Raw genomic sequence first — 55479 nt, forward strand, 5'->3', positions numbered from 1 at the left:
TCCCGTCCAGCGGGTTCGGCGGTGTCGCGCTGCCACCGGAAGACGTCTCCGAGACCGGATCGACACCGCTGTTCACGGGGCATGCTAACCGCACAGGTGCACCCCTTTCTTCCCGCTCGAGGGAGCCCGCCGTTCGGGTGTGGTCCACGCCTCACCAGGGTGGGGGATGGGTGGGTGAACATACCGCTGCGGAGTTAGGCTCGGTTCGTGACTTCCCACTACGATGTCGTCGTTCTCGGTGCTGGTCCCGGCGGATACGTCGCCGCGATCCGCGCCGCTCAACTCGGCCTGCGAACAGCGATCGTCGAGCAGAAATACTGGGGCGGTGTGTGCCTGAACGTCGGCTGCATCCCGTCCAAGGCGCTCCTGCGAAACGCCGAACTCGCCCACATCTTCACCAAGGAGGCGAAGACCTTCGGTATCTCCGGCGAGGTGAACTTCGACTTCGGGGTCGCCTTCGACCGCAGCCGCAAGGTCGCCGACGGCCGAGTCAAGGGCGTCCACTTCCTGATGAAGAAGAACAAGATCGACGAGTTCGACGGCAAGGGCACCTTCACCGGCCCGAACTCGCTCTCGGTCGAGCTCTCCAAGGGCGGCACCGAGGCGATCACGTTCGACAACGCGATCATCGCGGCGGGCACCGTCACCAAGCTGCTGCCCGGCACCCAGCTCAGCGCGAACGTGGTCACCTACGAGGAGCAGATCCTCACCCGTGACCTGCCCGGCTCGATCCTCATCGTCGGTGCGGGCGCGATCGGCATGGAGTTCGGCTACGTCCTGAAGAACTACGGCGTCGACGTGCGCATCGTCGAGTTCCTCGACCGCGCGCTGCCGAACGAGGACGCGGACGTCTCCAAGGAGATCACCAAGCAGTACAAGAAGCTCGGCGTCACCATCACCACCGGTGCGGCCGTGCAGTCCATCGAGGACGACGGCGCCAAGGTCACCGTCGCGATCAAGGACAACAAGTCCGGCTCGGTCGAGACCGTCACCGTCGACAAGGTGCTGCAGGCCGTCGGCTTCGCGCCGCGCGTCGACGGCTACGGCTTGGAGACCACCGGCGTGGTGGTCACCGACCGCGGCGCGATCGGGATCGACGACTACATGCGCACCAACGTGCCGCACATCTACGCGATCGGCGACGTCACCGGCAAGCTGCAACTCGCGCACGTCGCGGAGGCCCAAGGCGTGGTCGCGGCCGAGACCATCGCGGGTGCGGAGACCGTCACCCTCGGCGACTACCGGATGATGCCGCGCGCCACCTTCTGCCAGCCGCAGGTCGCCAGCTTCGGCCTGACCGAGCAGCAGGCCAGGGACGAGGGCTACGACGTGAAGGTCGCGACCTTCCCGTTCACCGCCAACGGCAAGGCGCACGGCCTCGGCGACCCGACCGGTTTCGTCAAGCTCATCGCCGACGCCAAGTACGGCGAGCTGATCGGCGGGCACCTCATCGGCCCGGACGTCTCCGAGCTGCTGCCCGAGCTCACCCTCGCGCAGAAGTGGGACCTCACGGTCAACGAGCTGACCCGCAACGTGCACACCCACCCGACGCTCAGCGAGGCCCTCCAGGAAGCCTTCCACGGCCTGGCCGGGCACATGATCAACTTCTGATCCGGTCACGGAGCGAGGGCGTGCGGTCGTAGATCGCACGCCCTTTTCATTTGTCGGCCAATGGTTTCCGCCTCGGTAGGGCCGCTGGAGATCGGCGCGGGCGCGGGCGGTCTGCTATACAGCGTGCATGCTTCGCAGGTGGTTGATCGGAAGTGTGCCGGTGCTCGTCGTGGTGGTGCTGCTGGGGACGGGCACCTTCTACCTGATGAACGCGCGCACCTTCCAGTTGGCTGGTCACGTGGTCAGCAGGGTGGACACCGACGCGCGGGTCGTCGCGCTGACGTTGGACGACGGGCCGTCCGATCGCGCTCCCGAGGTTCTGAAAGTCCTTGCTGACGCGCGAGTTCCGGCCACGTTCTACCTGAACGGGCGTGATCTCGCCGCGCGTCCGGAGCACGGCAAGGCGATCGCAGCCGCGGGCCACGAGATCGGCAACCACACCTATTCGCATCGGCGGATGGTGTTCGTCACACCCGGCACGGTGCGGGACGAGGTGGAGGGGACGGACGCCGAAATCATGAAGACCGGTTACGCCGGCCCGATCACCTTCCGGCCGCCCTACGGCAAGAAATTGTGGATGCTGCCGCATTATCTCGCCGAGCACGACCGGGTCACCGTCACGTGGGACGTCGAGCCCGATTCGGGCCGGGCGGACGTCACCGCCGACGACATCGTCGCCGAGACGCTCGGCAAGGTCCGTCCCGGCTCGATCGTGCTGCTGCACGTCATGTACGGGAACGCTGAGGCGTCGCTCGCCGCCATCCCCCGCATCGTCACCGAATTACGCGCCGCGGGCTATCAATTCGTCACCGTGTCCGACCTGATGTCCCGCTGATCCGACCGGTGCGCCGAGCCGGTCGACCGGTGGATCGGAGCCGCGTCGCAGCGGCCGCCACTCGGTCGTAGTCGCTGCGGACCTCGGCCGGTCTGCTAACCGGCGGCCGGGAGCATGCCGTAGGTGTGGGTGGGGGTGAACAGGACCAAGGCGCGGCGGTCGGTGACCATCGCGGCGCGGTACTCGTCCCAGTCGGGGTGCTCGCCGTTGGCGGTGCGGTAGTAGTCGACGAGCGCGTCGACGGTGGGGTCACCGGGCGCGGCGGCGACCGGAGTGAGTTCCACCGTGCCTTCGAGCACGGCGTAGGCGAAGAAATCCTCGCGGGTCACGTGCAGTGCCGCCCATGGATCGCGCACGAGGTTGTGATACTTCGCGCGGTCGGCGGTGATGGAGATGCGGATCCGGCCGTCGGCGCCGACGACGTGCAGCACGTTGGACAGTTGCGGGCGCCCGTTGCGGCGGATCGTGGTGAGCACGGACCTGCGATGTTCGCGTGCGAAATCGACGGCGTCGGCGAGTTCCATGTCCGTGTAACCCGCGGCGCGGGGAGTCTCTTCCCCGGTCAATCGCGGTGGTAGGCCGCCTGTGCCTCGCGTACGCGGGGCATGTTGGTCTCCAGCACCTGGATCAGCGATTCCAGGTGAGCGGCCACCTCCGCGCCCAATTCGGTGAGGGTGTATTCGACGCGCGGCGGAATCGTCTCCTGCACCTCGCGGTGCACCATGCCGTCGCGTTCCAGCGCTTGCAGAGTCTGCGACAGCATGCGTTCGCTCACGCCGTCGACCCTTCGCCGCAGGGCGCTGAACCGGTACGGGCCTTCACGCAGCGCGACCAGCGCCAGGGTGCCCCAGCGACTGGCCACGGTTTGCAGGACCGGCCGTGAGGTGCAGTTGCGCGCGAAGACGTCGGCTTCCAGCGTCGGGTCGTCGGCCTCCGCCGAGCCGGTGTGCTGGGTCGTCATGACCGTCATCGTACCCAACTTGACCGCAGTGGGTACGGTATGCATAGTACTTACGAATAATTAGTGCATGTAAATCAGTACACACCGGAGGTAGTCATGACCATCGCCGTAACCGGAGCGAGCGGGCAGCTGGGCCGACTCGTGGTGGAGGAGTTGTCGCGCGCGGGATCGACGCCCGTCGCGATCGTGCGTGATCCGGGGAAGGTGGCCGACCTGGCCGAACGCGGCGTGGACGTCCGCGGGGCCGCCTACGACGACCCGGCCGCGCTGTCGCGCGCACTCGACGGCGTCGACCGGGTGCTGCTCATCTCGGGCAACGAGTTCGGCGCGCGAGTGGCGCAGCACACCAATGTCATTCGCGCGGCCGAACACGCCGGCGTGGAACTGCTCGCCTACACGAGCATTCCGGGCGCTACCGACAACCCGCTGATCCTCGCGCAAGAACACAAGGGCACCGAGGCGGTGCTCGCCGAATCGGCCGTGCCGCACGTCCTGCTGCGCAACGGCTGGTATTGGGAGAACTACGTGGGCGGTCTCGCGCACGCGGTGGAGTCGGGCGTACTGCACGGCGCCGCGGGCGAGGGGCGCGTTGCGGGCGCGGCGCGCGCCGACTACGCCGAAGCGGCCGCCCGGGTGCTCACCACCGATGGCCACGCGGGCCGGGTATACGAACTCGGCGGTGGTGAAAGCCTCACCTATGCCGAACTGGCGCAGGCGATTTCGGAAGCCGCTGGTAAGCCGGTGCGCTACGAGAACCTGCCGGAGGCGGACTACGCCGCCGCGCTGATCCAGGCCGGGTTGCCGCAGGCCTACGCCGAGGCGCTCGCCGACGCCGACGCCGGCATCGCCCGTGGCATCCTCGACGTGCGCTCCGGGGACCTGGAGAAACTGCTCGGCCGACCGGCGACCCCGGCGGTCGAAGTCTTTCGGGCAGCGCTGAACTGATACCGATCGGCTCCGCGTCGGGCCACTGCCTAGTCGCGGTCGCCCGGGTGGCATCGCGAGTCACCCGGGCGACCGGTTCGAGCGGAGCCCGAGTCCTACACCCACTGCACCAATTGGATGATGATCCCGTTCGGATCGCTCATCTGGAAGTACCGCTCACCCCACTCCTCGGTTTCGATGGGCGTCACGATCGGCACCCCCTCGTCCTGCAACCGGGCGTATTCGGCGTCGATGTCGTCGACGACGAAGGCGACGAGCAATCCCTCGCCCGCGCTGCCCACCTTGCTCTTCGGCTTGAAGCTCGCCAGGCCGGTGTGCAGGTAGACGACGTTCAGGCCGGCGTCGCTCCGGTCCAGTGAGACGAACCCATCGGCCGACATCTTCTCCTCGAAGCCGAGGTGGTCGATGAGGAACTTCGCCGAGGCGACCGGGTCGGGGACGTTGAGTGAGATGGCGGAAGCGGTGATGTTCAAGGGCCCTCCTCGGTGGTTAAATCTGTACTAGGTACACTGTACTTTGTAGAGGTTTTATTGGCGACGCGCATTATGAGCTGAGTCACACCGATACCATCGGTGGTTCGAGGTGAGCGAGGAGGCGGCGGTGGGACAGCCGAAGGAACGCAGCAGCGCGGGTGACCCGGTGCGCACGCTGGAACTGCTCTGGCGGATCCCGCCGGAATCGAGCACCGGCCGGGGCCCGAAGCAGCGCAGCAGCGTCGAGGCCGTCGTCGCCGCCGCGATCGAGATCGCCGACGTGGAGGGGATCGGGGCGCTCACGATGCGCGCGGTCGCCAACCGGCTCGGCCTGACCCCCATGGCCACCTACACCTACGTGCCGGGCAAAGCCGAGCTGATCGACTTGATGCTGGATACGGTGTACGCGCGGATGGAGCGCGCGGACCTCACCGGTCTGCCCTGGCGCGAGCGGGTCGTCCGGATCGCGGCCGAGAACCGCGTCATGCTGGCCCGCCATCCGTGGGTGGCGTATCTGCCGACCACCCGACCGCCACTCGGACCTGGCCTCGCCGCCAAGTACGAACACGAGCTAGGGGCCTTCGCGGACCTCGGACTCGACGACGTCGCGATGGACGCCGCGCTCACGTTCGTGCTCGGGTTCGTCACTTCCGTCGCTCGTATCGCCATCGACAGCGCGCGGGCGGCGGCGGACAGCGCGCTGTCCGACGGGCAGTGGTGGGAACGGGCCGCGCCCGTGCTGGCGCAGGTGTTCGACGCGGAGCGCTACCCGCTCGCCGCCCGTGTCGGCACGGCCGCGGGCCAGGCGCACGACGCCGCCTACAGCGCTGACCATGCCTACGAGTTCGGGCTGACGCTGGTGCTCGACGGCCTGGCGCGCCGCATCGAGGGGCCGTCCGCGAGGGACTAGACGTCGTCGCGCTGGATGCGCAGGGCGGTGATCGTCGCGGCCAGTCCGTCGTATTGGTTGATCAGCAGCACGATCTCGATGAGGCTGCGCTCGTCGTAGTGCTTCGCCAGCTCGGCCCAGGTGTCGTCATCGAGGTCGCGAGTCTCGACCAACTGGTCCACCGCGGCCAGCAGCGCGCGGTGCTTGTTCGACCAACCTGCCGCTTCGGGACCCTCGCGCAGCCGCTCGAGGATTTCGGTGGTCACCCCCGCACGGCGACCGAGCCGGATGTGATGATCCATTTCGTAGTCGCAGCCGCGCAGATGCGCGACCCGGATGATCACCAGTTCCGACTCGTGGCGCGGTAGCCGCCCGCCCGGCATGAGTTTGCCCGAGTAGTGCAGCCAGCCGCGGAACAGTCCGCGGGTGCGGCCCAGGGTGCTGAACAAGTGGGCGTCGCCGGTGCCCGCGGCGCGGGAAAGCACCTGCCAGACAACCCAGTTGAGCGGGCCGAGTTCCCGCAGCCGTCCGGGCGAGATGCGTGGTTGCAGCGCTGAAACCATCGTGGTTGCCACCTCCGCGTGGTCTGTGCGGCCGGCGTCGGTGCCTGCCGAGAAAGAGCCTACTCGGCAGTATCCCGCGCGGCGCCCGCCATTCTTTCGCTTTCGGAGTGGTTTTCGGCCGGGTACCCCGTCATCATCAGTACCGGTGCGGGTCACCGCGGCCGCGATGAGTTGGCGCGGCGTCAGGTGTGGACAACAGGTCGGCAGGGGAACAGATGCTGGTGAGGATCAGGCCCGGAGCGGAGCTTTCCGGCGCCGAGCGGGAATTCGTCGCGTGCCTGCGGTCGTATCCGACCACCGGTTTCGCCGTGATCGATCTCGAGGCGGACAACCGGCGCGTCGACGCGGTGGTGTGCACCCCGCGGGGCCTGACCGTGCTGGAGGTGCACGGATTCCAGCGCAGGCAGAGCGGCATTCTGAGCACACCGGCCGAAGGGCCGTGGAAGATCAGCGACGCGCCGGTGGAATTGGACGACCCGGAATCCGGGAGCCCCGCCGAACGCGTGGAACACGGCATCTACGCGGTCAAGCACATGCTCCAGCGGGCGTTGCAGGACCCGGGGCACATCAGCGGCGCCGTGGTGCTCGTCCCGTTCCGCGGTGCCGTGGTGCGTCCGGCGCGCACGAACCTGCGCCCGGGGTTGGACGTGGTGGTCGGAAATGTCACCGACGCGACCGAGTTGCGCATCTACCTGGAGGGATTCTCCGCGGGACCGCGCGACTGGACCGCGGACCGGGTGATCGGCGCGTGCGGTGCGCTCGGGCTGGCGGAAATCGCCCCGACCCGCGCGGAACTCCTCGAGGCGGGCTTCGAGGAGAACGCGCCGGAGCCGGTCACGACCATTCCGCGCGCACCGAAGCCGCGGGTCGAGCCGAAGCCCGGCGCCGCGACGAAGAGCCAGGCCTACGCGGGCTGGTCGGTCGTCGTGATCGCCGTGGTCGGGGTCCTGTTCGTGCTCGGCGTGATCGCCACCGCGCTGGCGCACGACTCGGCGCAGCCGATTCCGGCGACCGGTACGACGACTACCACCCCGTCGCCGCCGTCGCACCGGCCCACCGAATGCTTCCCCTTCCAGCAGAACTGCTGATCCCTCAATCCCGCACGGCGCGGCCCAGTTTGGTCAGCCGCAGTGCGTGCTGGGCGCGAGCCAGCACGTGTGTTCGGGAGGTGTCGATATGGGCGGTGAGGGTCTCCGCCGCCGCGTCCACCGCACCCGACACCAGGAGTTCGGCGACCGCGATGTGCTCGGCGGTCATGGTGGCGATCCGCTCCGGCGTCGGCACGTCCAGCGTGCGCACCGGGCGCACCCGGATGTGCACGGCGGTGAGCGCCTCGGCGAGTGCGGCGTTGCCCGCGGCGGCGAGCAAGGTGGTGTGGAACCGTTCGTCGGCGGCCACCAGCGCCGGTCCCGGTTCGGGCGGGTCGTCGCGCAGCGCGCGCCAGGCGTCGAGTTCCGCGCGCACCAGATCCAGATCGTGCGCGGGCGCCTCACCGGGCGCCCGCACGCGTTGCATGCCCCTGGCTTCCAGGACCAGCCGCAACTCGTAGAGGTGATCGAGTTCGTCGAGCCGGGGCCGGTACGGGTAGAGGCCGTCGGCGAGCCGCTCGACCAGGCCGTCGGCCTGCAACCGGGCCAGCGCCTCGCGCACCGGGGTGCGCGACACCCCGTAGGCCTCGGCGAGGCGTTCCTCGCCGAGCCGTTCGGTCGGCACGATCGCTCCGGTGGCCAGATCCCGCCGCAACGAGTCGTACACCTGCTCGCGCAATGGAATCCGACCCCTGTCGCGGGTCATGGCGGCGCTCAGATCGCCATCGCCGAGCGGACTTCGCTCTCGGCGCCCGCGCCCCCCGCGCCCGTGGAGGTCACCCGGCCGGACCGCAGCACGTAGTAGCGCTGCGCCGCCTGCAACGCGAAGCCGATGTGCTGTTCGACCAGCAGCACGCTCAGTCCGCCCCGGCGGGTGAGATCGATGATGGTGCGCTCGATCTCGGCGACCACCGAAGGCTGGATGCCCTCGGTCGGCTCGTCCAGGATGAGCAGCTTCGGCTCGGTGATCAGCGCCCGCGCGATGGCCAGTTGCTGGCGCTGGCCGCCGGACAGCAGGCCCGCCTTCCGCGCGAGCAGTTCGCGCAGCGCGGGGAACAGATCGAGCGATTCGTCGATCAGCGCCTTGCCGCGTTTACGGCCGTCCGCGACCACCTGCAAATTCTCCGCGGTGGTCAGTTGCGGGAAACTCTGCTGTCCCTGCGGCACGTACGCGATCCCGCGACGCACCCGCCGCGAGGGCGACAGTTTGGTGATGGCCTCCCCGTCGAACTCGATCCGGCCCGACTTCGTGCCGATCAGGCCGACGGCCGTGCGCAGCAGCGTGGTCTTCCCCGCGCCGTTGTGCCCCATGACGGCGACCACGCTGTCGTCCGGGACGGTCACCGAGACGCCGTGGATGACTTCGGTGCGGCCGTAGCCGGCGTGGATATCGGTGAGTTCAAGCATCGCTGTCCCCTTTCCGGGGTGACTCCGGGCTCGGCGCGGTCGAGGCGTCCTCCAGTTCGGTGCCGACGGCCGCGGCGGTGCCGAGGTAGACCTCCTGGACCTTCGGGTCCGCCTGCACCTGTTCGACGGTCCCCTCGCTGAGCACCTTGCCGCTCGCGAGAACGGTGACCGAGGTGGCGAAGGCGCGCATGAAATCCATGTCGTGCTCGACCACCACGACCACCCGGTCGCCGCCGATGCGGCGCAACAGGTTTCCGGTCTCCTCCCGTTCCTCGGCGCTCATACCGGCCACCGGCTCGTCCAGCAGCAGCACCGACGCGTTCTGCACCAGGAGCATGCCGATCTCGAGCCATTGCTTCTGCCCGTGCGCGAGTACCCCGGCGGGCTTGTCGCGCAGGCCGGTCAGACCGGTGGTCTCCAGCGCCTCCTCGATCACGGGGAGCGCCGATTTGCGGCGGCGCAGCATGGTGAGCGCCGAACGGCCCGCACCCGCGGCGATGTCGAGATTTTGCAGCACGCTGAGCTGCTCGAACACGCTCGCGGTCTGGAACGTCCTTCCGACGCCGAGCCGGGCGATCCGGTGCACCTTCTTGCCGAGCAGTTCGACGCCGGTCTTCTGCGCCGACCCGGTCGCCGGGACCAGACCGGTGATCGCGTCGATGAGCGTCGTCTTGCCCGCGCCGTTGGGACCGATGAGGAAGCGCAGATCGCCCTGCAACACCGTCAGATCGACATCGGTGACGGCCTTGAATCCGTCGAAACTCACCGACAGGCCACGGATCTCCAGGTACTCGCTGGACATTCCCGCGTTGCCGCCGAGCTTCGGTTCGTGCGTCGTCTCGGTCATCGCGATTCCACCTTCTCCGTCGCGGGTTCCGGCAGCGCCTCGACCACCGCGGCCGCAGGCGGGTCCGCGGGCCGCCGCAACCGGTTGCCCAGCAGACCTTTCAGCAAGGGCCACAATCCGGCGAGGCCCGCGGGCACGAAACCGACCACCACGATGAACAGCACGCCTTGCAGATACGTCCAGCCCGACGGGAACTCCTCGGAAAGCGCCGTCTGCGCCCAGGCCACGCCGATCGCGCCGAGCACCGGCCCGAGCAGGGTGGTCCGGCCGCCGATCGCGACGCCGATGAGAAACGCGATGGACGGAACGACGCCGATGTCGGCGGGGGAGATGATGCCGACGATCGGAGTGAACAGCGCACCGGCGATGCCTGCGAAGAACGCCGCGACCACGTAGGCGACGATCTTCACGTTCGCCGGGTCGTATCCCAGGAAACGCACCCGCTCCTCCTGGTCGCGCACCGCGACGAGCAATTCGCCGTATCTGCTGTGCATCAGCTGTCGCACCAGCGCGACCACCACCAGCAGCGTGCCCGCCGCGATGAAGAACAGCATCTGCCGGTTGACCGGGTCGGACAGCTTGAACCCGAAGAACGCGCGGAAATCAGACAGACCGGTGAATCCGCCGATGGCCTGCTGTCCGGTCAGCAGGATGGCCAGCGCGGCGGCGAGCGCCTGACTGAGGATGGCGAAATACGCGCCCTTCACGCGGCGCTTGAACACGCCGTAACCGAGCGCCGCCGCGACCAGCGCGGGCAGCACCAGGATGCCCAGCAGCGCCACCGGACCCGACGCGAACGGCGTCCAGAACGACGGCAATTCGCGAATGCCCGCGATCTCCATGAATTCCGGCACGTCGTTCCCGAGCCGGGCGGCGTCGGCCATCTGCAGATGCATGGCCATGATGTAAGCGCCGATGCCGAAGAACACGCCTTGCCCGAGGGTGAGCATTCCCCCTCGGCCCCACGCCAATCCGATGCCCACCGCGACGATCGCGAAGCACAGGAACTTCGCCAGCAGGTTGAGCCGGAAATCGCTGAGCACCGCGGGCGCGACCGCGAACAACAGGACAGCGGCGACGGCGAACCCGGCCAACGCGGTGAGCGAGGTATGCGCGCGCCACCGTTGTACGAGTGTGGTCATGCCAAACTCCTTGTCCGGACGGTGAACAGGCCCTGCGGGCGGACCTGCAGGAAGATCACGATGACGACGAAGACGACGACTTTCGCGATGGACGCGGTGGTCGAGTATTCGATGTAGGAATTGAGCAGGCCGAGCGCGAACGCCGCGATCACCGTGCCCTTGATCTGGCCGAGCCCGCCGATGACCACCACGAGGAACGCGTCGATCAGGTAGCTCTGGCCGATGGTCGGGCTGGTCGAGCCGATCAAGGTGAGCGCGACACCGGCCACGCCCGCCAGACCCGAGCCGATGAAGAACGTGCTGATATCGGTGAAACGGCTGGACACACCCGAGGTTTCGGCCAGGCCGCGGTTCTGCACCACCGCGCGGATGCGGCGGCCGAGCGGAGTGGCCTTGAGCACCGCGGCCAGCGCGGTCACCGCGACGACCGCCAGGACGAGGATGAAGATGCGCGTCTTCGGCACCACCGCGCCCAGGATCGTGACGCCGCCACTGAGCCACTCCGGCGCGATGACATTCTTCGCGGGTGCGCCGAAGATATCGCGGGCCAGCTGTTGCAGCACCAGCCCGACGCCGAAGGTGACCAGCAACGTGTCCAGCGGCCGGTCGTACATCCAGCGGATGAGGCCCATCTCCAGCGCGGCGCCGAGCAGGCCGCCGACCAGGAAACCGATCAGCAGCGAGACGACGAGCGAGACGCCCGCCGAGGAGATGACCTTCTGCACGACGTAGGTCGTGTAGCAACCGGCCATGATGAACTCGCCGTGCGCCATGTTGATCACGCCCATCTGCCCGAAGGTCAGCGAGAGGCCGAGCGCGGCGAGCAAGAGAATCGATCCCAGACTCAGCCCGGTGAAGAGCTGTCCGATCACAACGTCCATGCGAGCTCCTGTGTTTGATGTGCCGCGACTTCATCGCGGCGTGTTCGCGGCCCCTTGATGGCTCGCGTCCGGGCGACCGCCGCTTGCTCCTTCGTCGCCTACGCGACGGCCACTCGGACGCGAGCCGGGCCGCGAACGGAACATGCTCGGTCTCGCTTCGCTCGAAACCGGGAGTTGAAGGCGCTCGGGGGCGCGTTGGGTGCCTTGATGTCCGATGCTGTCCGCGGCCCCCCTCATTACGCGCTCCGCGTGATCGCCGCGGCGACTGGGTCGCCGGGCGGGCACCGGTAGCTGGGCCGCGGACAGCCGCGGACTACTTCAGGCCCTTGGCCCAGTCGTAGGACTTCAGGTAGGGGTCCGGCGTCACGGCCTTGCCGGAGTCCCACACGGTGTAGATGAGTCCGTCGGGACGGATCTCGCCGATGCGGGCGGTCTTGGTGATGTGGTGGTTGGAGCCGTCGATGGTGACCAGGCCCTCCGGCGCCTCGAAGCTGACGCCGTCGGCGGCGGCCTGGACGTCCTCCACCTTGAACGACTTCGCCTTCTCGACGGTGTTCTTCCACAGGTAGACCGACGCGTAGGCGGCTTCCATCGGGTCCGAGGTCGGCTTGTCGGCGCCGAAGGCGGCCTTGTAGTCGGCGACGAACTTCTTGTTCACCGGGGTGTCCACGGTCTGGTAGTAGTTCCACGCGGTGAGCTGCCCGGCGATGTGCTGCGCGCCGATGCCCGCGACCTCTTCCTCGGCGATGGACACCGAGATCACCGGCATCTCGGCGGCTTTGAGGCCCGCATTGCTGTACTCGCGGAAGAACGCGACGTTGGAGTCGCCGTTGAGGGTGTTGAACACCGCGCCCGCCTTGGCGGAGCGGACCTTGTTCACGATGGTGGAGAAGTCGGTGGAGCCGAGCGGGGTGTAGTCCTCGCCCTTGATCTCGATGCCGTTGGCGGCGGCGTACGCCTTGATCTCCCGATTGGCGGTCTGCGGGAAGACGTAGTCGCTGCCGACCAGGTAGAGGGAGGTGATGCCCTTCTGCTTCAGGTAGTCCAGCGCTGGAACGATCTGCTGATTGGTGGTCGCGCCGGTGTAGAAGATGTTCTTGCTGTCCTCCAGGCCCTCGTACTGGACCGGGTAGTAGAGCAGCGAGTTCAGGCTCTCGAATTTCGGCTTCATGGCCTTGCGGCTCGACGAGGTCCAGCCGCCGAACACCGCGGCGACGCAGTCGGAGCTGATCAGCTTCTCCGCCTTCTCCGCGAAGGTCTTCGGGTCCGAGGCGCCGTCCTCGAGCACCAGATCGATTTTCTTGCCGAGCACGCCGCCCGCGGCGTTGATCTGGTCGACGGCCAGCTTGGTCGAGTTGGCGACGGTGACCTCGGAGATGGCCATCGTGCCGGACAGCGAGTGCAGCGAACCGACCTTGATCGTGTCCTTCGAGGTGTCGACGCAGGAGGCGGCGCCGGAGCCGGTGGTCGAGGCGTCGTCCTTGGCGCCGCAGGCGGTCAGCAACAGGCCGGCGAGCGCGACCGCGGTGGGCACCGCCACCGCTCGGACCAAACGCCTGGAGCGATGGGTGGCACGGGAATCTGGCATGGGGCGAACCCTCTCCTCATCAGGTGTTGCGGCGGCGTCGGCAGGGCGCCGCATCGAATACCGCCGTCTTCGCCCCGCTCACGGCTGTAGACGGGGCTGTATACAACGGCTGTATTCGTGATGCGAACGGTAGACAGAACTTGTTGCGCCGGAATATCTCTCGATGACAAGTCCGTTTCGTCTGTTTCGCTCGTGTGAACCTTTCCCGGCAACGGTCGGCGAACGGTTGTGAGATCCGGGCAAACCCGCTGGCCGGGGCGGATGTGGCTACGGTTGCGTAGCGTCGCCGCGATGCGGCACGCTTCGATTCGTACGACATCTGAACCGTCCCAAGCCGCGGCGGCGGGCCGCGGACTCGAGTCGAGGAGGACCAGATGGGCCACTACAAGGCGAACTTGCGGGATATCGAGTTCAACCTGTTCGAAGTGCTCGAGCTGGACAAACTCCTCGATACCGGCGCCTACGGCGACCTCGATTCCGACACCGCCCGGGAGATCCTCTCGGAGGTTCGGCGACTGGCCGAGGGGCCGGTGGCGGACTCCTTCGCGGCGGCCGATCGCGATCCGGTGACCTATGACGTGACAACCTTCTCGGTATCTGTTCCGGAGCCGCTCCGTAGGACCGTCGCCGCCGTGCGCGACGCGGGCTGGAGCAGGCTGGGCATGCCGGAGGGCATGGGCGGTACCCCGGCGCCCGCGGCGCTGGTCTGGGCCGTCGCCGAGATGATCACCTGCGCCAACCCCTCGGCGTCGTTCTTCAACATGGGGCCGGTCATGGCGTCCGTGCTGTACAACGTCGGCACCGAGCAGCAGCGGCGCTGGGCCACGCTCGGCTTCGAGAAGGGCTGGCAGGGCACCATGGTGCTGACCGAGCCCGACGCCGGATCCGACGTCGGCGCCGGACGCACCAAGGCGATCGCGCAAGAAGACGGCACCTGGCACATCGAGGGCGTCAAGCGGTTCATCTCCGGCGCGGAGGTCGGCGACACCGCCGAGAACGTCTTCCACCTGGTGCTGGCCCGGCCGGAGGGCGCCGGACCGGGCACCAAGGGGCTGTCGCTGTTCTACGTGCCGAAGTTCCTCTTCGACCCCGAGACCTTGGAAGTCGGCGAGCGCAACGGCGTGTACGTCACCGGGGTCGAGCACAAGATGGGCCTGAAATCCTCGCCCACCTGCGAGCTGACCTTCGGTGGCCACGGCGTCCCGGCCAAGGGTTGGCTGGTCGGCGACGTGCACAACGGCATCGCGCAGATGTTCCAGGTGATCGAGAACGCGCGCATGATGGTCGGCGTCAAATCCTCCGGCACCTTGTCGACCGGTTATCTCAACGCGCTCGACTACGCCAGAGAACGTGTCCAGGGCGCGGATCTGACTCAGATGACCGACAAGGCCGCGCCCCGCGTGTCCATCACCCGGCATCCGGACGTGCGCCGTTCATTGGCGATGCAGAAGGCGTACGCCGAGGGCATGCGCGCGGTGTACCTGTACACCGCCGCACACCAGAACGCCGATGTGGCCCAGCTCGTTTCGGGCGCCGACCCCGATCTGGCGCACCGGGTGGAGGATCTGCTGCTGCCGATCGTCAAGGGCGTCGGTTCCGAGCGCGCCTACCAGTTCCTCACCGAGTCGTTGCAGACCTTGGGCGGTTCCGGTTATCTACAGGACTACCCGATCGAGCAATACATCCGCGACGCGAAGATCGACTCGCTCTACGAAGGCACCACCGCCATCCAGGCGCAGGACTTCTTCTTCCGAAAGATCATTCGCGACAAAGGTGCGGCGCTCGGGCACGTCAGCGCGCGGATCGCGGCGTTCCTCGACGCGAAGACCGGACGGTTCGACACCGAGCGCGACCTGCTGCGCACGGCCGCGGAGGACGTGCAGGCGATGGCCGCCTCGCTCACCGGCTTCTTGATGGCCGCGCAGCAGAAGCCCACCGAGCTGTACAAGGTCGGCCTCGGTTCGGTGCGCTTCCTGCTCGCCGTCGGCGACCTGCTCATCGGCTGGCGCCTGCTGGTGCAGGCGGAGATCGCGGCCGCCGCACTGGCCACCGACGCGCCGGAGAAGGATCGCGCTTTCTACGCCGGAAAGGTCGCCGTCGCGAGCTTCTTCGCGAAGAACGTGCTGCCGAACCTGGCCGCGGTGCGCGGGATAATCGCCGCACTCGACGACGACATCATGAACCTGGACGAAGCCGCGTTCTGATGGTTTTTCCAGCGCCTGCGGCGCTGGGTGTTCGCGGCCCCCTCTTGGCTCGCGCCCGAGCGACCACCGCTTGCTCCTTCGTCGCGGACGCGGCGGCCACTCGGACGCGAGCCGGGCCGCGAACGGCGGATGCTCGGTCTCGCTTCGCTCGAAACCGGGAGTCGAGGTGCGCCGGTTGCGTCGGCATTCGAGGTGTCGACGACGTGGGTGCGCCCCGCGCGGACGAAGGCCGCTCGACCGGCATCGAACGTGCGGTTCGGGTGGTTGCGTGCTGCGTCTGGCGTCGGCTCTCGATCGCGTGCCACGGTGACCATCCGGGATGGTTTGCGGTCACCGGGTGATCGGAGGCCGAATCGAGTGATGTTGGCACGCCACGCGGGGGCGGCGTCGTGTCAGGCCTCCGACTGGGAGAGCAGTTTGAGCACCACGGGGCGGGACAGTGTGCCCGATACCTGTCTGGCGAGCTGGTTGGCGCTGGTGCCCGCGGCGTGGGCTGCCTTCAGGGTGGTGGCGAGTTCGGTGCGGGCGGCTTCGGCGGCGGCTTGGGCGTCGCGAAGTCGCTGGGCGGCGCGGTCCACGTCGGGCTGCTCCTCGCTGGTGGTCAATTCATTGACCAGTTCGACCTCCGGGAGACGGGCTTCCCGCTCATCCGGGGCACCGTCACGGCGCATCGCCGCCCTGGCGAACTCCATCAGGAACGCGCGGGTGGCGTCCTTGTCCTCCGCGGCGGCCTCGCCGAGCAGCAGTCTGGTGGTCTGCGGGACGGCGTGCGACCAGTTGGCCAGGCCGCACAGGGCCAGCAGCAGACGGCCCGCGTTGGCGGAGTCGACGTCGAACTGTTCCTGGGCGCGATCGAATTTGCGCACGTAATGCGCGGCACGCCAGCCGTCGATGTCGTGCGCATCGGCGCCGCGGTGCAACGCCTCCCAGAGCATCAGCCGCAGCAGTTGCGGGTTGTCCCGGTGATAGTCGAACAGCTTGCCGACGTAGGCCCCCGGTTCGGTGTCGGCCAGCGGTTGCACCACGTCGATGAACTCGCGCAGCGTGTCGATCAGGATGACGTCGAACAGCTTGTCCTTGCTGCCGAACAGTCCGTAGATGCGCTCCTTGTTGACGCCCGCCGCCTCCGCGATCCGGTCGACCCGCGCGCCGGCCAGCCCGTACTGCGCGAATTCTTCGCGGGCGGCGCGCAACAGGGCCTGCCTGGTCGCGTCACTGCGTTTGATCGTGGCCGTCATGACCGACACTTTACCATCTCATTAAACCAACTATTTGGTTGACAGACGGCCCGCCGCAGGCCTACCTTCGAGCCATGGCAATGTCCACCTTCCAGTCCGCGGCTCCGGCCCGGACGCGCGGCCGAGACACCTCGGCGCGAGCCCACACCGGGCGCACCCTGCCTTTCTTCGTCCTCGCCGCACTGCTGGCCACCGGCCAGATGTACATTCCCATTCCGCTTTTCACCGCCATGCGGGCCGACTGGGGCGTCGGCTCGGCGGCGATGACCTGGATCATCAGCGCGTTCGCCTTCGGCTACGCAGGCGGTTTCGTCCTGTTCGGGCCGCTGTCGGATCGCTACGGTCACCGCCGGGTGCTGGTCACCGGCATGCTGGCGGCCGCAGTGGTCACCCTGTTGACCGGCTTGGCGTTCAGTGCCCCGCTGGCCGTCGCCCTGCGGGTGGCGCAGGGCTTGGTGGTCGGCTCGATTCCGCCCGCGATCATGGCTTATGTGGCGACCCGCATCACCCCCGCGCACCGTGCCGTGGCCACCATGTCCGTGGCAACGTCGTTCCTCGCGGCGACGGTGGTCGCGCAGATCGTGTCGCAATGGATGGTCGGCGCGTTCCCGTGGCGCACGGTGTTCGTCGCCTCCGCGATCGTGTTCGCCGTCCTCGCGCTGGCGTTGCGGTCGGCGTTGCTGGCCGACGCGCCCACCGGCGGGGACAAGCCGCTGCGGCACAGCTACGCCGCGATTCCCGCGGTGCTGCGCATCCGGGCGCTGGTGCCGATGCTGATCGCGGGCGCGATGAGCATGGCGGTGATGGTCGGGGTGTACACCGGCCTGGAACTGACCGGGGTGGTCCGCGGCTCGGGCGAACTGCTCGCGCTGCGGGCGGGAGCGCTGCCGGTGATGATCGCGCTGCCCCTGCTCGCGGTGCCACTGGCCCGGCTGTCCAAGCACGGCCAGATAGTGCTCGGCGTGCTCATCGCCGCGACAGCGATGGTGGTCGCGACCTTCGAGGGAACCCATCCGCTCGTGCTGGCCGTCCTGCTGGCCGTGCTGGTGGGCGGACTCGGCATCATCGCTCCGGCCGTGTTGCAGAGCGCGGGCGAACTGGGCGGCGAATCCCGCGCCGCCGCCATGTCGGTCGCGATGTTCAGCTTCTACGTGGGCGCGACCATCGGCCCGCTGGTCGCCGCCGCCGCGGCGCCGCACGGCTTCGCCACCCTCGCCTGGACGCTGGCGCTGTTGCTCGTCGCCGCACTGGGTATGACGGTGGCCGGTCTGCGGATGCAGCGAAAGGCGCAGGCCGCCTGACCGAACACCACGTCCGGCCGATATCGGTAACCCGATACCGGCCGGACGTTCGTTCAGGGACGGTCTCCGATGCGCCGCAGCGGAATCACCCGACCTGTGCGTGTTCTGGCGGGCCGCGGACCATCCCAGGCGATCTCGATTTCCGCGTCGTGGAATTCCCGGACCACCTCGCGCAGCATCGTGACCGCGGCGGCCCGCGCCTGTTCGGATGTGGCATCAGCGCCGACCCGCAGGCGACCGCACAGCATTCCGCCCCGCGTGTCCAGGATGCTGTGGCGCCAACCCTCGGGCGTCGCGATCAGCACTATGGACGCGGGCATCGGATGTCGCGAATCGTCCGCTTCGGCCATGGCGACAACCTACGGAACCAGCGCGACTACTTCAGCACATAGGGCGAGACGGAACTGCGATGTTCGCTGATGTCGAGCACCTTGCCCAACGGCGGGAACGCGCGCTGCGGGCAGTTGGCCCGTTCGCAGACTCGGCAGCCCGCACCGATCGGCGTCGGCTGCACCTCGTCGAGGTCGATGCCGTCGGCGTAGATCACCCGGGCCGCGTGCCGCAGTTCGCAGCCCAGTCCGATGGCGAAGGTCTTGCTCGGCTGGCCGAAGCGGGTGGCGCGGCGTTCGACCGTGCGAGCCACCCATAGGTATTTGCGGCCGTCGGGCATCTGGGCGATCTGCGTCATGATCTTGCCGGGATAGGCGAAGGTCTCGTAGACGTTCCACAGCGGGCAGGTCCCGCCGCTGGCGGAGAAGTGGAAACCGGTGGCCGACTGGCGCTTGGACATATTGCCCGCGCGGTCGACCCGCACGAACGAGAACGGCACGCCGCGCAGCGACGGTCGTTGCAGCGTGGATAGCCGGTGGCAGATGGTCTCGTAGCTCTGCGTGAAGAACGCCGACAGCCGCTCGATGTCGTAGCGGAAGTCCTCGGCCACCTCGTGGAAATGCGTGTACGGCAGCACCGTCGCCGCGGCGAAGTAATTGGCCAGCCCGAGCATGGCCAGCTTGCGGGCGTCCTCGGACGCGAAATTGCCCTCCTCGACCAGCTTCTCCAGCAACTCTCCGCATTCGAAGTAGGCCAGCTCGGCGGCCAGTTTGAAGGTGCGCTGCCCACCGGAGAGATGCGGCGCGATCTCCAGGTTGCGGGTCTGCGGGTCGTAACGGTGCAGCACGCCCTCGCCGAGATCGATGCGCTCGGTGATCCGCACGTCGTGCGCGCGCAGAATCCTGGCGATCTCGCTGTTCACGTCGCCGCCGTGGAAACGGATGCGCGCGGTGAGCTCCTCCGCGGCGGTGTCCAGCTCGTGGATGTAGTTCTGGCGCTGGTAGAAGTAGTCGCGCACTTCCTCGTGCGGCTTGCTGATCGCGCCGCTGCCCGCGCTGTCTGCGAACCGGTCCTCGGTGGCCGCCGCCAGCTGGGCGGAGGTGTTGCGGTAGCGGTTGTGCATGTTGACCAGCGCGCGGGCCATGCTCGGATGCGCCGAGACCATGTCCGCGATCTCCTGGGCGTCGGCCTCGATGCCCAGCTCCTGGTCCATCACGACCTCTTGGAGTTCCGCGATGAGCCGGGTGTCGTCCTGCGCGGAGAAGAAGGTCGCGTCGACGCCGAACACGTCGCTGATCTTCAGCAGCACCGGGACGGTGAGCGGGCGCACGTCGTGCTCGATCTGATTGAGGTAACTCGCCGAGATCTCCAGCTGCTGGGCCAGCGCGATCTGGCTCAGCCCGCGTTCGGTCCGCAGCTGACGCAGCCGAGCGCCGACGTAAGTCTTGGCCATGCGTCCAGCTTATGGCCGGGTTCGCATCCATGCCAATTAAGGATTAACACTCCTCGCAGACAGGTGTCGTACCCGGCGGCTACCGTCGGCAGGGTGTTGTTCTCGGATGTCGTCCTGGCCTCGGAGACCGTGCGCGCGACCAGGTCACGCAAGACGAAGATCGCCACGCTGGCCGGGCTGCTGAACTCGGCCGCCGCCGACGAGCTCGCGCCCGTCGTCGCCTGGGCGTCCGGCGAGCTACCGCAGGGGCGGATCGGCACGGGGTGGCGCACGCTCACCGCGCTCGACAGCCCGCCCGCGCCGGTCGCGACGCTGACCGTCGCGGCGGTGCACGCCGCGCTGAGCGAGCTGGCCGGTACCTCCGGCGCCGGGTCCACCGCCCGGCGCAAGGAGCTGCTCGGGGCGCTGTGGTCCGCGGCGACGGCGGATGAGCAGAGTTTCCTGGTGCGCCTGCTCACCGGGGAACTGCGCCAAGGAGCGCTCACCGCCGTGGTCGCCGAAGCGGTGGCCGTCGCCGCGGGCGTGCCGCCCGATCTGGTCCGCCGGGCGTACATGCTGTCGGGCCGATTGCCGGTCACCGCCGTCGCGGCGCTGACCGGCGGCGCTGCCGCGCTCGCGGAGTTCCGGCTCGAGGTCGGCCGTCCGATCCAGCCCATGCTCGCCTCGCCCGGTGCGACGCTGGACGAGGCGCTGATCGAGTTCGGGGGCGAGGTGAGCGTCGAGCACAAGCTGGACGGTGCCCGCATCCAGGTGCACCGGGACGGCGACCGGGTCCGCATCTTCACCAGGACGCTGCGCGATATCACCGCGGGCGTGCCCGAACTGGTCGAGCTGGTCGCCGGCCTGGATTGCACGAGCGTCGTACTGGACGGGGAGACGCTGGCGCTCACCGACGCGGGACGGCCACGTCCGTTCCAGGAGACCATGAGCCGCTTCGCCGAGGTGAGCTCCACCCGGGAGTTGCTGCTGCATCCGTACTTCTTCGACTGCCTGCACCTGGACGGCCGGGACCTGCTCGACGCTCCGCTGTCGGAGCGGCGCGCCGCGCTGACGAAGGTGGCGGGCACGCACACCATTCCCGCGTTGCTGCGGCCGGATGCCGAAGCGGCCGCCGAATATTTCGACGGCGCGCTGGCGGCGGGCCACGAGGGCGTCATGATCAAGTCGCTGACCGCGCCGTACGCGGCGGGCAGGCGGGGCAGGGCCTGGCAGAAGATCAAGCCGACGCACACCCTCGACCTGATCGTGCTCGGCGCGGAATGGGGCTACGGCCGTCGCACCGGCTACCTGTCGAACCTGCATCTCGGCGCGCGCGACCCGGACAGCGGCGAGCCGGTCATGGTGGGCAAGACCTTCAAGGGACTCACCGACGCGCTGTTGCAGTGGCAGACCACCGAATTCCCCCGCCATGAGCGCTCGCGCGATCAGCACACCGTGTATCTGTGGCCGCGACTCGTCGTCGAGATCGCTTTGGACGGCGTGCAGGTCAGTCCGCGCTATCCCGGCGGGGTCGCGTTGCGTTTCGCTCGGGTGGTGCGCTACCGCCCCGACAAAGAACCCGCCGACGCGGACACCATCGACACCGTCCGCGCGCTACTGCCGTGACCGTCGCCGCGATGTGAAGCGCGCTTGCTCCCGCGCCGGGTGCGTGTCGAGCGTGCGCGGCGAATCGAGCCACTGTAAGTATGGGCAGCGCAAGGTTCCGGATGGCCGCCACACTGCAATGGTCCGGCCGGTTCGTACCTCCGGACAAGGAATCGGCGGGCGGGTGGGACGATGCGAATTGTGCGGTGCGGACGCTATGTCCGGCTGGTGGCGGCGTTGCTGGGCGCCTTGGCGGTGAGTGCGGTCGGCACGCCCGCGCAGGCGAATCCGATCGAGCAGTTCCTCACGCCTTCGCGTGAATACTCCGGGATCCTGCCCACGCCGCTGGGCGACCCGTTCTACACCCCGCCGCCGGAATTCGAGAACACACCGCCGGGAACGGTTCTCGCGTCCCGTCCGGGCGGCACCGGCCTGACCGCGTTCCCGTTGCACTCGACCGAACTGCTGATCCGGTCGACCGATTCCAAGGATCTCCCGGTCCCCGTGGTCGCGACGTTGCTCGTGCCGCGGACGCCGTGGACCGGGCCGGGGCCGCGACCGGTGCTGTCGCTCAATCACGCGATCGACTCGCTCGGGCATCGGTGCGCACCGTCCTACGAGCTCAAGAACCCGTTGTGGGCCGAGATGTGGGCCGCCCAGATTCCGTTGTCCAAGGGATACGCCGTGCTCGTGCCCGATCATCAGGGCCCGCGGCAGGCGTACGGGGCTGGACTGATGGCCGGGCACGCGGTGCTCGACTCGATCCGGGCCGCGGTCCGAACGCCGGAACTCGGATTGCGACCGGACGCTCCGACGCTGGTCACCGGATACTCCGGCGGCGCCATCGCCAGCGGATGGGCCGCCCAGCTGGCCCCGGCGTACGCGCCCGAGCTGAATCTGGTGGGCGCGGCGTTCGGCGGTGTTCCCGCCGACTTCGGCATGCTGCTGTCCACCATGAACGGCCGCAACGCCGCGTCCGGAGTCTTCTTGGCCGCGACGCTCGGATTGGCGCGGGAGTATCCCGAGCTGCTGGGCCTGATGAACGACAACGGCTGGCGACTGGCCCAGCTCGGCAAGGACATGTGCATGACCGGGGAGGAGTTCGGCGGTGTCGTGGCGCCGATTCCGGTGCAGGCGCTCACCCATGCCGCCGCGCCCACCGAGCTGCCGATGGTCAGGGAGATCCTGGCCGCCAATCGGCTGGGCGCGAGCGCGCCGACGGTGCCGGTGTTCCTCTATCACGCGACGCACGACCCGTGGGTGCCGTTGGCCGGGGCGGAGAAGTTGTACGCGGACTGGTGCGGCGCCGGGACACCGGTGGACTTCCAGGTCTATCTCGGCGAACACTTCCTGGTCGGCCTCAGCGGCATCCCCGGCGCGAACTCGTGGATCGATGATCGGTTCGCAGGCCGTCCGGTCGCTGCGCGGTGCACTCGATCCGGCTGAGCAGGGCGAACCAGACTAGTCCATGTCGGTAGGTGGAACTTTCGGTGACCGACCTGGCTCTGCCATCCGGGGGTGCAGCACACTGGAGGCGTGACCGTCGAATTACTGGTTCTCCTGATCGTCATCGTCACGGCGCTCGCATTCGATTTCACGAACGGCTTCCACGACACCGCCAACGCGATGGCGACCTCGATCGCCACCGGTGCGCTGCGGCCGCGGGTGGCGGTCGCGCTCTCTGCGGTGCTGAACCTGGTCGGCGCGTTCCTGTCGGTGGCCGTCGCCGCCACCGTGGCGAAGGGCATCGTGCGCCTCGATGCCGTCGGCGGCCAGGACCTGATCGTCATCGTGTTCGCCGGTTTGGTCGGCGGGATCCTGTGGAACCTGCTCACCTGGCTTTTCGGCCTGCCGTCGAGTTCGTCGCACGCGCTGTTCGGCGGTCTGATCGGGGCGACATTGGCCGCGCTGGGCTGGAGCGGGGTGATCTGGGCGTTCGGATCGGACGGCGTGGTCACCAAGATCATTCTTCCCGCCGTGCTCGCGCCCATCGTCGCCGCGCTGGTCTCGGCGATCGGCACCTGGCTGGTGTACCGGATCACCCGCAGCGCCGACGAAGGGAAGGTCACCGAGGGCTTCCGATGGGGGCAGATCGGCTCCGCCTCGCTGGTCTCGCTGGCGCACGGCACGAACGACGCGCAGAAGACGATGGGCGTGATCTTTCTGGCGCTCGTCGCACACGGGACGCTCACCAAGGACGACGACCTGCCGCTCTGGGTGATGGCCGCGTGCGCCGTGGCCATCGCGGCGGGCACCTACCTCGGCGGCTGGCGGATCATCCGGACGCTGGGCAAGGGCCTGGTCGAGATCGACTCGCCGCAGGGCCTCGCGGCGGAATCCGCCTCGGCCGCGATCATCTTGACCTCGGCCCATTTCGGGTTGCCGCTGTCCACCACGCAGACGGCCACCGGCGCGATCCTCGGCACCGGTCTCGGCAAGGGCGCCGAGGTGCGCTGGGCCGTGATGGGGCGGATGGTGGTCGCATGGTTGCTCACGCTGCCGCTGGCCGCGGTCGCGGGAGCGATCTGCTGGGCCATCGCCCATGTCATCGGCGGGCTGGCCGGTGTGCTCGTGGTCTTCGGCATCCTGATCGGGCTGTCGACGCTGATGTACCTGCGGTCGCGGCGTGATCCGGTGCACACCGGCAACGTCAACGAGTGGCCGGGCGAGGGGAACGATCCGCCCACCGCCGCGCCGCCCGCCACGTCGGCGGACAAGAACCGTTCGGCCCAGGTGTAGGAGGACCAGGCGTGCACGCTCTCGTCACGAATCTGAACGCGCTGTGGAAAGTCGTCGCGGCCGGCTTGGTGCTCGGCGCGGGCCTGCCGATGATCTTCGCGATCGGGGTGCGGTTCTGGTCGACGACCGTAACGACCGACGCGGGAACGGGCGCGGTGCGGCGCAATTATCCCGCCCTCGCGGTCGCGGTGGCGTGCTTCGCGCTGGTTGTCGTGGCGATCGTCAGCGGCATCCTGTACACGGCGAAAGCGTTCATCGCCGCCAGATTCGGCATCCATTTGTTCGGGCAGGCGTGAGGAGTGCCAGCGTGACCGATCCAGTGAAACCAGCTCCGCTCCGGCCGAAGCTGCTCGGCAAAGTCGTGGGCTGGCTGCGCGCGGGGTATCCGCAGGGCGTCCCGCAGGCGGATTATGTGGCCCTGTTCGCCGTGCTGCACCGGCACCTCACCGACTACGAGGTGGTCGCGATCGCCGAGGAGCTGGTCGCTTCGAATCCGGACAGCACGATCACCCACGCCGAGATCGAGCAGGCCATCGCCCGGTTCGCCATGGAGCAGCCGGCCGAAGGCGACGTCGCTCGCGTCGCCTCCCATCTGGCCGCGGGCGGCTGGCCGCTGGCCGATCCGCCCGCCGATTCCGACTGACCGAGCCGCCGCCGATGCCACCCTTTCTGCACGCGATCATCGGCTGGCTGCGGGTCGGATACCCGGACGGCGTCCCGGAGTCGGACTACATCCCGCTGCTCGCGCTGCTGCGCCGTCGCCTGTCCGACGAAGAGGTGGCCCGGATCGCCGCCGAGCTGACCGGCTTCGGTGGGGCGGACATCGACCAGACCGACATCCAGGTGATGATCACCAAGATCACCAACGACATGCCCTCCGAAGCCGACGTGGCCCGGGTGCGCGCCCGGGTCGAGGCCAATGCCTGGCCGGATCCGGACGTCGAGTGAGTCACGGCTGATCGCGCGGGCCGCTGAGGTAGGGCAGGCGGCGCACGCCCGCCGCGACCTCGTAGGCGAGATCCTCGTAGCCGAGCGCGAGTTCGGCGAGGCGCTCCCATGCATCGTGCACGGCCCATTCCGGGGCGCCGGAGAGGATCTCGTAGGCGCAGGCGGAGAACTGGGCGAGCCGGTCGACCACCATGCCCACGGTTTCGGTGTGCATGTGCGCGCCGCCGTGTGGCAGCGGCGCCTCGGTGGCGACCCAGCGGTCGATCGCGAGGACGAGGCGGGCGCGGTGCCCGTCGATGTCGTTCGTCCCGCCCAGGCCATGGCGCAGGCGGCGTTGATGCAATCCCGCGAGTAAGTGGGCCGATTCCAAGATCGGGTGTGCGCGGCGGGGCGCGGTGCGGCAGGCCTGCAAGATGAGTTCTTTGGTCGGCAGTGGTTCCACTGCGATAACCCCCTGGATCGAATGGTCGCGGCGGGCGTCACGCGAGACGCGAAGGATCATCGACGATGCCGCCCGCCCGGACGCGGCAATCGGTACCGCTTGCGCAACGGCCCGGTGTCCCACGGCGATTCGAGGACGACGAGACCAACGGCCTCCAGCGGCGTGAGCCCGATGCGGCGCACCAGCTCCTCCGTCAGGGCAACCAGCTCCGCCGCTTGGATCGCCGCAGTCGCCTGCTCGGTGGACACCATCCGGCCACGCAGATAGGACACCACCCACGCGTCGTCACTGACCCGCCGCGCCTGATGCGGCGTCTGATCACTCACGATCCACATCCGGTCGACGACATGCACCGACATCAGAACCCCCTTCATCCCCGCCGAGCGGGCTGCTCCACCAGCCCCGCTGTGATGCGCAACACAAGCAGGGTAGGTGCGGGACCGCTGACAAGTCAACTTGACCGGTCAATTTGACAAACTTGCCCAGCCGTGGATGCGGGTACGGTCATCTGCACGAACAGCCGGAAGGACTCATCGGACGATGGCACCACTTTCGCCCACGGTCGCGCGCTGGGAGCTCATGCTCCGAATCAAGCGCCGCCGCACGGAGTTCGACGTGTCCGCGTCCGTCATCGCCAAGGAACTGGGCTTCACGCTGTCGTACTGGTCGAAGGTGGAGAAAGAACGCGTCCTGGCCGAGGACAAACTGCGGAATCTGATGGGCCTGCTCGAATTCGACCCGGCGGAACGCGAGGAGATGTTGCGGCTGCGCGACATCGCGAAGCAGCGCGGGTGGTGGTCGGAGTACGCGGGGTTGCTGTCGGACGAGGTGATACGCCTCTACGGATTGGAGCACGGGGCGCGGAGCGTCCGTAGTTACGCGAGCATCTTGATTCCCGGTCTTTTGCAGACCGAGGACTACGCGCGGGCGGTGATCGCCAACGACCGGGCGCGGGTGCGGCAAGTGGAAATCGAGCGCTGGGTCGAAGTTCGCATGCGACGTCAGCGGCGACTCACCGGATCGGAGCCGCTTCAGGTCACCGCGATCGTCAACGAGGCCGCTTTGACCCAGCGCACCGGGGGTGTGGCGGTCCTGAAGAATCAGCTTTCACACCTGCTGTCGATTACCGAGACGCATGCCGACACAGTCGATGTTCGGGTCGTGCCCTTCGACGCGCCGGGTGGTGTACTGCTGACCGGTGCCTCGTTCCACCTGCTCGGGTTCGACAGCGCACTCCTTCCCGACGTGGCGTGGACCGAGACGCTGGTCCATCTCGGAGTGATCGAGGAGAGCGAACCGGTTCGTCACCTCGCGACCATGTTCGCCACCGCTCTCGCCGAGCACGCGCTTCCACGGAACGAGTCGATAACGTTGATCGAACGCAGACTCGCCGCGCTGTAGCGTGATCGGCATGGGGAGCGCGGACGGCTGGTTCAAGTCATCACATTCGAACGACAGCACCGCCTGCGTAGAGGTGTGTTTCGACGGTGGTCGGGTCCTGGTTCGAGACAGCAAGTTTCAAGGGTCGCCGGACGCATCGCCCATCCTGGCGTTCCCGCCGACCCAGTGGGAGGCGTTCACCACGGCGCTCCGCACCGAACTCGCCTGACGCGCCTCCCAGCCGACTCTCAGCCTCACTACACCGAGCACTCAGCTCCACCGGCAACAGTGTCCTCGTCGATGCGAAGCGATCCATCGACAGCTCCACCGGTGGGCAACTGCCCTGCCCGCCACCCGAACCGGCCGACGGCGCGCAAACCCTCGCACGCGCCGCCGGCCGTTTCCTTGCCGCGAGTGCCCCTCGTGAGGGCAGGCTGGTTCGGGAGCGGCTGTGTCTGTCGCGGAGGTGGCTCAGCCTTCGACGGTGGATGGTCGGTGACGGTGCTCCGGAAAGGGGCGAGTGGGGTTGGAACTGTCGACTTCGGTGTGTCGAAGTCAATCTCCGAGGGTGCTGGAGCCGGCGAGGAGGTGGAGGAAGTGTTCGACTTCCGATTGGACGGCTGCGCGGGCGGGGGTGAGGTACTTGCGTGGGTCGGAGAGGTCGGGGGCGTTCGTGAGGTGATCGCGGATGGCGGACGTCATTCGGATGTTGAGGCGGGTGGCGATGTTGATCTTCGTCATGCCGTGTTCCACGGCGGCGCGCAGGCCGTGATCGGGGACGCCGGAGGAGCCGTGCAGCACCAAGGGGACCGGGACCTTCGCGGCCAGGTGGGCGATCAGGTCGTTGTCGAGTTCGGCGGTGCGAGTGTGCATGGCATGTGCGGAGCCGACGGCGACCGCGAGTGCGTCGACGCCGGTGGCGCGCACGAACTCCACCGCTTCGTCGGGATCGGTGCGCGCGCCGGGCGCGTGGGCGCCGTCCTTGCCGCCGACCGCACCGAGTTCGGCTTCGATGTGCACGCCGCGCTCGTGGCACCACGCGGTGATCTCGGTCGTGGCGGCGACGTTGTCGGCGTAGTCGAGGGCCGAGCCGTCGTACATGACCGAGCGGATGCCGAGATAGACCGCGGTATGGATCAGTTCGGCGGTGGTGGCATGGTCGAGATGGACCGCGACCGCTGCGTCGCTGTCGGCGGCGACGCGCAGGCAGGCGAGGGCGAGCGGGGCGATGCCACGGTGATAGAGCGCGGTGTTCTCCGACAGTTGCAGGACCACCGGCCGTTTCGCCGATTCCGCGGCGGCCGCGATCGCCTCGGCGTGCTCGAGGGTGATCACGTTGAACGCGCCGAGTCCGCCGGGACGGGCCGCGGCGATCAGGTCGGGGATCGAGGTCAGCGGCATAGCGCGGGCTCTGTCGGCTCGCAGGGCCGGTGGCCGGCCGGATCGGTGTGCTGGGCGGTCACGAGGCAGCCTCCTGCGGTGCTGGTAGATCCAGTTCTCGAATCCGGACGGTCGGGGTGAGGCGGGTGCGCACACCGCGGTCGATCTCACCGGCCACCGGGACGACCACGGCGGCCGCCGAGGTCGCGACCGCGTCGGAGAGCAGGGCGGGCCAGTCGGTGCGCGATGCGGACGAGAGGGTGGCGATCACGGCCGCCACCGCGGCATCGCCCGCGCCGGTGGGATTTCCGGCGAGCGGTTCGGCGAGTGCCGCCGACCACGCGCCGTCGGCGGTCACGGCGGTGATTCCCTCGTGGCCGCGGGTCGCGATCACGGCGCGCACGCCATGCGCGATCAGCGGCTGCACGGCGCTGACGACGTCGTCGGCGGTCGTTGGCTCCGCACCGGTGAGACGCTGGAGTTCGCTCTCGTTCGGGGTGAGCACGATGCCGGGCACCTGCGCGGCCAAGCGCAGTGCCTCGCCGTCGACGTCGCAGATGGTGGGCACGTCGGCCGCGATGGCGGTGCGGGCGATCTCGGCGGGCAGCGAGGGGTCGATGCCGCCCGGCAGTGACCCGGAGATGACCAACCCGGCGATATCGGGTAGCAGGCCCGCGACCCGGACCGCCAACTGCTCCGCGGCGTGCGGATTGGAGACCCGGGCGCCCGGCTCCCAGAGCGCGGTGGCGGTACCGTCCTCGGACTCGCTGATCACCACCGTGCGGCGCACCCAGGGCAGCGCGTGCACGAAGTCGACCGGCAGCTCCAGTTCGGCGGCCGCCGCGAAGGCGTGATCGGAGAATCCGGTGGCCCTGGCGTATTTGCCGAGCTGATTCAGCACGCGGGTCACGTTGATGCCCTTGCCGCCGATGCGTTGTTCCACCGACCGGACCCGGTGGGCCTGCCCGCGTTCGAAACGTTCGACGCGATAGGTCATGTCGTACGCGGGATTCATTGTCACGGTGAGGATCACCTCAACCACTGTCCACGTCTGAGCACCCTGCGCAAGTGGAGATTGTCACTGACTGTCAATATGTCGGCGAATCGGCCGGGCCGCAGGTCACCGACGTCGGCGAGCCCGAGCGCGGCGGCCGGAACCGAGGTGGCCGCGAGTACCGCGTCCCGCAGCGGGACACCCGATTCGCGCACGGCGCGCGCGAGGCATTCCAGCAGGGTGCTGACGCCGCCCGCGATGGATCCGCCTGCGACGCGCGCCACCCCGTCTCGCACCGTCACCGGCTGCGGACCGAGCTGGTATTCGCCGTCACCGAGGCCCGCGGCCTGCATGGCATCGGTGACCAGCGCGACGCGTCCCGGCGCGGTCGCGAACACCAGCGCGGCGAAGCCCGGGTCTACGTGCACGCCGTCGCCGATCAATTCCACGATGGCGTCCCCGGCCGCCGCGGCCACCAGCGCCGCGGCGACCGGGCCCGGGTGGCGATGGTGCAGCGGCGGCATGCCGTTCGCCAGATGGGTGACGAGGCTCGCCGATCCATTCGGCCGCAGAGCATTCCGAAAGGACGCGTAGTCGGTGTCGCTGTGGCCGAGTGCGACCACCACGCCGCTGTCGGCCAGGCGTCGTGCGACGGCCGCGTAGCCGGGGCGCTCCGGCGCGAGGGTCATCGCGCGCAGATGTCCGCCGCCCGCCGTCAGCAGCCGGTCGGTCAGTCCCGGATCGGGGTCGCACAGGAATCGCGGGTCCTGGGCTCCGCAGCGCGCCTCGGACAGGAACGGCCCCTCGACGTGGACACCGCCGAGCACGCCTTCCTCGGCGAGTTCGCGCAAGGCGGCGGTCTGCGCCACCATCTCCTCGGCAGGACCGGTGACCACGCTCGCCACCACCGTGGTCGAGCCGCGCGCATGGTGCGATTGCGCCGCCGTCCGCGCCTGCGCGCCGTCCACGGTATCGAACCGATACCCGAATCCACCGTGGTTGTGAATATCCACAAGCCCCGGCAGCACGGTGCCGGAAAATGGCGGCTCAGGTAAATCGCGATGCGCCGCGCGCCACTGCGCGAACGACCGCACCGCCTCGATCCGGTCCCCGGAGATCAGCACCACGCCGTCGTCCAGCGCGACGCTCGCCGAGACGATGCGGCCCCGGATCATCAGTTCTGTCATGTCAGTCCTCCTCGGCCCACGATTCGGATGGCGTCCGCCGGGAGGGTGGCGGGTTTCGGCGCGGCGTCATGTCAATGCTCCGCGTCGTGCGAAGAGGGCGGCGCCCGCGAGGCCCGCGCGAGCGCCGAACTCGCCGAGCACCACGCGGGGGGCGGGGACCAAGCGGAGCCGATCGGAAAGCGCCCGGTGCAGGGGTTCGGTGAGCGCCGCGCCTGCTCCGGCGACCCCGCCGCCGAGGACGATCAGTTCGGGGCAAGCCGCGTGCACGATGCCGACCAGCCCGTCGGCGAGCGCGTCGACCGCGTCCTCGACCACGGCGGCCGCGTCGGGATCGGTGGGCATCAGCGCGAAGACGTGCGCAGCGCCGCCGATCTCGCGCCCGGTGCGCCGGGTGTAGGCCCGCGCGATGGCCGCGCCCGAGGCGACGGTCTCGACGCAGCCGGTATTGCCGCACGGGCAGGGCAATCCGCCCACACGCCGCACCGGCACGTGCCCGTACTCGCCGACCTGCCCGTAGCCGCTGCGCACCAGCCGCCCGCCGACCGACAGCGTCCCGGAGATGCCGGTGCCGAGAATGACGACGCACACGTTCTCGTAACCCTGCCCGGCGCCGTACCGCCATTCCGCCCAACCGGCGACGGCCACATCGTGTTCGATGAGTGTCGGCACGCCCCAGCGCTCGGCGAAGCGGTCGCCCACGTGCACGTCCCGCCAGCCCACATTGCTGCTGAACACCGCGACCGATCGGGCCGTGTCCACGATGCCGGGCAGCACCACAGCCGCCCGGCGCACCCGGCGGCGGTCGGCTTCCGGCAGTTCGGACAGCAACCGCTCGCCCAACTCGCCCATCGCGTCGAAGGCGGCCGGACCGTGCGGCGTGGCGATCGTGCCCATGGCCAGTGCCGTGCCCCCGGCATCGGTGACCTCGCCTTTGATGGTTGTGCCGCCGACGTCCAATCCGAGGACGAGCGCGTCGTCGGGCAGGTCGGCCGCTGTGCCCACGATGGACTCGCCCGCCGACGTCCGCGGCTGATCGGTACCCATTCTCGGCACAGTAGTTCGTGCCGCCTCCCGCGCCGGTGCACACGCGGCCTGCGACGACGTCGTGAGATGGTGCGGGTACTCGGTTCCTGTTCCCGGACCGGTGCTTCGAAGCGATTTCCGCGCGGACGCGGGCGCGGCGTGGGGTGGCGCGCCGACGTTCACCGCTCGCCCTCGCTCATGACTTCAGGACCACCGAGCGATTCAGGCCGCGTGGGTGGTCGGGGTCGAGTCCGAGGTCGGCGGAGCGAAGAAGGCAGAGCCGGTGTACTCGGACCAGGTCCGCCATCGGATCGATGTCGCGATGTTCCAGATGGGCGCCGGTAGCGGTGACGTCGGCGGCGAAGCCGGGCTCGAGCGCTCCGAAGGCCCAGACCGCGCGGCCGGGCGCGGAGATGGCGATCGGGCCGTGGCGGTACTCGGTCGCCGGATACGCCTCCGTCCAGGACTGGCAGGATTCGCGCAGCTTGAGCGCCGCCTCGTCGGCGATGGCCGCCGCGAATCCCATGCCGACGAAGCTGATCTGCTCGGCGCCGCGCACCCCGGCCAGCGATTCGGCGGGATCCTCGGCGAGCACCGCCCGAGCTTGGGCGATCACCGGCGCCAGATCCTCGCCCAGGTGGCCGCGCAGGATGGCGAGGGCGGTCGTCGCGAAACGTGTCTGCACCACCGACCGCTCATCGACCTGGTCGATCAGGATCGGGTCACCCAGTTCGAGGACGGGTGTGCCGGGACTGGAGCAGATCACCGCGCGGGGGATGTGCGCCGGGATCTCCCGCATGGCGCGCACCACCTCGGTGGTCGTGCCGGAACGGCAGATCACCAGGTAGCGGTCGTAGTCGCGAGCGCGGACCGCGCTGGCGGGCCAGGCGTCGGTGACGCCGGCGCCCGCTCCCTCCCGTAGTTCCGCGATCGCACGTGACATGAAATACGAAGTGCCGCAACCGATCACCGCGACGCGCTCGCCCGGCCTCGGCAGCGCGGCGTGATGATCGGCGGCGATGGTCGCGGCGTGCGTCCAGTCGTCCGGCTGGGTGGCCACCTCGGTGGCCAGATGCGGCTGCGGCGTGCGGGCAGGCGTAGGCACCAGAACAGCCTCATCCTTGTGATCGTTTATGTCAAATTTACAAACAAATCGGTCACATATGATCACGATCCGGGCTAGATTGACGTGCACGGACCGTGCGTCCTCCCATCATCGGCGGCTCCGCTGGCGCCGGGTGGGTAAATCTGAAAGGTTCTGCTCGTGAAAAGACCATTTCGTCGCGTGCTTGCCGGAGTCGCGATGGTCACCGGCGTCGCGCTGACCCTCTCGTCCTGCGGGTTCGGTTCCAAAGACGCCGCGGACTCCGCCACCACGATCAATTTCCTCGCCCCCTCCTACAGCGACGGCGCCACGGGCACCAAGGCGCTGTGGGACGGCATCATCGCCGAATTCCAGAAGCAGAACCCGGGCGTCACCGTCAACTTGCAGATGGAGTCGTGGAACTCGATCAACGACGTGGTGCGCACCAAGCTCCAGTCGCCGTCGACCACTCCGGACCTGCTCAACATCGACGCCTACGCCAGCTTCGCGGGCGACGGCCTGCTCTACCCGGCCACCGACATCGTCTCCGCGCCGGTGCTGGCCGACATCCAACCGGCTTTCGCCCAGAACGCGGCACTCAACGGCACGCAGTACGCGCTGCCGCTGTTCGCCTCCACCCGCACCCTGTTCTACAACGCCGAATTGTTCGAAAAGGCGGCCATCGCCCGGCCGCCGAAAACCTGGGCCGAGCTGACCGACGCGGCGAAGAAAATCCAGGCGCTCGGCGGCGGCGTCTCCGGGTACGGGCTTCCGCTGGGCAGCGAGGAGGCGCAGGGCGAGACGTCCATCTGGACCTTCGGCGCGGGTGGCTCCTGGGCCGACGGCGACCGGATCACCGTGGACACCCCTGAGAACCTGGAGGGCGTGCGGGCCATGCGTGACCTCATCGACGCCGGTGCGACCCAGCCCAATCCGGGCGCGACCGACCGCAAGGACGTGATCAACGCCTTCATCCAGGGCAAGATCGGCATGATCGAGGCGCTGCCGCCCACGATCGGCCAGATCCTCGCAAAGAACCCCGGCCTGCGCTACGCGACCGCACCCTCGCCCACCAAGACCGGCACGCCGGTGACGCTCGGGGTGGCCGATCACCTGATGGCGTTCAAGAAGGACGGCGCGAAGGCCGAGTCGATCAAGAAGTTCCTCGACTTCTTCTACTCGGCCGCGGTGTACGCGGACTTCGTCAAGCACGAGGGTTTCATCCCGATCACCCACAGCGCCGCGACCGCGCTCGCCGAAGACCCGGTGACCAAGGCGTTCGCCGCCACGCTTCCGGTGGCGCGGTTCTATCCGAGCAACAATCCGAAATGGGCCGCCGCGCAGGGCGCCATCCGTCAGCAGATGGGCACCATCGGGCAGGGCGCGGACCCGGCTCAGGTCTTGCGCCGGATCCAGGAAGCCGCGAACTGACGTGCGGCGCAGAGGAATAGCGGCGGCGTTGCCGTGGATCGGGCCTTCGCTGGTCCTGATCGCGGCCGTCGTCGCCTTCCCCGCCTGCTACATGGTGTGGACCAGCACCAGGGACCTCAGCGCCTACGGCCAGGACCGCGGCAACGCCGGACTGGCCAACTACCGGACCCTGTTCGGGATCTCCGAACTCGGCTCGGTGCTGGCTCACACAGTGTTCTGGGTGGTCGGCGTCGTGCTGATCACCCTGGTGCTGTCCGCGGCGCTGGCCCAGTTCCTGAACAAGGATTTCCCCGGACGCACCGCGGTGCGGATGGCGATCCTGGTGCCGTGGGCGGCGTCGGTGGTGATGACGACGACGATCTTCTACTACATGCTCGATCCGGACGTCGGCATCGCGAACCGGTTCCTGATCGACATCGGGCTGCTCGACCGCGGTTACGGTTTCACCAAGCAGCCGACGCAGGCGTTCCTGGTGGCGATGGGCGTGGCGGTGTTTGTCTCCGTGCCGTTCACGACCTACACGATTCTGGCCGGGCTCCAGTCGATTCCGGCGGAGATCGACGAGGCGGGGCGGGTCGACGGCGCTGGCGCGTGGCAGCGCTACCGCTACCTCACGCTGCCGCAGCTGCGTCCGGCGATCGCGGTGGCGACCATCATCAATATCATCAACGTGTTCAACTCGCTGCCGATCCTGCAAGTGATCACCGGCAGCATCGCCGGGTTCTCGGCGGACACCACCACGACGCTCACCTTCAAGCTGATCCGGCAGAACCAGCAGATCGACACCGCCGCGGCGATGAGCGTGCTGAACTTCGCGCTGATCATCGCCGTCATCGCGATCTACGTTCGGCTGGTCCGCCCGACCCGGGAGATCGACCGATGACGGCGCGGGCCGAGGCCATCGAGCGGACAGGCCCGGCGCACACCCGCGCCGGACGCCGCCGCTGGGAGCTCACCGCGGTCGGGGCGATACTCGCCGTGGTGTTCCTGCTGCCATTCGTCGTGATGGTGCTCGGTTCACTGAAGAGCAGAGCCGAGATTTTGCGCATCCCGCCGACGTATCTGCCGCAGTCCTGGCATCCGGACAACTACGCGACGATGTGGGACACCCCCGAGACGCCGTTGCCGTTCAACCTGGTCAGCACGATCATCATCGCGGTCTGCGCCACCGCGCTGGTGCTGGCCGTGGCGATACCGGCGGGGTACTACACGGCGCGGCACCGCTTTCCGGGGCGCGCGGTGTTTCTCGGCGTGGTGCTGGTGACCCAGATGTTGCAGCCGACGGTGCTGGTCACCGGGTTGATCCGGGAGTTCTTCGCGCTCGGCATCAACGACACCTGGCTGGCGATGATCCTGGTGAACGCGGCGTTCAACCTGTCGTTCGCGGTGTGGATCCTGCACAGTTTCTTCGCCGCGATCCCGGTGGAGATCGAGGAGGCGGCGATGCTCGACGGACTCGGCCGCGCGCAGACGCTGCTGCGGGTGAGCCTGCCGCTGGTCTGGCCCGGCGTCGTCACGGCGACGATCTTCGTGGTGGTGGCGTGCTGGAACGAATTCGCCGCCAGCCTGGTCGTGCTGACCACGCCGGAGAACCAGCCGCTGTCGGTGGCGCTGACCAAGTTCGTCGGCCAGTACGACACCGCCTGGCAGTACGTGTTCGCGATCTCCACCGTCGGCATCATTCCGGTGGTGTTGCTGTTCGCGCTCATCGAGAAGCGTCTGGTGGCGGGACTGACCGCGGGCGGCGTGAAATAGCGTGCGAGCGCCGGACCGCCCGGACGACGGAATCGCCACGGCACCAGCGCTCGACGCGCTGGGGGAAGGTAACCGCGCGGTAGCATCTAACGGTGACACGGCGGGATCACGGACCCAAGGACGGTCGCAGCTACGGCGGGCTGTCCAAGGAACAGCGGGTTGCCCAACGGCAGACCCGCCTGATCGACGCCGCCCTCGAACTATTCGGCACCCAGGGTTACGCGGCCACCTCGATCGAACGGCTCTGCGCCCTGGCGAACGTCTCCACGCGCAGTTTCTACGAGGACATGGGCAGCAGAGAGGCTCTGCTCATCGCCTTGGCGAATCGCATCACCTCCCGTGCGCTGGAATACGCGCTCGCGGCCCTCGCGGCGACCGAGAACGAGCCCTTGCCCGTACGCGTGGTGGCGAGTTTCCGCGCGTACCTGGGCGTCACGTGTGCCGATGCCCGGTGCGCGCGAGTGTGTTATGTCGAAGTGGTCGGCGTGAGCGCCGCGGTGGAGGAGTGGCGCAGGCAGCAGCGTCGCTTGCTGTCGGCGTTGCTGATCAGCGAGGCCGAGCGCGCCGTCGGCCGTGGCGAGACCGGCCCGCGGCGTTTCGATCTCTTCGCGCTGGCCGTGATCGGCGCGGTCACCTCGCTCGCCCAGGAATTGGTGCAGAGTACGGAGCCGGAGGCGACGGTGAGCCTGGACGAGATCTGCGCGGAGATCGCCTACTTCGTGAATTCCGGTCTCTCCGGCACGCGGGTCGATCCGCCGACGGAAGACGGGGCCGGACGAATTCCCCTCGCACGGCAGGAGCGGCCCACAGTCGAGGCCGATGTGTCCTGAGCCGGTCCGCCTCGGTCGTGGGGGATCGCTTCGAGCGGCACGCGCGTGTGGTCATATTGTTCGCGTGCTCGCCGAAACAGCAGGTTTCCCGCGCGACCGGGGCGGTGTGAGATGACCGGACCGACGGATCGTCCGCAACGGTGGAATCGGTTGCTGGAACTGCTCGCCGAATCCGGGCGGCTCTCGGTGGAGGAGGCCGCCGATCGGCTCGGCGTATCCGCCGCGACGGTGCGCCGGGACTTCACCGCGCTCGCCGAACAACAGCTGGCCACCAGGACGCACGGCGGCGTGGTGGCGACCACGGTGGCCTACGACCTGCCCGCGCGGTACCGGCAGAGTGCGGGCGAGGCCAAGCAGCGCATCGCCGAACACGCGGCGTCCCTGGTCGATCCGCACGCGGTGGTGGGGATGAACGGCGGCACCACCACCACGGCGGTGGCCAGGGCGCTGGCCGGGCGCACGGATCTCGGGTCGGCCGGGGACGAGCGGCTGACCCTCGTCACCAACGCGCTGAACATCGCGGGGGAGATGGTGTTGCGGCCGCACATGCGCACGATCGTCCTCGGCGGGGTGGCCCGGCGGGAGTCCTACGAATTGCACGGGCCGCTGGCCGAACGGGCGCTGGCCGAATTGCGGCTCGACGAACTCGTGCTCGGCGTGAACGCGATCTCCGTCGCGGGCGGCGCCCAGTGCAGGCATATCGACGAGGCCGGGGTGACCACCGAGATGGTGCGGCGTTCCGGCCGGGTGATGGTGGTGGCCACCGGCGAAAAGCTCGAGCGCACCGCGCTGGCCCGCATCTGCGGCATCGAGCAGGTGCAGGTGTTGGTCACCGACACCGACGCGAATCCGGCGGCGGTGGAGACGATCCGCGCGGCGGGCGTGCGGGTCGACGTGGTGTAGGCGGATCTAGTTCGCGGTGGCCGGCGCCCGCGGCCGCGAAACCTCGGCGGCGGGGCGGATGCCGCGCCGCCAGACCAGGAACCCCCAGGCCACGAAGCCCGCGTAGATCAGATACAGGGTGGCCGACGGGTAGTAGCCCGCCCGCACCAGCAGCGGAATGCCGACCAGGTCTACCGCGATCCAGATCAACCAGAATTCGGCCAGCCCCCGGGCCATCCCGTAGGTGGCAAGCACCGAGCCGGTGAAGATCCACGCCTCGGCCCACGGGCCGTACGAATCCAGCCACGCGAAGAGCTGCGCGAACACCGCCGTGCCCGCGAGCATCGCCGCCACCAGCGCGACCCGCTCGCGCCCGCCCGCCCAGCGCGGGTCGACGCCGCGGTGTTCGAGCCCGGTCTCGCGCGCCGCGTGTCGGTGCCAGCTCCACCAGCCGTAGACGCTGACCGCGACGAACATCAGCTGACGTCCGGCCTGCCCGGCCATATTCAGTTGCTGCGGGGTGTGGAAAACGCCGCCGACGAACACGGTGAACAGCAGCGCGTTCCCGGCGATGCCGACCGGCCAGGCCCACACGCGCCGCCGCATGCCGCCGATCGCGGAGGCCAAGCCGAAGCCGTTGCCGATCACTTCGCGCCAGAGGATCTCCGAGCCCGCGATGTGCAGCTTGGCGTCGAGCAGCGTGGGGATCGGGTTCACCTGTCGTGTAACCCGCGGCGGGGCGTATCTCATCCGATCGGCTCGCCCCGATTCGAAATCGACCCCGCCGCGGTCGGTGCGGACCGTAACGATTGCGCAATCCGGCGACGCGATTCGCAATGTCCGCGCAATGAGGTGCTCTTATCGTGGCCGTCATGAGCACGGAGAGCGGTACCGCCGGGGGGACCGGAATTCATCTCAGCGGATTGACCAAGACCTTCCGGGTCGGGCGGAAAACCGTGCAGGCGTTGGCGAGCGTCGATCTGCACACCGAGCAGGGCACGTTCCTGTCGCTGCTCGGCCCGTCCGGCTGCGGCAAGTCGACGGTGCTGCGGATTCTCGCCGGCCTGGAGACGCCGACCGCGGGCACGGCGTTGATCGATGGCATGACGCCCGCGCAACTGCGCGGACGGCACGGGCTCGGCATCGCGTTCCAGGATTCGGCGCTGCTGCCGTGGCGGTCGGTGGCCTCGAATATCGCGCTGCCGTTGCAGGTCGCGCGGATCAAGCCGGAGCGGGGGCAGATCGATGACCTGATCCGCCTGGTCGGACTGGACGGCTTCGAGAAGGCCAAGCCCGCGCAGCTGTCGGGCGGTATGCGCCAGCGCGTCTCGATCGCGCGGGCGCTGGTGGTGAAGCCGACCGTGCTGCTGCTGGACGAACCATTCGGGGCGCTCGACGACATGACCAGGCAGCGGCTCAATCTGGAGTTGCTGCGGATCTGGACCGAGAAGCCCGCGACGACGCTGATGGTCACCCACGGCATCGCGGAAGCGGTGTTCCTGTCCGATGTGGTGGCCGTGCTGAGCCCGCGGCCGGGGCGGGTGCTGGAGCTGGTCGAGATCGACCTGCCGCGCCCCCGGCTGCCGGAGATGATGCGAACACCGGAGTTCCACAAGCTGCACGACTATCTGTCGGAGCTGCTGTTCGGGAAGTCGGGCAAGGGAGGGGTCGCATGAGCGTGAAGCGCTTCGCAGGCGTGCTCGGCGTACTCGGACTGGTCGCGGTGTGGTGGGCGCTCGCGGCGTTCGAGGTCGCGGGCGGCACCATACCCAGTCCCTGGCAGGTGCTGCACACCATGTACACCGACGGGTGGGAACTGTACGGCCCCAATTTCCGGATCACCGCGCTCGGCGCGCTGCGGGGATTCGTCTGGGGCAACGGTTTGGCCATCGCGCTGGCCGTTCTGATCGTGCTGGTCCCGCCGATCGAGTCGCTGGCCACCCAGCTGGCGATCCTGAGCTATTGCACGCCGCTGCTCGCGCTGGGCCCGATCATCCTGGTGGTCTTCGGCGGACGCACCCCGACGGTGTTCCTCGCCGCGATGTACTGCTTCTTCACCACGATGGTCGGCACCGTCGCCGGGTTGCGCTCGGCCGACCGGACCAGCCTGGACCTGGTGCGCGCCTACGGTGGCGGGCGGTGGCAGCAGCTGTACCGGGTGCGGGCGATCTCGGCGCTGTCGAGCACGTTCGCGGCGTTGAAGATCGCCGCGCCGTCGGCCGTGCTCGGCGCGATCATCGGCGAGTACCTCGGCGGCGTCGACAGCGGAATCGGGGTGGCGCTGACCGCAGCGCAGACCTCTTACAACGTGCCACGCACCTGGGGCATGGCGCTGGCCGCCGCGGCACTGGCCGGACTCGGCTACGCGCTGGTGGCGCTGGCCGCTCGGCTGGCCGCGCCCTGGACCGGGCGGGAGGCGCGATGAACCTCCTGCGACGGATCGGGATCTTCCTGTTCCCGCTGGGCACCTCGCTGTTGCTGATGCTGGCGATCTGGTACGTCTTCCTCAGGGCGTTCCCGCAGGTCGGTCCGCGGGTCGGCAAGACACCCGGCGATATCTGGACCTACTTGGTGACGGCGCCCAACGCCGCCACCGCGCGGCAGGCGATCCTGGACGACTTGCAGATCACGTTGCGCGACGCGGCCATCGGGTTCGGTGCGGGGATGCTCGCCGCGCTGGTGGTCGCGGCGCTGTTCGTGTCGTTCGCCGCGGTGGAGCAGACCTTCCTCCCGGTGGCCATGCTGCTGCGCTCGGTGCCGCTGGTGGCGCTCACGCCGATCATCGTGCTGGTGTTCGGCCGTGGCCTCGCTGGGGTCGCGGTGCTCGCCGCGATCGTGGTGTTCTTCCCCGCCTTGGTCATGATCACGGCGGGGTTGCGCGCCGCGCCGCGGCAGGCGCTGGAACTGGTGGCCGCGTACGGCGGTTCCCGCTGGACCGGGTTGCGCATGGTGGCCGTGCCCGCGGCGCTGCCTTCGGTGTTCGCCGCGGCGCGGATCTCGGTGCCGGGCGCGCTGATCGGCGCGTTGCTGGGGGAGTGGCTCGGCAGCGGAACCGGTCTGGGCGCCAGCCTGATCCGGGCGATCCCGACGTTCCAGTACAGCAAGCTGTGGGCCTCGATCGTCATCGTCACGCTGGTCTCGGTGGTGCTCTACGCGATCGTCGGCGTCGTCGAGAACCTCGTGCTCGCGAGGTTCGGACCGGAAGCGGGACGACTCTGACCGAACGACCCCGCTCCCGCGAAGTACAGGCGAATTCTCGCTCGGAACGCCAAAGTAAAGAAAATGAAACGCGCTACACCTAGATTCGGCCCATGACACCCGCGCAACGCTCCACGTTCGGGCACCTGAACCGACGCTCGTTTCTCCGATACTCCGCGTTCGCCGGCGCCGCGCTCGGCGGTGCGGGGGTGCTGGCCGCCTGCGGCGGGAATTCCGGCGGCTCGTCGGGCGGCACCACCGAGGACGGCTCGAAATACGGCAGCGTCGCGGTGCAGCTGTCCTGGCTGAAGAACATCGAATTCGCGGGCGAATACTTCGCCGACTCGAAAGGCTATTTCAGGGACGCCGGTTTCGGCTCGGTCGACCTCGTCGCGGGCGGCGCGGCCAGCACGTCGGTGGAGGCCGGATTGGACACCGGGAAGGTGTGGCTCGGACTGTCCGCGCCGCAGACCACCGCACCGGCGATCCTGGAGGGGCTGCCCGCCAAGATCGTCGCCACCACCTATCAGAAGAATCCGTTCGCGATCGTGTCCGCCGCCGCGAAACCGCTCGAATCGCCCCAGGACATGAAGGGCCGCAAGATCGGCGTGCAGGACACCAACCAGCTGATCTTCAACGCGCTGCTCACCGCCAACGGGCTGAAGCCCGGCGATGTCACCGTCGTACCCGCGCAATACGATCCGACCCCGCTGGCCAACGGCGAGGTCGACGGATGGGTCAGCTACGTGACCAATGAGCCGATCACGCTGGCGGCGAAGGGCTTCCAGAACACGCACTTCTTGTTCGCGGACTTCGATCTGCCGCTGGTCGCGGAGACGCTCACGGTCGCGCAGTCCACCATCGACAAGGAGCGCGACAAGCTGAAGGCGTTCCTGGCCGCCGAGATCAAGGGCTGGAAGGACGCGGTGGCGGACCCGGCCGAATCGGCCCGGCTCGCGGTCGAGGTGTACGGCAAGGATCAGAAGCTCGATCTCGCCGAGCAGACGAAGGAGGCGAGCGCTCAGAACGAGCTGGTGGTATCGGCGGACACGGCCGCCAATGGTCTGCTCTCCATGACCGACGCGTTGATCGAGCAGAATATCGCCGCGCTGCGCGCCGCGAAGATTGATATCAAGGCCGCCCAGCTGTTCGACCTGTCCGTACTGCGCGAAGTGTATGCCGAGAACCCCGGCTTGAAATGATCAGATGCCCACAGCGGTCCTCGACGGGATAGGGAACTCGCCGCTGTACGGGTCGGCCGCTCGCACCGGTTGGGCGGCGCGGGCGGCCAGCAGTTCGGCGGCGATCGCCACGGCCATCTCGGGGGCGGTGCGCGCGCCGATGTCCAATCCGGCGGGCGAGTGCAGCCGTGCGAGGGTATCCGCGCCGAAACCACCTGCCTGCAAATCCTCGATCCGACGGATGTGCACTTGGCGGGAGCCCATCGCGCCGAGATACCCGAGCTCGGGTAGTCGTAGCGCCACGGTGAGCAGCGGGATGTCGAACGTGGGATCGTGCGATAGCACGACTATGGCTGTGCTGCTGTCGATCTCGCCGGCCGCGGACAACGTGTTGAGATAGCGGTGCGGCCAATCGACCACCACTTCGGCGCCGGGAAACGATTCCGGCGTAGCGAAGTTGGGGCGCGAGTCGCAGATCGTCACCCGGTAACCGAGCAACCCGGCCTGCACGGTGAGTGCGGCGGCGAAGGAATTGGCGCCGAAGATGAGCAGGCGCGGCGGCGGGGCGAACGAGGAGACGAAGACGTCCGAATCGGGTAGCGCGACCAGTTCGGTGGCGTGCTTCTTGTCGGTGATCAGGTGCTGGCCGATCAGGTCGGAATCGGAGTTCCAGACCACCGTGAAGACGGTGACCCTGCGGTGCGCCGCGATCTCGGCGGCGACATCCGGGAACTCCGGGAAGTGTCTTCGCGAGAACGGCTCGGTGAAGACGTCCATCATCGCCTCGCCGTTCCCGCTGGCCTCCAGGCCGCCGGCCACGCCGAAGCGGTGCATCGCGCGACGGCCGGTGCGCGCCGCCTGGAGTACCGCCTCGTACGCGATCTCCTCCAGCCCGCCGGCGGCCACCGACCCGTAGACGCCCCCGTCGGGATCGACCAGCATCGCCGAGCCCACCGGTAACGGGGCGGCGCCTACGGTGCGCACGATGGTGCCGAGTCCGCCGGTTCGGCCCGAGTGCCACACCCGCAACAGGTCGTCGACGATGTCCCGCATCAGCTAGCTCCGATCACCGTGCGGTCGTGGCCGGGAAGTCACGATCGACGCCCGTCGCCAAATCGTCGCACGTGACGCACACCATATCGTTTCTGCCGGTCAAATAGGTGCGGGCGCCGGAATCTCCTGCTGCCGACCCACAAACCGCATTCCAGTGCTTGTGGGCTATAACAACGGGGTGCCCCGGTGTGTTGTGGAACACAGCGCGAGCCAGACCGCTGGGAGACGTCAGCGCGGCGGCGAGCACCCGGGCGACCACGTCGGCGCCGACATCGGGAGTGTCCACCGGCATGATCGCGGCGTAGCGCGCGGGGGTGCCCGCCGCGGCGATCAGGCCCGCCCGCAGCGATGCGCTCATACCGGTGGCCCAGTCCGCGGCCCAGACGTGCCGCACGCCCGGCGGTAGATCGACGATTCGCGGCGTCGGGCCGGTCGCGCCGAGCACCACGATGACCGGGTCGCAGCCACCGTCGCGCAGCGCGGTGACGGTCGCCCGCAGCCAGGCGCCGCCCTCGGCGAGCACCTTGGGTTTTCCGTAGCGGGTGCCTGCGCCCGCGGCGAGCACGACGCCGGCGCAGGGCGCGACGGCGGGACGATCAGGGTCGGCCATGGCTAAACGGTAATACCGCGCGGTCTGCGCCGCATGAGGTGAAACCGGTGCCGGGACGTGCTTCCGCGAGCGACACGCCGAAGGTGATCCATCCCTTCCCGGTGGCGGCTCACGGGGTCTTATCCGATGCTGGTCCGATGACGGATCGGCGGCCCGGGATCGCGGCGTTCGACGCGCTGTCCGGCGACGCGGCCTACCGGGCGGTGCTCGGCTGCTGCTCGTCGCCGGGCTTCGCGCGGTCGCTGGTCGCGGGCCGTCCGTACCGCAGCGTCGAGGCGCTGCTCGACGCGGCGGACGAGGTGCTGGCCGCGCTGCCGGAGTCCGAACTCGACCTGGCCTTGGCGGGGCATCCGAGGATCGGGGAGCGGCCGCATTCCGAGGCTTCGGCGCGGGAGCAGGCCGGGGTGGCGGGAGCCGCCGACGCGGTACGCGCGGCGCTCGCCGAGGGCAACCGCGCCTACGAGCAACGGTTCGGGCACATCTATCTGGTGTGCGCGAGCGGAAAGTCGGGGAAGGAGCTGCTCGCGCTGCTCACCGCCCGGCTGCGTAATGATCCCGAGACCGAAAGGCGAGTCGTGCGAACAGAATTGGGCAAGATCAACCGCATCCGGCTGCGCGCGCTGCTGGCGGAGCGGTCGTGAGTGGGCGTAGCGAGGGAACGGTCGGCACAGCCACGTTCGTGGTCATGGGGCAACCGAGCGCCTGCGAGACGCGGTCATGAGCACGCTGAGCACGCACGTGCTGGACGCGGTGCGCGGCGCACCCGCCGCGGGCGTCACCGTGACGTTGCATCAGGGGGACCGGCAGCTGGATTCGGGCGAAACGGATGCCGATGGACGGATCGGGGCACTGGGTGAAGCGCTCGAACCCGGAACCTATCGGCTGGTGTTCGATACCGGCGCCTACTTCGCGCACCGGGAGGTCGAGGCCTTCTATCCCGAGGTGAGCATCGCGTTCGCCGTGACCGAGGAGCGGCACTATCACGTCCCGTTGTTGTTGTCGCCCTTCGCGTTTTCCACCTATCGAGGGAGCTGAGCCGAGCATGGAACTGACCGGGCCGATCGTGCTGACCGACCACCGATACGGCAAGGCGGAGAACCGGATCGTCCGGATCCACCGGCAGACCGCGCGTCATGAGATCCGCGACGTGAACGTGTCCACGGTGCTGCGCGGCGACTTCGCCGACGCGTACGTCGCGGGCGACCAGGCGAAGGTGCTGCCCACCGACTCGCAGAAGCAGACCGCCTACGCCTTCGCGAAGCAGCCGGGACTGCGAGCCATCGAGGACTACGCGCTCGCGCTGGCCGATCATTTCGTCGCCGAGATCGAACCGGTGCGCAGCGCGCGCGTCGAGGTCGACGAATACGCCTGGCAGCGCGTCTCGGTCGGCGGCGTGGAGCACGACCACACCTGGGTGCGGCAAGGCCCCGACGTGCGCACCGCGGCGGTCACCGTGGCCGGAAGCGGCGCCGAGCGGCGGGCCTGGGTGGTGGGCGGGGTGAAGGACCTGACCATCCTGAAGTCGACCGGGTCGGAGTTCGCGGACTTCCTGACCGACGACTACACCGTGCTCGCGCCGACCCACGATCGGATGCTGGCCACCGCACTGATCGCCGAGTGGCGGTTCACCGATAGCGCGGGCGTCGACTGGGACGAGGTCTACACCGGCGTCCGGGGGCGGTTGGTGGAGACCTTCGCGACACTGCACTCGAAGGCCATGCAACAGACGCTGTTCGAGATGGGCAAGGCCGCGCTGACCGCGTACCCGGTGCTGGCCGAGATCCGGCTCGCGGCGCCGAACAAGCATCATTTCGACTACGACCTGGGCCGCTTCGGCATCGAGAATCGCGGCGAGGTGTACCACGCCGACGACCGGCCCTACGGGCTGATCCACGCCACCGTGGCGCGCGCCGACGCGCCGGAAGCGGGGCCCGCGTGGACCAGGTGACCGTCATCGCGGACTGCGCCGTCGCGACGGTCGACGCGCTCGGCACCGAGCACGCCCGCGGCCACGTCGTCGTGCGCGGCAACCGGATCGACGCGGTCGGCGCGGGGGACCCGCCGGAGATCCCGGATGCTCGGCGCATCGACGGGCGCGGCTGCCTGCTGACCCCCGGGCTGGTGAACACCCACCACCACCTCTATCAATGGATCACCCGCGGCCTGGCCACCGACCACACGCTGTTCGAATGGCTGACCACGCTCTACCCCGTCTGGGCGGGTATCGACGAGGACGCGGTAGGCGTGGCGGCCACGGGTGCGCTCGCGGCCCTCGCGCGCACCGGATGCACCACCACCACCGATCACCACTACGTGTTCCCACGCGACGGCGGTGACCCGCTCGCGGCCGAGATCACCGCGGCGGCGCAGGTCGGCCTGCGGTTCCACCCCTGTCGCGGCTCGATGGATCTAGGGGCGAGCGCGGGCGGGTTGCCGCCCGACCACTTGGTGGAGAGCCTGGACGACATCCTCACCGCGAGCGCGGCGGCCATCGCGCGCTGGCACGACCCGTCATTCGATGCCATGCTGCGGATCGCGCTGGCGCCGTGTTCGCCGTTCTCGGTCACGGCGGACCTGCTGCGCGAATCGGCGGCGCTGGCCCGCGCCACCGGCGTCCGGCTGCACACCCACCTCGCCGAGACCCTCGACGAACAGGATTACTGCGCCGAGACTTTCGGCTGCACGCCCGCGCAGTACATGGAGCGGCTCGGCTGGTTCGGTTCGGATGTCTGGTACGCGCACGGGGTCCACCTCGACGACGACGCGATCGGCGCCATGGCGGCGACCGGCACCGGCGTGGCGCATTGCCCCACGTCGAACGCGCGGCTCGGCGCGGGCATCGCCCGCACCGCCGACCTGGTGCGCGCGGGCGTCCCGGTGGGCCTCGGCGTCGACGGGGCGGCGAGCAACGAGGCCGGTTCGATGATCGAGGAGCCGCGCCACGCGTTGCTGTGGGCGCGCAACCGCGGCGGCCCGCGTGCGATGACCGTGCGCACCGCACTGGAACTGGCCACCATGGGCGGCGCGCGAGTGCTGGGCCGGGCCGCCGAGATCGGCTCGATCGAGGTGGGCAAGCTGGCGGACCTGGCGTTGTGGCGCCTGGACACGGCCGCGCACGCCGGAATCGAGGATCCGGTGACCGCGCTGGTGCTCGGCTCGGCCCCGCCGCTGATCGCGCTGCTGGTGAACGGACGCGAGGTGGTGCGCGACGGCGAGGTGCGCACGGTGGACACGGATGTGGTCGCGGGCGAGGTGGCGCGGGCACAGGCGGCGTTGGTCGCGAAAGCGGGGTAATCGCACACCGGATGTGGGCGAGGTGTCGTGCCTGGTCAGGCGGGACGAGCAATACTGAACCAGGTGTCGGCTCCGGCAGCCGTCGAGGCGGGTGGAGCCGTGGTGTCGTGGATGGCACGCCCGCTCGGCAGGGGTGGTTCCCGGCCGCGGGTGGCCGTCGTGCGGCGAGGTAACGGCCGCGCAATCTGGCGGGCGTCGCAGGCAATGTGGCGGCAACCGACTGGCTCTACGGTGACGGAGAGGCAGGAACGAGGTGAGACGTGGACCTGGACACGATCCGCGAGGTGGTGATCGCCCGCGAGCGGGAAGACCTGGCCGTGCTCGGCGCTTCGACCGCGGTGCTCGCCGGAGGGACGTTCCTGTTCTCCGAGCCGCAGGATCAGCTGGTGCGCCTGGTCGACATCACCGGCCTGGGCTGGCCCGCGTTCGAGATCGGGGACGACGGACTGGAGATCGCCGCGACCTGCACCCTGGCCGAGTTCGCCGGGGCCGCGCCGGGACGTGAGCTGGGGATGCCGGTATTGCACGACCCGTGGCCGGGGACCGCGCTGTTCGCCCGGTCCTGCCGGGCGCTGCTGGCCTCGCACAAGATCTGGCGCACCGCCACCGTCGGGGGCAACGTCTGCCTCGCGCTGCCCGCGGGCGCGGTGCTCGGCGCCCTGGTCGCGCTGGACGGGACGGCGGTGGTGTGGACGACGGACGGCGCCGATCGATGTATCCCGTTGCGCGAGTTCGTCCTCGGTCCTGGACGCACGGTGCTGCGATCCGGTGAGGTGCTGCGCTCGATCCGCCTGCCGCGGTCGAGTCTGCTGGCACGCACCGGCTTCCGGAAGATCGCGCTCGCTCCGCTCGGCCGGTCCGGCGCCGTGGTGATGGGGCGGCGGGAGCGGGACGGCCGCAGCGCGGTCACCATCACCGCCGCCACCACCAGGCCCGTCGTCCTGGATTTCGCCGCACCGCCCACCGATGGTGCGATACGCGACGCGCTGAGCACGATCGATCCCGCGCTGTGGTTCGACGATCCGCACGGCTCGCCGGAGTGGCGCGGGCACGTCGCGGGGGTGCTCGCCCGCGAGGTCGCCGCGGAATTGCGGGAATACTGATGCGGTTCGAGGTGGACGGCAGGACCGTCGACATCACGGCGCGGCCGGGCCAGTGCCTGCGGACGGTGCTGCGCGAGAGCGGCACCGTCGCGGTGAAGAAGGGGTGTGACACCGGCGATTGCGGGGCCTGCTCGGTGCTCGTCGACGGAATGACGGTGCACTCCTGCGTCTTTCCCGCCTATCGCGCCGCCGGACGTTCCGTCACCACCGCCGCCGGGCTCGGAACGCCAGAGCACCCGCACCCCGTGCAGCGCCGGTTCGTCGACAACGCCGCGTTCCAATGTGGTTTCTGCACCGCTGGCATGGTGGTCACGGCCGCGGGGCTGGGGTGTGGGGACGACGAGCGGGTCGCCGTGCCGGGTGACGAACTCGCCGAATTGATGAAGGGAAATCTCTGCCGCTGCACGGGCTACCGCGCCATCCGCGCCGCGCTGGGCGAGCCGCTCGATCCCGGCGACCCTACTTCCTTCGCCTCGGATCGAACCGCGACGACCACCGGAGGCGCGGAAGTCGGTGCGTCGACCGGACCGCACGTCGTCTCGGGCGGCGAGCCGCGTGCTTCTGGTGACTCTGCCGCGTGCGCTCCCGAGCGGCCGCTGAGGACCAGTGGAGCGGATGCCGGAATCGGTACGTTGGCCGGTTCGCGCACCGTTCCCGGCGGCGAGCCACGCCCGCCCGCCGGGCTTGCCGCCTTGGCTTCCGATCGAACCGCGACGACCACCGGAGGCGCTGGAGCCGGAGTCGGCGCGTTGGCCGGGCCGCGCATCGTCTCCGGGAGTGAGCCGTTCACGCTGGATCTGCCGCAGTTCGGGTCCCCGGCGGAGGACCGGCCGCGAACCAGCGATGCCGCCACCGCGCCGCCGACCGCCCCGCTGCACATCGCCGTGTCGACCAGCCCGTATTCCCACGCGCGCATCCGCTCGATCGAAACCGCCGCCGCCGAGGCACTGCCGGGTGTGCACGCCGTCTTGACGTCTGCCGACGCACCGGACGTGCCGTTCTCCACCGCGCGGCACGAACTGCGCACCGACGACCCCGACGACACCTACGTGCTCGACCGAACCGTCCGGTTCGTGGGGCAGCGGGTGGCCGCGGTGGTGGCCGACAGCGTCGCGATCGCCCGGGAGGCCTGCCGTCTGCTCGAGGTCGACTACGAGGTCCTGCCCGCGGTGTTCGATCCGCGCGACGCGCTGCGCGCCGAGGCGCCGAAACTACACGGGGACAAACCGGCTTCGGCCCGGATCGCCGATCCCGGCCGCAACCTCGTCGCCGAACTGCACGGCGAGGTGGGCGACGTCGCGGCGGGACTGGCCGCCGCGGCCCACGTGGTGCGCGGCGTCTGGCATTCGCCGCGTGGGCAGCACGTGCACCTGGAGACGCACGGTGGGGTCGGCTGGCTGGATGACGCCGGGCGGCTCGTCATCCGGTGCAGTACTCAGGTCCCGTTCCTGGTCCGGGATGAACTGTGCCGCTTGTTCGGGCTGTCGCCCGCGCAGGTGCGGGTGTTCGCGGCCAGGGTCGGCGGCGGATTCGGCGCGAAACAGGAAATGCTGGCCGAAGACCTGATCGCGCTGGCCGTGCTGCGGACCGGCAGGCCGGTGCAGTATGAGTTCACCCGCGCCGACGAGTTCACCTCGGCGACCTGCCGCCACCCGATGCGAGTCGAGGTGACGGCCGGTGCCGACGCCGGCGGCGTGCTCACCGCCTTGGCCGTCGACGTGCTCGCCGACACCGGCGCCTACGGCAATCACAGCGGCGGGGTGATGTATCACGGCGTCGGCGAGTCGGTGGAGCTGTACCGCTGCGCCAACAAACGGGTCGACGCGCGAGCGGTGTACACCAACAATGTCCCTTCCGGCGCGTTCCGCGGTTACGGTCTCGGCCAGGTGATTTTCGCGGTGGAGTCGGCGTTGGACGAGCTCGCGCACGCGCTCGGCATGGACCCGTTCGAACTGCGCCGCCGCAACGTGGTGGTGCCCGGCGACCCGTTCGTCGGCGCCGCGGTGAACGAGGGCGACCTCATGTTCGGCAGCTACGGTCTGGACCAGTGCCTGGACCTCGCCGAACGGGCGCTGCTGCGCGGCAACGACGTGCACGCGCCCGGCCCGCAGTGGCGGGTGGGCACCGGCATGGCCGCCGCGATGATCGCGACCGTCCCGCCCCGGGGCCACCGGTCGACGGCGACGGCCTCGCTGCTGCCCGACGGCCGCTACGAGATCAGGGTCGGCACGGCGGAATTCGGCAACGGCACCACGACGGTGCACGCGCAGCTCGCGGCCACCGCGCTGGACACCGAGGTCACCCGCATCGTGATCCGGCAGGCCGACACCGATCTGGTGGAGTACGACACCGGCGCGTTCGGCTCCACCGGCATCGTGGTCGCGGGCAAGGCCGTGTACGAGGCGGCGTGCGCGTTGCGCGGGCTCATGCTGGCCAGGGCGGCCGAACTGACGGGAGTTCCGGAGCGGAACTGCGTGCTCGGCACCGGCGGCGTGCACTGCGCGGACCGGCTGCTCACCGCGGCCGAACTGCTGACCGGCGGCGATCTCACCGCGCACGCCGAGCACGGGGGCAGCCCACGGTCGGTGAGCTTCAACGTGCACGCCTTCCGCGTCGCCGTGCATCCCGGCACCGGAGCGGTGCGCATCCTCCAATCGATCCAGACCGCCGACGCGGGCACCGTGCTCAATCCGGTGCAGTGTCGTGGGCAGGTCGAGGGCGGTGCGGCGCAGGCCGTCGGCACGGCGCTGTACGAGGACATGCGCAGTGCGGACGGAGTGGTGGGCGCCCAGACCCTGCGGCACTACCACGTGCCGCAATTCGCCGACGTGCCGCGCACGGAGGTCTACTTCGCCCGGACTTCCGACGCGCTCGGACCGCTGGGCGCCAAGTCGATGAGTGAGTCGCCGTACAACCCGGTCGCCCCCGCGCTGGCCAACGCGATCCGCGATGCGGTCGGCGTGCGGCTGTACCGGCTGCCGATGACCGCGGACCGGGTATGGGCCGCGCTGCGGGAGAAAGGATCACGATGACGAAGGTGCCGGAGAACGTACGCGGGCGGATCGAGTCTTTGCTCGACGCGGTCGATACCGAGCTGCGCCGCCGGTATCCAGGATCGAACGGCCGCCCGCAACCGATCCACACCGTGTACGTCCCGGCCGACCGGGTCACCGAGGAGACGCCCGGGGAGTGGGGCGCGGCCGCGGTCGGACTGCTCGACCGGCACCACGATCTGCTGGCCACGCTCGACGCGACCGGCTCGCTGCCCGACGTGCGCAAACGACTGGAAGCGGACCCGGTCCAGGATCTGCGCATCGACTTCGAGGACGGCTACGGCCTGCGCGCCGACGCCGAGGAGGACCGCGCGGCCACGGCGGCGGGCGCGGTGCTCGCGGCCTGGGCGCGGCGCTCCGGAGGCCCGGCGAACAGCGGCATCCGGATGAAGGGCTTGGGCGGCGGCGAGCGTCGTCGTGCGCTTCGCACGCTGGATCTCGTATTGGAGGGCGTGGGGGGTGTGCCCGCCGGTTTCGTCTTTACGGTGCCGAAAATTCGTGCAGTACAGCAAGTTTCGGCATTGGTGCAGCTGTGTGTCGGGCTGGAGCGCGCGTACGGCATCGCCGAGGGCAGCCTGCGTTTCGAACTACAGATCGAGAGCCCGCAGGCGATCCTGGCGGCAGATGGCACCGCCCCCGTGGCCGCCATGCTCACACTCTCCGAAGGGCGTTGCACCGCATTGCATTTCGGTACCTACGACTACACCGCAGCACTCGGTGTCGCCGCGCCGGACCAAGCCCTCGACCACCCGGCCGCCGATTACGCCAAGGCGGTCATGCAGGTCGCGGCCGCGCAGACCGGGACGTGGGTGTGCGACGGTTCCACCCAGGTCGTGCCCGACGCCGACCCGGAGGCCGCGCTGCGCAACCATCACCGCCTGGTCGCGCGGTCGTTGCGGCGGGGGTACTACCAAGGCTGGGACATGCATCCGGGCCACCTGATCACACGCTGGCTGGCCACCTACGACTTCTTCCGCCAAGCGATCGATGTCGCGGTGCCGCGCCTGCGCGACTATCTAGCCCGGCGCGGCGGCGACATCGTCGACGAGCCCGCCACCGCGGAAGCGCTGGCCGCCACCGTGCTGCGCGGCATCGAGTGCGGCGCTCGCCCGGACGCGGGGGCCGCGGAGCTCACCGAAACGGTCCTGCGCGCGCTGGCGGCCCGCGCGCCGATCCCGGCGGAGGCGACGTGATCGGCCATCCGAACGGTGCGGTCCCGAAAGACACAGGAGACGCGATGCGGGGCGACGACGAAGAGATCACGCTGTTGCCGGATCTGGTGGTCCGGCCACTCGGCGGCTCGGTGATCTGGGCGAACGACGAGTTCTTCGCCGAGAAGGAAAATCTGATCAGCCCCGGTCCCGCGCAGTACCGGCCGTCCAGCTTCGGCCACAAAGGTCAGATCTACGACGGCTGGGAGACCCGCAGGCACCGCGGTCGGCCCGGCGACGACTCCGCGATCGTGCGGCTCGGCGTGCCGGGCGTGATCCGCGGGATCGTCGTGGACACGGCGTGGTTCAAGGGCAACTACCCACCCGCCGTCTCGGTGTCGGCGCTGGAGATCGAGGACTACCCGCCCGCGGAGACCATTGCCGCGCGGGATGATTGGGTGCTGCTGGTCGATCGCTCTCCGGTGACGGGCGACAGCCGCAACCTGTTCGCGGTCGATAACGAGAAGCGCTGGACGCACGTGAGACTCACCATGCATCCCGACGGCGGCGTGGCCAGGCTGCGGGTGCACGGCGAGGGGCGGCCCGATCCGCGCCTGCTCGGACTCGGCCCGCTGGATCTGGCCGCGCTGGAGAACGGCGCGCTGGTGCTGGACTGCTCCAACCGCTTCTACAGCTCGCCCAACCAGTTGCTGTACCCCGGCCGGGCCCGGTCCATGGGCGAGGGCTGGGAGACCGCCCGCCGCCGGGACGAGGGCAACGACTGGGTGCGCATCCGCCTGGCCGGACCGGGACTGATCCGGCTCGCCGAACTCGACACCTCCTACTTCCTCGGCAACAGCCCGGGCGCCGCCCGGCTCACCGGCCGCACCAACGACGGCACCGAGCTGGAGTTGTTGCCACGCACCGCATTGCAACCCGACACCAGGCACCGGTTCCCGATCGCGCCGATGGCCGCGTCCGTGGAAGAGGTGCGCCTGGACATCTACCCGGACGGCGGGCTGGCACGGCTGCGCCTGTACGGCGAGCTCGGCGCATGAGCGTGCGGAAGTCGATACCGCGCGTCACGCCCGCCGGAGCCGAGCGTCGTCCAGGCACGGTGGTGAGCGGCCCGGCGCGAAGGCACGAGCCGTGCGTCGACGAGGCGCAGTCGTGAGCGAGCAGGACCGAGGGCGGCGGCGGAGCGTGACAAGTGCGGGCGCGAGGGATTTCGTCGGTTACGGCCCGAATCCGCCGGACCCGCGTTGGCCGGGCGCGGCGCGGATCGCGGTCCAATTCGTGCTCAACTACGAAGAGGGCGGGGAGAACAACGTCCTCGACGGTGACGAACACTCCGAGACGTTCCTATCGGAGATGACGCCCGCCGAAGCGTTCCCGAACCGCCATATGAGCATGGAGTCGCTCTACGAATACGGCTCCCGCGCCGGGCTGTGGCGGGTGCTGCGCGTCTTCGAACGGCGCGGGCTGCCGCTGACGATCTTCGCGGTCGCCCGCGCCGCGCAACGCAATCCGGAAGCGGTGGCGGCCTTCCGGGAACTGGGCCACGAGATCGCCTGCCATGGTCTGCGCTGGAAGTCCTATCAGCTCACCGATCGCGACACCGAACGGGCGCAGATGGCCGAGGCGGTGCGCGTCCTGACCGACCTGACCGGCGCGCCGCCGCTGGGCTGGTACACCGGCCGCGATTCGCCGCACACCAGGGAATTGGTCGTCGAGCACGGCGGTTTCCGCTACGACGCGGACTCCTACGCCGACGACCTGCCCTATTGGGTGCGCGTACACGGCCGCGACCACTTGGTGGTGCCCTACACGCTGGACACCAACGACATGCGCTTCGCCTCACCCGCGGGCTTCCCCACCGGCGAGCAGTTCTTCGCCCACGTACGCGACGCCTTCGACGTCCTCTACCGCGAAGGCGCCGAGGGCAGCCCGAAAATGCTCTCGATCGGCCTGCACTGCCGCCTCATCGGCCGCCCCGCCCGCACCGCCGCCCTCGAACGCCTACTCGACCACATCCAGTCCAACGACCAGGTCTGGATCACCCGCCGCATCGACATCGCCGACCACTGGCACGCGACCCACCCACCACCCGCCTCCCCCTGACCTGATCGTTCACCCCGACGAGCGGCACATGGCTGTGGCGAAACGCGAGTAGGGCTCTCGCTGATGTGCCACTCGTCAGGGGAGGGGGCGGGGTTCGCGGGGGCGGGGTTCGCGGGGGCGTAGGTGGCGGGTGAGCGTCGCGAGCGCGTCGAGCACCTCGCGCACGGCGGCCGGGTCGTCGTCGGCCAGCGCTGCTGCCACCGCGTCGTCCACGGGTGCTGCTCGCACTTCGGCGACTCGTGGTGAAGCCTGCGCGGCCGCGCGGACCAGGGTGCGTCGGCGGTCGCGTGGGTCGACACCGGAGGTGATCGAGCCGGCCTCTTTGAGGCGGGCCACCGCGGTGGACACCGCACTCTGGGGAAGACCGGTGCGGTTGGCGATCTCGCCGACGGTGCTGTCGGGGTGTTCGAGGATGTCGCTCGACACGACGAGCACGGGTCGGTGGCCACCGCCGAGTCCCGCTGTCGGCAAAGCGTCCTCGCCGATCTTCATCAGCGTCCGGCCCAAGAGGAACAGTTCGACTCCGTCCACAAGGGCACAATACATCAATAAAGATGTATCACACTTGATGTATCTAATTTGATGGATTACCGTCGGTGGCATGAGCACGATTTCCACCGGCACCCTCGAGGTCTCCGGAGCCGACCTGTACTACGAAGTTCGCGGCAGCGGTCCGATGTTGCTGATCGCGCAGAGCGGAGAGGGGGACGCGCGGCGCAGCGAGGATCTGGTCGCGCACCTCGAGCGGCGCTTCACCGTCGTCACCTACGACCGGCGCGGACTGTCGCGCAGTGTGCTGCGCGATCCCCTCGGGCCCACCTCGGTGGCGACGCACGCCGACGACGTGTTCCGCCTGCTATCGGCGTTGACCGACGAGCCGGTGCGCATGCTCGGTTGCAGCATGGGGGCGGCCATCGGCCTGCACCTCGCGGTTCGGCATCCGGATCGGCTGCACACCCTCATCGCGCACGAGCCCGTCACGCCGTGGCTGCTCGCCGCCGCCGACCGCGCCGATCAGCTCGCCGAACTCGAAGACTGCCAGCGAGTCTTCGCCGAGCAAGGATGGCAAGCGGCGCTCGCGCCGATGGTGCGGACGCTGGGGATAGATCCGCGGAACCAGGATCGGGAACCCGGCGTCACCGCGCCTCCGATCGGACCGGAGCGCGCCGCGAACTTCGAGTACTTCCTGGAGCACGACTTCACCGCGATCCGCGCCGACCAGCTCGATGTCGCGCCGCTGCGGCAGTCGCCGGTGCGCATCGTTGCGGCCTGCGGGCGCACCACACCCCGGCAGGTCTTC

General features: G+C 69.2%; 59 protein-coding genes (2 of these 59 only partly in view). 34 read left to right on the plus strand and 25 right to left on the minus strand.

The window, feature by feature from the left end; genetic code table 11:
• Positions 1 to 76: the beginning of an AraC family transcriptional regulator ligand-binding domain-containing protein gene (locus ACGF7Y_RS12480; RefSeq protein WP_393232655.1), read on the minus strand. Its footprint begins 992 nt before the window's first position; 76 of the gene's 1068 nt are visible here — the first part of the coding sequence; the start codon lies at positions 74 to 76; the stop codon falls past the left edge of the window.
• Positions 77 to 207: 131 nt separating this feature from the next.
• On the opposite strand from ACGF7Y_RS12480, the gene lpdA reads away from it, so the two are divergent.
• Complete coding sequence (gene lpdA, locus ACGF7Y_RS12485; protein ID WP_393232658.1) at positions 208 to 1611, plus strand: dihydrolipoyl dehydrogenase; 1404 nt, start codon at positions 208 to 210, stop codon at positions 1609 to 1611.
• A gap of 127 nt (positions 1612 to 1738) precedes the next feature.
• Positions 1739 to 2446 (plus strand): polysaccharide deacetylase family protein, encoded by a 708-nt coding sequence (locus tag ACGF7Y_RS12490; protein WP_393232660.1) that lies wholly within the window; start codon positions 1739 to 1741, stop codon positions 2444 to 2446.
• Between the two features lie 95 nt (positions 2447 to 2541).
• Here ACGF7Y_RS12490 and ACGF7Y_RS12495 read toward each other — a convergent pair whose 3' ends face one another.
• Positions 2542 to 2970 carry a PPOX class F420-dependent oxidoreductase gene (locus ACGF7Y_RS12495; protein ID WP_393232663.1) on the minus strand — a complete coding sequence of 143 codons (429 nt, stop codon included), beginning with the start codon at positions 2968 to 2970 and terminating at the stop codon, positions 2542 to 2544.
• 38 nt (positions 2971 to 3008) lie between these two features.
• Positions 3009 to 3407, minus strand: coding sequence for a helix-turn-helix domain-containing protein (locus ACGF7Y_RS12500; RefSeq protein ID WP_040870863.1), 399 nt, complete (start codon positions 3405 to 3407; stop codon positions 3009 to 3011).
• A gap of 96 nt (positions 3408 to 3503) precedes the next feature.
• Between ACGF7Y_RS12500 and ACGF7Y_RS12505 the strand changes: the two genes are divergently transcribed.
• Positions 3504 to 4352, plus strand: coding sequence for an SDR family oxidoreductase (locus tag ACGF7Y_RS12505; RefSeq protein WP_393232666.1), 849 nt, complete (start codon positions 3504 to 3506; stop codon positions 4350 to 4352).
• Positions 4353 to 4447: 95 nt separating this feature from the next.
• Here the strand turns inward: ACGF7Y_RS12505 and ACGF7Y_RS12510 are convergent, their stop codons facing one another.
• A complete protein-coding gene (locus tag ACGF7Y_RS12510) occupies positions 4448 to 4825 on the minus strand; it encodes a VOC family protein (protein WP_393232669.1) in 378 nt (125 codons plus the stop codon).
• Between the two features lie 127 nt (positions 4826 to 4952).
• On the opposite strand from ACGF7Y_RS12510, the gene ACGF7Y_RS12515 reads away from it, so the two are divergent.
• A complete protein-coding gene (locus ACGF7Y_RS12515; protein ID WP_393232672.1) occupies positions 4953 to 5735 on the plus strand; it encodes a TetR/AcrR family transcriptional regulator C-terminal domain-containing protein in 783 nt (260 codons plus the stop codon).
• On the opposite strand, the gene ACGF7Y_RS12520 is transcribed toward ACGF7Y_RS12515, so the two are convergent.
• Complete coding sequence (locus ACGF7Y_RS12520; RefSeq protein ID WP_393233159.1) at positions 5732 to 6265, minus strand: carboxymuconolactone decarboxylase family protein; 534 nt, start codon at positions 6263 to 6265, stop codon at positions 5732 to 5734. The genes ACGF7Y_RS12515 and ACGF7Y_RS12520 overlap by 4 nt on opposite strands.
• A gap of 227 nt (positions 6266 to 6492) precedes the next feature.
• Between ACGF7Y_RS12520 and ACGF7Y_RS12525 the strand changes: the two genes are divergently transcribed.
• Entirely contained in the window at positions 6493 to 7365 is an 873-nt protein-coding gene (locus ACGF7Y_RS12525; protein ID WP_393232674.1) for an NERD domain-containing protein, read from the plus strand.
• A gap of 4 nt (positions 7366 to 7369) precedes the next feature.
• On the opposite strand, the gene ACGF7Y_RS12530 is transcribed toward ACGF7Y_RS12525, so the two are convergent.
• From ACGF7Y_RS12530 to urtA, 6 genes are all read right to left on the minus strand, one after another.
• A complete protein-coding gene (locus ACGF7Y_RS12530; RefSeq protein WP_393232677.1) occupies positions 7370 to 8071 on the minus strand; it encodes a GntR family transcriptional regulator in 702 nt (233 codons plus the stop codon).
• An 8-nt stretch (positions 8072 to 8079) separates the two neighbouring features.
• Positions 8080 to 8772, minus strand: a complete 693-nt coding sequence (urtE, locus tag ACGF7Y_RS12535) for an urea ABC transporter ATP-binding subunit UrtE (protein WP_393232679.1) — start codon at positions 8770 to 8772, stop codon at positions 8080 to 8082.
• Entirely contained in the window at positions 8765 to 9619 is an 855-nt protein-coding gene (gene urtD, locus ACGF7Y_RS12540; protein WP_393232681.1) for an urea ABC transporter ATP-binding protein UrtD, read from the minus strand. Before urtD ends, urtE begins: the two co-directional genes overlap by 8 nt.
• On the minus strand, positions 9616 to 10761 hold the full coding sequence (gene urtC, locus ACGF7Y_RS12545; protein ID WP_393232684.1) for an urea ABC transporter permease subunit UrtC: 1146 nt from the start codon (positions 10759 to 10761) through the stop codon (positions 9616 to 9618). Before urtC ends, urtD begins: the two co-directional genes overlap by 4 nt.
• Positions 10758 to 11642, minus strand: a complete 885-nt coding sequence (urtB, locus tag ACGF7Y_RS12550) for an urea ABC transporter permease subunit UrtB (protein ID WP_040870580.1) — start codon at positions 11640 to 11642, stop codon at positions 10758 to 10760. The genes urtC and urtB overlap by 4 nt, the downstream gene beginning before the upstream one ends.
• A gap of 313 nt (positions 11643 to 11955) precedes the next feature.
• Positions 11956 to 13230, minus strand: coding sequence for an urea ABC transporter substrate-binding protein (gene urtA, locus ACGF7Y_RS12555; protein ID WP_393232688.1), 1275 nt, complete (start codon positions 13228 to 13230; stop codon positions 11956 to 11958).
• A 374-nt stretch (positions 13231 to 13604) separates the two neighbouring features.
• Between urtA and ACGF7Y_RS12560 the strand changes: the two genes are divergently transcribed.
• Entirely contained in the window at positions 13605 to 15434 is a 1830-nt protein-coding gene (locus ACGF7Y_RS12560) for an acyl-CoA dehydrogenase (protein WP_393232691.1), read from the plus strand.
• A gap of 392 nt (positions 15435 to 15826) precedes the next feature.
• Here the strand turns inward: ACGF7Y_RS12560 and ACGF7Y_RS12565 are convergent, their stop codons facing one another.
• Positions 15827 to 16672, minus strand: coding sequence for a TetR family transcriptional regulator (locus ACGF7Y_RS12565; RefSeq protein ID WP_393232693.1), 846 nt, complete (start codon positions 16670 to 16672; stop codon positions 15827 to 15829).
• A gap of 74 nt (positions 16673 to 16746) precedes the next feature.
• Here ACGF7Y_RS12565 and ACGF7Y_RS12570 point away from each other — a divergent pair, with 74 nt between their 5' ends.
• Positions 16747 to 17973: an MFS transporter gene (locus tag ACGF7Y_RS12570; protein WP_393232694.1), complete on the plus strand. Its 1227-nt coding sequence runs from the start codon at positions 16747 to 16749 to the stop codon at positions 17971 to 17973.
• Between the two features lie 53 nt (positions 17974 to 18026).
• On the opposite strand, the gene ACGF7Y_RS12575 is transcribed toward ACGF7Y_RS12570, so the two are convergent.
• Positions 18027 to 18323 carry a hypothetical protein gene (locus ACGF7Y_RS12575; protein ID WP_393232697.1) on the minus strand — a complete coding sequence of 99 codons (297 nt, stop codon included), beginning with the start codon at positions 18321 to 18323 and terminating at the stop codon, positions 18027 to 18029.
• Positions 18324 to 18349: 26 nt separating this feature from the next.
• Positions 18350 to 19756, minus strand: a complete 1407-nt coding sequence (gene ramB, locus ACGF7Y_RS12580; protein WP_062968043.1) for an acetate metabolism transcriptional regulator RamB — start codon at positions 19754 to 19756, stop codon at positions 18350 to 18352.
• A 93-nt stretch (positions 19757 to 19849) separates the two neighbouring features.
• Here ramB and ACGF7Y_RS12585 point away from each other — a divergent pair, with 93 nt between their 5' ends.
• The 6 genes from ACGF7Y_RS12585 to ACGF7Y_RS12610 all read left to right on the plus strand — a co-directional run bounded on the left by ACGF7Y_RS12585 (position 19850) and on the right by ACGF7Y_RS12610 (position 25027).
• Positions 19850 to 21361 (plus strand): ATP-dependent DNA ligase, encoded by a 1512-nt coding sequence (locus tag ACGF7Y_RS12585; protein ID WP_393232700.1) that lies wholly within the window; start codon positions 19850 to 19852, stop codon positions 21359 to 21361.
• Between the two features lie 171 nt (positions 21362 to 21532).
• A complete protein-coding gene (locus tag ACGF7Y_RS12590; RefSeq protein WP_393232703.1) occupies positions 21533 to 22786 on the plus strand; it encodes a lipase family protein in 1254 nt (417 codons plus the stop codon).
• Between the two features lie 90 nt (positions 22787 to 22876).
• A complete protein-coding gene (locus tag ACGF7Y_RS12595) occupies positions 22877 to 24079 on the plus strand; it encodes an anion permease (RefSeq protein WP_393232705.1) in 1203 nt (400 codons plus the stop codon).
• Positions 24080 to 24090: 11 nt separating this feature from the next.
• Positions 24091 to 24375, plus strand: coding sequence for a hypothetical protein (locus ACGF7Y_RS12600; protein WP_393232707.1), 285 nt, complete (start codon positions 24091 to 24093; stop codon positions 24373 to 24375).
• A gap of 11 nt (positions 24376 to 24386) precedes the next feature.
• Entirely contained in the window at positions 24387 to 24722 is a 336-nt protein-coding gene (locus ACGF7Y_RS12605; RefSeq protein ID WP_357131225.1) for a DUF3349 domain-containing protein, read from the plus strand.
• Positions 24723 to 24736: 14 nt separating this feature from the next.
• The gene (locus ACGF7Y_RS12610) at positions 24737 to 25027 is read left to right on the plus strand and encodes a DUF3349 domain-containing protein (protein ID WP_357034650.1); all 291 of its coding nucleotides are present in this window, start codon (positions 24737 to 24739) and stop codon (positions 25025 to 25027) included.
• A 1-nt stretch (position 25028) separates the two neighbouring features.
• On the opposite strand, the gene ACGF7Y_RS12615 is transcribed toward ACGF7Y_RS12610, so the two are convergent.
• Both ACGF7Y_RS12615 and ACGF7Y_RS12620 read right to left on the minus strand, forming a co-directional pair.
• On the minus strand, positions 25029 to 25469 hold the full coding sequence (locus ACGF7Y_RS12615) for a DUF4254 domain-containing protein (protein WP_393232710.1): 441 nt from the start codon (positions 25467 to 25469) through the stop codon (positions 25029 to 25031).
• Positions 25470 to 25525: 56 nt separating this feature from the next.
• Positions 25526 to 25828, minus strand: coding sequence for a hypothetical protein (locus ACGF7Y_RS12620; protein WP_393232713.1), 303 nt, complete (start codon positions 25826 to 25828; stop codon positions 25526 to 25528).
• Positions 25829 to 26009: 181 nt separating this feature from the next.
• Here ACGF7Y_RS12620 and ACGF7Y_RS12625 point away from each other — a divergent pair, with 181 nt between their 5' ends.
• The gene (locus ACGF7Y_RS12625) at positions 26010 to 26870 is read left to right on the plus strand and encodes a DUF5753 domain-containing protein (RefSeq protein WP_393232715.1); all 861 of its coding nucleotides are present in this window, start codon (positions 26010 to 26012) and stop codon (positions 26868 to 26870) included.
• A 10-nt stretch (positions 26871 to 26880) separates the two neighbouring features.
• Positions 26881 to 27078, plus strand: a complete 198-nt coding sequence (locus ACGF7Y_RS12630) for a DUF397 domain-containing protein (protein WP_393232718.1) — start codon at positions 26881 to 26883, stop codon at positions 27076 to 27078.
• 326 nt (positions 27079 to 27404) lie between these two features.
• On the opposite strand, the gene ACGF7Y_RS12635 is transcribed toward ACGF7Y_RS12630, so the two are convergent.
• From ACGF7Y_RS12635 to ACGF7Y_RS12655, 5 genes are all read right to left on the minus strand, one after another.
• Entirely contained in the window at positions 27405 to 28250 is an 846-nt protein-coding gene (locus ACGF7Y_RS12635) for a class II fructose-bisphosphate aldolase (protein WP_393232719.1), read from the minus strand.
• Between the two features lie 58 nt (positions 28251 to 28308).
• Positions 28309 to 29250 (minus strand): hexose kinase, encoded by a 942-nt coding sequence (locus tag ACGF7Y_RS12640; protein WP_393232722.1) that lies wholly within the window; start codon positions 29248 to 29250, stop codon positions 28309 to 28311.
• An 8-nt stretch (positions 29251 to 29258) separates the two neighbouring features.
• Positions 29259 to 30410 carry an N-acetylglucosamine-6-phosphate deacetylase gene (locus tag ACGF7Y_RS12645; RefSeq protein ID WP_393232724.1) on the minus strand — a complete coding sequence of 384 codons (1152 nt, stop codon included), beginning with the start codon at positions 30408 to 30410 and terminating at the stop codon, positions 29259 to 29261.
• A 66-nt stretch (positions 30411 to 30476) separates the two neighbouring features.
• Positions 30477 to 31454, minus strand: a complete 978-nt coding sequence (locus ACGF7Y_RS12650) for an ROK family protein (protein ID WP_393232727.1) — start codon at positions 31452 to 31454, stop codon at positions 30477 to 30479.
• 175 nt (positions 31455 to 31629) lie between these two features.
• Entirely contained in the window at positions 31630 to 32538 is a 909-nt protein-coding gene (locus tag ACGF7Y_RS12655; protein ID WP_393232730.1) for an SIS domain-containing protein, read from the minus strand.
• Positions 32539 to 32697: 159 nt separating this feature from the next.
• Here ACGF7Y_RS12655 and ACGF7Y_RS12660 point away from each other — a divergent pair, with 159 nt between their 5' ends.
• The 5 genes from ACGF7Y_RS12660 to ACGF7Y_RS12680 all read left to right on the plus strand — a co-directional run bounded on the left by ACGF7Y_RS12660 (position 32698) and on the right by ACGF7Y_RS12680 (position 37436).
• The gene (locus ACGF7Y_RS12660; RefSeq protein WP_393232732.1) at positions 32698 to 33948 is read left to right on the plus strand and encodes an extracellular solute-binding protein; all 1251 of its coding nucleotides are present in this window, start codon (positions 32698 to 32700) and stop codon (positions 33946 to 33948) included.
• Between the two features lies 1 nt (position 33949).
• Positions 33950 to 34831 carry a carbohydrate ABC transporter permease gene (locus ACGF7Y_RS12665; RefSeq protein WP_393232734.1) on the plus strand — a complete coding sequence of 294 codons (882 nt, stop codon included), beginning with the start codon at positions 33950 to 33952 and terminating at the stop codon, positions 34829 to 34831.
• A complete protein-coding gene (locus ACGF7Y_RS12670; protein WP_393232737.1) occupies positions 34828 to 35703 on the plus strand; it encodes a carbohydrate ABC transporter permease in 876 nt (291 codons plus the stop codon). Before ACGF7Y_RS12665 ends, ACGF7Y_RS12670 begins: the two co-directional genes overlap by 4 nt.
• Before the next feature lie 92 nt (positions 35704 to 35795).
• Entirely contained in the window at positions 35796 to 36533 is a 738-nt protein-coding gene (locus tag ACGF7Y_RS12675; RefSeq protein ID WP_393232739.1) for a TetR/AcrR family transcriptional regulator, read from the plus strand.
• 111 nt (positions 36534 to 36644) lie between these two features.
• A complete protein-coding gene (locus tag ACGF7Y_RS12680; protein WP_040870550.1) occupies positions 36645 to 37436 on the plus strand; it encodes a DeoR/GlpR family DNA-binding transcription regulator in 792 nt (263 codons plus the stop codon).
• Between the two features lie 6 nt (positions 37437 to 37442).
• On the opposite strand, the gene pnuC is transcribed toward ACGF7Y_RS12680, so the two are convergent.
• Positions 37443 to 38165 carry a nicotinamide riboside transporter PnuC gene (gene pnuC, locus ACGF7Y_RS12685; protein ID WP_393232741.1) on the minus strand — a complete coding sequence of 241 codons (723 nt, stop codon included), beginning with the start codon at positions 38163 to 38165 and terminating at the stop codon, positions 37443 to 37445.
• A 122-nt stretch (positions 38166 to 38287) separates the two neighbouring features.
• Between pnuC and ACGF7Y_RS12690 the strand changes: the two genes are divergently transcribed.
• The 4 genes from ACGF7Y_RS12690 to ACGF7Y_RS12705 all read left to right on the plus strand — a co-directional run bounded on the left by ACGF7Y_RS12690 (position 38288) and on the right by ACGF7Y_RS12705 (position 41815).
• Positions 38288 to 39091 (plus strand): ABC transporter ATP-binding protein, encoded by an 804-nt coding sequence (locus ACGF7Y_RS12690; RefSeq protein ID WP_393232744.1) that lies wholly within the window; start codon positions 38288 to 38290, stop codon positions 39089 to 39091.
• The gene (locus ACGF7Y_RS12695) at positions 39088 to 39840 is read left to right on the plus strand and encodes an ABC transporter permease (protein ID WP_393232747.1); all 753 of its coding nucleotides are present in this window, start codon (positions 39088 to 39090) and stop codon (positions 39838 to 39840) included. Before ACGF7Y_RS12690 ends, ACGF7Y_RS12695 begins: the two co-directional genes overlap by 4 nt.
• A complete protein-coding gene (locus ACGF7Y_RS12700) occupies positions 39837 to 40634 on the plus strand; it encodes an ABC transporter permease (RefSeq protein ID WP_393232749.1) in 798 nt (265 codons plus the stop codon). The genes ACGF7Y_RS12695 and ACGF7Y_RS12700 overlap by 4 nt, the downstream gene beginning before the upstream one ends.
• A gap of 92 nt (positions 40635 to 40726) precedes the next feature.
• A complete protein-coding gene (locus tag ACGF7Y_RS12705; protein ID WP_393232752.1) occupies positions 40727 to 41815 on the plus strand; it encodes an ABC transporter substrate-binding protein in 1089 nt (362 codons plus the stop codon).
• Here the strand turns inward: ACGF7Y_RS12705 and ACGF7Y_RS12710 are convergent, their stop codons facing one another.
• A complete protein-coding gene (locus tag ACGF7Y_RS12710; RefSeq protein ID WP_393232755.1) occupies positions 41816 to 42847 on the minus strand; it encodes an XdhC family protein in 1032 nt (343 codons plus the stop codon).
• 13 nt (positions 42848 to 42860) lie between these two features.
• A complete protein-coding gene (locus ACGF7Y_RS12715) occupies positions 42861 to 43457 on the minus strand; it encodes an NTP transferase domain-containing protein (protein WP_393232758.1) in 597 nt (198 codons plus the stop codon).
• A gap of 137 nt (positions 43458 to 43594) precedes the next feature.
• On the opposite strand from ACGF7Y_RS12715, the gene uraD reads away from it, so the two are divergent.
• The 9 genes from uraD (at position 43595) to puuE (ending at position 54179) form a co-directional block, all read left to right on the plus strand.
• A complete protein-coding gene (gene uraD, locus ACGF7Y_RS12720; protein WP_393232761.1) occupies positions 43595 to 44098 on the plus strand; it encodes a 2-oxo-4-hydroxy-4-carboxy-5-ureidoimidazoline decarboxylase in 504 nt (167 codons plus the stop codon).
• Positions 44099 to 44174: 76 nt separating this feature from the next.
• The gene (gene uraH / locus ACGF7Y_RS12725) at positions 44175 to 44492 is read left to right on the plus strand and encodes a hydroxyisourate hydrolase (protein WP_393232764.1); all 318 of its coding nucleotides are present in this window, start codon (positions 44175 to 44177) and stop codon (positions 44490 to 44492) included.
• Positions 44493 to 44499: 7 nt separating this feature from the next.
• On the plus strand, positions 44500 to 45405 hold the full coding sequence (gene pucL, locus ACGF7Y_RS12730) for a factor-independent urate hydroxylase (protein WP_393232767.1): 906 nt from the start codon (positions 44500 to 44502) through the stop codon (positions 45403 to 45405).
• Complete coding sequence (locus ACGF7Y_RS12735) at positions 45393 to 46751, plus strand: 8-oxoguanine deaminase (protein ID WP_393232770.1); 1359 nt, start codon at positions 45393 to 45395, stop codon at positions 46749 to 46751. The genes pucL and ACGF7Y_RS12735 overlap by 13 nt, the downstream gene beginning before the upstream one ends.
• 260 nt (positions 46752 to 47011) lie before the next feature.
• A complete protein-coding gene (locus tag ACGF7Y_RS12740; protein WP_393232772.1) occupies positions 47012 to 47854 on the plus strand; it encodes an FAD binding domain-containing protein in 843 nt (280 codons plus the stop codon).
• Positions 47854 to 50886: a molybdopterin-dependent oxidoreductase gene (locus ACGF7Y_RS12745; RefSeq protein WP_393232775.1), complete on the plus strand. Its 3033-nt coding sequence runs from the start codon at positions 47854 to 47856 to the stop codon at positions 50884 to 50886. The genes ACGF7Y_RS12740 and ACGF7Y_RS12745 overlap by 1 nt, the downstream gene beginning before the upstream one ends.
• A complete protein-coding gene (locus ACGF7Y_RS12750; protein ID WP_393232777.1) occupies positions 50883 to 52100 on the plus strand; it encodes a DUF6986 family protein in 1218 nt (405 codons plus the stop codon). The genes ACGF7Y_RS12745 and ACGF7Y_RS12750 overlap by 4 nt, the downstream gene beginning before the upstream one ends.
• Before the next feature lie 44 nt (positions 52101 to 52144).
• Positions 52145 to 53116: an allantoicase gene (gene alc, locus ACGF7Y_RS12755; protein WP_393232780.1), complete on the plus strand. Its 972-nt coding sequence runs from the start codon at positions 52145 to 52147 to the stop codon at positions 53114 to 53116.
• A 112-nt stretch (positions 53117 to 53228) separates the two neighbouring features.
• Positions 53229 to 54179 carry an allantoinase PuuE gene (puuE, locus tag ACGF7Y_RS12760; protein ID WP_393232782.1) on the plus strand — a complete coding sequence of 317 codons (951 nt, stop codon included), beginning with the start codon at positions 53229 to 53231 and terminating at the stop codon, positions 54177 to 54179.
• Positions 54180 to 54254: 75 nt separating this feature from the next.
• Here the strand turns inward: puuE and ACGF7Y_RS12765 are convergent, their stop codons facing one another.
• Positions 54255 to 54710 (minus strand): MarR family winged helix-turn-helix transcriptional regulator, encoded by a 456-nt coding sequence (locus ACGF7Y_RS12765; protein ID WP_393232785.1) that lies wholly within the window; start codon positions 54708 to 54710, stop codon positions 54255 to 54257.
• Positions 54711 to 54780: 70 nt separating this feature from the next.
• Between ACGF7Y_RS12765 and ACGF7Y_RS12770 the strand changes: the two genes are divergently transcribed.
• A protein-coding gene (locus ACGF7Y_RS12770; RefSeq protein ID WP_393232788.1) for an alpha/beta fold hydrolase crosses the window boundary here: on the plus strand, positions 54781 to 55479 show its 5' portion. The gene runs 138 nt beyond the window's last position; the window shows 699 of its 837 coding nt (coding positions 1–699); the start codon lies at positions 54781 to 54783; its stop codon lies beyond the right edge, outside the window.

It is taken from the genome of Nocardia sp. NPDC047654, from assembly GCF_043205035.1.
Taxonomy (GTDB): Bacteria; Actinomycetota; Actinomycetes; order Mycobacteriales; family Mycobacteriaceae; genus Nocardia.

Excerpts from the sequence above, each read along its gene's own strand:
- ACGF7Y_RS12490 (WP_393232660.1), top strand. The coding sequence starts at position 1,739 with ATGCTTCGCAGGTGGTTGATCGGAAGTGTGCCGGTGCTCGTCGTGGTG.
- ACGF7Y_RS12495 (WP_393232663.1), bottom strand. The coding sequence starts at position 2,970 with ATGGAACTCGCCGACGCCGTCGATTTCGCACGCGAACATCGCAGGTCC.
- ACGF7Y_RS12500 (WP_040870863.1), bottom strand. The coding sequence starts at position 3,407 with ATGACGACCCAGCACACCGGCTCGGCGGAGGCCGACGACCCGACGCTG.
- ACGF7Y_RS12505 (WP_393232666.1), top strand. The coding sequence starts at position 3,504 with ATGACCATCGCCGTAACCGGAGCGAGCGGGCAGCTGGGCCGACTCGTG.
- ACGF7Y_RS12525 (WP_393232674.1), top strand. The coding sequence starts at position 6,493 with ATGCTGGTGAGGATCAGGCCCGGAGCGGAGCTTTCCGGCGCCGAGCGG.
- ACGF7Y_RS12530 (WP_393232677.1), bottom strand. The coding sequence starts at position 8,071 with ATGACCCGCGACAGGGGTCGGATTCCATTGCGCGAGCAGGTGTACGAC.
- urtE (WP_393232679.1), bottom strand. The coding sequence starts at position 8,772 with ATGCTTGAACTCACCGATATCCACGCCGGCTACGGCCGCACCGAAGTC.
- urtD (WP_393232681.1), bottom strand. The coding sequence starts at position 9,619 with ATGACCGAGACGACGCACGAACCGAAGCTCGGCGGCAACGCGGGAATG.
- urtC (WP_393232684.1), bottom strand. The coding sequence starts at position 10,761 with ATGACCACACTCGTACAACGGTGGCGCGCGCATACCTCGCTCACCGCG.
- urtB (WP_040870580.1), bottom strand. The coding sequence starts at position 11,642 with ATGGACGTTGTGATCGGACAGCTCTTCACCGGGCTGAGTCTGGGATCG.
- urtA (WP_393232688.1), bottom strand. The coding sequence starts at position 13,230 with ATGCCAGATTCCCGTGCCACCCATCGCTCCAGGCGTTTGGTCCGAGCG.
- ACGF7Y_RS12560 (WP_393232691.1), top strand. The coding sequence starts at position 13,605 with ATGGGCCACTACAAGGCGAACTTGCGGGATATCGAGTTCAACCTGTTC.
- ACGF7Y_RS12565 (WP_393232693.1), bottom strand. The coding sequence starts at position 16,672 with ATGACGGCCACGATCAAACGCAGTGACGCGACCAGGCAGGCCCTGTTG.
- ACGF7Y_RS12570 (WP_393232694.1), top strand. The coding sequence starts at position 16,747 with ATGGCAATGTCCACCTTCCAGTCCGCGGCTCCGGCCCGGACGCGCGGC.
- ACGF7Y_RS12575 (WP_393232697.1), bottom strand. The coding sequence starts at position 18,323 with ATGGCCGAAGCGGACGATTCGCGACATCCGATGCCCGCGTCCATAGTG.
- ramB (WP_062968043.1), bottom strand. The coding sequence starts at position 19,756 with ATGGCCAAGACTTACGTCGGCGCTCGGCTGCGTCAGCTGCGGACCGAA.
- ACGF7Y_RS12590 (WP_393232703.1), top strand. The coding sequence starts at position 21,533 with ATGCGAATTGTGCGGTGCGGACGCTATGTCCGGCTGGTGGCGGCGTTG.
- ACGF7Y_RS12610 (WP_357034650.1), top strand. The coding sequence starts at position 24,737 with ATGCCACCCTTTCTGCACGCGATCATCGGCTGGCTGCGGGTCGGATAC.
- ACGF7Y_RS12620 (WP_393232713.1), bottom strand. The coding sequence starts at position 25,828 with ATGTCGGTGCATGTCGTCGACCGGATGTGGATCGTGAGTGATCAGACG.
- ACGF7Y_RS12625 (WP_393232715.1), top strand. The coding sequence starts at position 26,010 with ATGGCACCACTTTCGCCCACGGTCGCGCGCTGGGAGCTCATGCTCCGA.
- ACGF7Y_RS12630 (WP_393232718.1), top strand. The coding sequence starts at position 26,881 with ATGGGGAGCGCGGACGGCTGGTTCAAGTCATCACATTCGAACGACAGC.
- ACGF7Y_RS12635 (WP_393232719.1), bottom strand. The coding sequence starts at position 28,250 with ATGCCGCTGACCTCGATCCCCGACCTGATCGCCGCGGCCCGTCCCGGC.
- ACGF7Y_RS12645 (WP_393232724.1), bottom strand. The coding sequence starts at position 30,410 with ATGACAGAACTGATGATCCGGGGCCGCATCGTCTCGGCGAGCGTCGCG.
- ACGF7Y_RS12650 (WP_393232727.1), bottom strand. The coding sequence starts at position 31,454 with ATGGGTACCGATCAGCCGCGGACGTCGGCGGGCGAGTCCATCGTGGGC.
- ACGF7Y_RS12670 (WP_393232737.1), top strand. The coding sequence starts at position 34,828 with ATGACGGCGCGGGCCGAGGCCATCGAGCGGACAGGCCCGGCGCACACC.
- ACGF7Y_RS12680 (WP_040870550.1), top strand. The coding sequence starts at position 36,645 with ATGACCGGACCGACGGATCGTCCGCAACGGTGGAATCGGTTGCTGGAA.
- pnuC (WP_393232741.1), bottom strand. The coding sequence starts at position 38,165 with ATGAGATACGCCCCGCCGCGGGTTACACGACAGGTGAACCCGATCCCC.
- ACGF7Y_RS12690 (WP_393232744.1), top strand. The coding sequence starts at position 38,288 with ATGAGCACGGAGAGCGGTACCGCCGGGGGGACCGGAATTCATCTCAGC.
- ACGF7Y_RS12695 (WP_393232747.1), top strand. The coding sequence starts at position 39,088 with ATGAGCGTGAAGCGCTTCGCAGGCGTGCTCGGCGTACTCGGACTGGTC.
- ACGF7Y_RS12700 (WP_393232749.1), top strand. The coding sequence starts at position 39,837 with ATGAACCTCCTGCGACGGATCGGGATCTTCCTGTTCCCGCTGGGCACC.
- ACGF7Y_RS12705 (WP_393232752.1), top strand. The coding sequence starts at position 40,727 with ATGACACCCGCGCAACGCTCCACGTTCGGGCACCTGAACCGACGCTCG.
- ACGF7Y_RS12710 (WP_393232755.1), bottom strand. The coding sequence starts at position 42,847 with ATGCGGGACATCGTCGACGACCTGTTGCGGGTGTGGCACTCGGGCCGA.
- ACGF7Y_RS12715 (WP_393232758.1), bottom strand. The coding sequence starts at position 43,457 with ATGGCCGACCCTGATCGTCCCGCCGTCGCGCCCTGCGCCGGCGTCGTG.
- uraD (WP_393232761.1), top strand. The coding sequence starts at position 43,595 with ATGACGGATCGGCGGCCCGGGATCGCGGCGTTCGACGCGCTGTCCGGC.
- uraH (WP_393232764.1), top strand. The coding sequence starts at position 44,175 with ATGAGCACGCTGAGCACGCACGTGCTGGACGCGGTGCGCGGCGCACCC.
- pucL (WP_393232767.1), top strand. The coding sequence starts at position 44,500 with ATGGAACTGACCGGGCCGATCGTGCTGACCGACCACCGATACGGCAAG.
- ACGF7Y_RS12745 (WP_393232775.1), top strand. The coding sequence starts at position 47,854 with ATGCGGTTCGAGGTGGACGGCAGGACCGTCGACATCACGGCGCGGCCG.
- ACGF7Y_RS12750 (WP_393232777.1), top strand. The coding sequence starts at position 50,883 with ATGACGAAGGTGCCGGAGAACGTACGCGGGCGGATCGAGTCTTTGCTC.
- alc (WP_393232780.1), top strand. The coding sequence starts at position 52,145 with ATGCGGGGCGACGACGAAGAGATCACGCTGTTGCCGGATCTGGTGGTC.